This is a genomic window from Streptomyces sp. S3(2020), assembly GCF_013044505.1.
In the GTDB taxonomy this organism is placed as follows: domain Bacteria; phylum Actinomycetota; class Actinomycetes; order Streptomycetales; family Streptomycetaceae; genus Streptomyces.
In genome coordinates this window covers 1-50,339 of sequence record NZ_JABERD010000060.1, presented here as the reverse complement: position 1 = coordinate 50,339, position 50,339 = coordinate 1, and the positions used below count along the sequence as shown (strand labels likewise).

At 70.7% G+C, this 50,339-nt stretch carries 38 protein-coding genes and 2 tRNA genes; 32 read left to right on the top strand and 8 right to left on the bottom strand.

The features are described from left to right. Positions 1 to 43: 43 nt before the first annotated feature. Positions 44 to 1,138 carry a glycosyltransferase gene (locus HLK59_RS20685; RefSeq protein ID WP_171142963.1) on the bottom strand — a complete coding sequence of 365 codons (1,095 nt, stop codon included), beginning with the start codon at positions 1,136 to 1,138 and terminating at the stop codon, positions 44 to 46. A 152-nt stretch (positions 1,139 to 1,290) separates the two neighbouring features. Between HLK59_RS20685 and HLK59_RS20680 the strand changes: the two genes are divergently transcribed. After that, positions 1,291 to 2,793 (top strand): glycosyltransferase family 39 protein, encoded by a 1,503-nt coding sequence (locus HLK59_RS20680; RefSeq protein ID WP_171142962.1) that lies wholly within the window; start codon positions 1,291 to 1,293, stop codon positions 2,791 to 2,793. A gap of 73 nt (positions 2,794 to 2,866) precedes the next feature. On the opposite strand, the gene HLK59_RS20675 is transcribed toward HLK59_RS20680, so the two are convergent. Next, a complete protein-coding gene (locus tag HLK59_RS20675) occupies positions 2,867 to 3,793 on the bottom strand; it encodes a hypothetical protein (protein WP_171142961.1) in 927 nt (308 codons plus the stop codon). 213 nt (positions 3,794 to 4,006) lie between these two features. Between HLK59_RS20675 and HLK59_RS20670 the strand changes: the two genes are divergently transcribed. The 13 genes from HLK59_RS20670 to HLK59_RS20610 all read left to right on the top strand — a co-directional run bounded on the left by HLK59_RS20670 (position 4,007) and on the right by HLK59_RS20610 (position 23,977). Continuing rightward, positions 4,007 to 5,053, top strand: a complete 1,047-nt coding sequence (locus HLK59_RS20670; RefSeq protein WP_171142960.1) for a hypothetical protein — start codon at positions 4,007 to 4,009, stop codon at positions 5,051 to 5,053. Between the two features lie 48 nt (positions 5,054 to 5,101). After that, positions 5,102 to 5,860, top strand: coding sequence for a TIGR03936 family radical SAM-associated protein (locus HLK59_RS20665; RefSeq protein ID WP_171142959.1), 759 nt, complete (start codon positions 5,102 to 5,104; stop codon positions 5,858 to 5,860). Between the two features lie 259 nt (positions 5,861 to 6,119). Beyond that, positions 6,120 to 10,022, top strand: coding sequence for an Rne/Rng family ribonuclease (locus HLK59_RS20660; protein ID WP_171142958.1), 3,903 nt, complete (start codon positions 6,120 to 6,122; stop codon positions 10,020 to 10,022). A gap of 239 nt (positions 10,023 to 10,261) precedes the next feature. Beyond that, entirely contained in the window at positions 10,262 to 10,582 is a 321-nt protein-coding gene (rplU, locus tag HLK59_RS20655) for a 50S ribosomal protein L21 (RefSeq protein WP_046259920.1), read from the top strand. 14 nt (positions 10,583 to 10,596) lie between these two features. Then, complete coding sequence (gene rpmA / locus HLK59_RS20650) at positions 10,597 to 10,851, top strand: 50S ribosomal protein L27 (RefSeq protein ID WP_030961848.1); 255 nt, start codon at positions 10,597 to 10,599, stop codon at positions 10,849 to 10,851. 134 nt (positions 10,852 to 10,985) lie between these two features. Further along, positions 10,986 to 12,431: a GTPase ObgE gene (gene obgE, locus HLK59_RS20645; RefSeq protein WP_171142957.1), complete on the top strand. Its 1,446-nt coding sequence runs from the start codon at positions 10,986 to 10,988 to the stop codon at positions 12,429 to 12,431. 139 nt (positions 12,432 to 12,570) lie between these two features. Next, entirely contained in the window at positions 12,571 to 14,055 is a 1,485-nt protein-coding gene (locus HLK59_RS20640) for an FG-GAP and VCBS repeat-containing protein (protein WP_171142956.1), read from the top strand. Positions 14,056 to 14,165: 110 nt separating this feature from the next. Further along, on the top strand, positions 14,166 to 15,641 hold the full coding sequence (locus HLK59_RS52025; RefSeq protein ID WP_171142955.1) for an FG-GAP-like repeat-containing protein: 1,476 nt from the start codon (positions 14,166 to 14,168) through the stop codon (positions 15,639 to 15,641). A gap of 166 nt (positions 15,642 to 15,807) precedes the next feature. Further along, positions 15,808 to 17,358 carry an alkaline phosphatase D family protein gene (locus HLK59_RS20630; protein WP_171142954.1) on the top strand — a complete coding sequence of 517 codons (1,551 nt, stop codon included), beginning with the start codon at positions 15,808 to 15,810 and terminating at the stop codon, positions 17,356 to 17,358. A 93-nt stretch (positions 17,359 to 17,451) separates the two neighbouring features. Continuing rightward, positions 17,452 to 18,648, top strand: coding sequence for a hypothetical protein (locus HLK59_RS20625; protein WP_171142953.1), 1,197 nt, complete (start codon positions 17,452 to 17,454; stop codon positions 18,646 to 18,648). A gap of 183 nt (positions 18,649 to 18,831) precedes the next feature. Continuing rightward, positions 18,832 to 20,331, top strand: a complete 1,500-nt coding sequence (locus tag HLK59_RS20620) for a bifunctional cytidylyltransferase/SDR family oxidoreductase (RefSeq protein WP_171142952.1) — start codon at positions 18,832 to 18,834, stop codon at positions 20,329 to 20,331. 155 nt (positions 20,332 to 20,486) lie between these two features. Then, a complete protein-coding gene (locus HLK59_RS20615) occupies positions 20,487 to 22,538 on the top strand; it encodes a hypothetical protein (protein ID WP_171142951.1) in 2,052 nt (683 codons plus the stop codon). Positions 22,539 to 22,762: 224 nt separating this feature from the next. Then, on the top strand, positions 22,763 to 23,977 hold the full coding sequence (locus HLK59_RS20610; protein ID WP_171142950.1) for a glycosyltransferase family 2 protein: 1,215 nt from the start codon (positions 22,763 to 22,765) through the stop codon (positions 23,975 to 23,977). Here HLK59_RS20610 and HLK59_RS20605 read toward each other — a convergent pair. Continuing rightward, positions 23,955 to 25,976 (bottom strand): CDP-glycerol glycerophosphotransferase family protein, encoded by a 2,022-nt coding sequence (locus HLK59_RS20605; protein ID WP_240982542.1) that lies wholly within the window; start codon positions 25,974 to 25,976, stop codon positions 23,955 to 23,957. The genes HLK59_RS20610 and HLK59_RS20605 overlap by 23 nt on opposite strands. 289 nt (positions 25,977 to 26,265) lie before the next feature. Continuing rightward, positions 26,266 to 27,666, bottom strand: coding sequence for a polysaccharide pyruvyl transferase family protein (locus HLK59_RS20600; protein ID WP_171142949.1), 1,401 nt, complete (start codon positions 27,664 to 27,666; stop codon positions 26,266 to 26,268). Between the two features lie 224 nt (positions 27,667 to 27,890). Between HLK59_RS20600 and proB the strand changes: the two genes are divergently transcribed. The 5 genes from proB (at position 27,891) to HLK59_RS20575 (ending at position 32,859) form a co-directional block, all read left to right on the top strand. Beyond that, positions 27,891 to 28,997 carry a glutamate 5-kinase gene (proB, locus tag HLK59_RS20595; protein WP_171142965.1) on the top strand — a complete coding sequence of 369 codons (1,107 nt, stop codon included), beginning with the start codon at positions 27,891 to 27,893 and terminating at the stop codon, positions 28,995 to 28,997. A 196-nt stretch (positions 28,998 to 29,193) separates the two neighbouring features. Then, positions 29,194 to 29,661: a hypothetical protein gene (locus HLK59_RS20590; protein WP_171142948.1), complete on the top strand. Its 468-nt coding sequence runs from the start codon at positions 29,194 to 29,196 to the stop codon at positions 29,659 to 29,661. A gap of 73 nt (positions 29,662 to 29,734) precedes the next feature. Continuing rightward, entirely contained in the window at positions 29,735 to 31,021 is a 1,287-nt protein-coding gene (locus HLK59_RS20585) for a glutamate-5-semialdehyde dehydrogenase (RefSeq protein ID WP_171142947.1), read from the top strand. Positions 31,022 to 31,083: 62 nt separating this feature from the next. Continuing rightward, on the top strand, positions 31,084 to 31,662 hold the full coding sequence (locus HLK59_RS20580; protein WP_346779781.1) for a hypothetical protein: 579 nt from the start codon (positions 31,084 to 31,086) through the stop codon (positions 31,660 to 31,662). A 120-nt stretch (positions 31,663 to 31,782) separates the two neighbouring features. Then, positions 31,783 to 32,859, top strand: a complete 1,077-nt coding sequence (locus HLK59_RS20575; RefSeq protein WP_171142945.1) for a hypothetical protein — start codon at positions 31,783 to 31,785, stop codon at positions 32,857 to 32,859. A 45-nt stretch (positions 32,860 to 32,904) separates the two neighbouring features. Here the strand turns inward: HLK59_RS20575 and HLK59_RS20570 are convergent, their stop codons facing one another. Then, positions 32,905 to 34,014 carry a M48 family metallopeptidase gene (locus HLK59_RS20570; RefSeq protein WP_171142964.1) on the bottom strand — a complete coding sequence of 370 codons (1,110 nt, stop codon included), beginning with the start codon at positions 34,012 to 34,014 and terminating at the stop codon, positions 32,905 to 32,907. Positions 34,015 to 34,138: 124 nt separating this feature from the next. Here HLK59_RS20570 and HLK59_RS20565 point away from each other — a divergent pair, with 124 nt between their 5' ends. The 7 genes from HLK59_RS20565 (at position 34,139) to HLK59_RS20535 (ending at position 38,462) form a co-directional block, all read left to right on the top strand. Further along, on the top strand, positions 34,139 to 34,300 hold the full coding sequence (locus HLK59_RS20565; protein WP_171142944.1) for a hypothetical protein: 162 nt from the start codon (positions 34,139 to 34,141) through the stop codon (positions 34,298 to 34,300). A 142-nt stretch (positions 34,301 to 34,442) separates the two neighbouring features. Further along, the gene (locus HLK59_RS20560; protein ID WP_171142943.1) at positions 34,443 to 34,607 is read left to right on the top strand and encodes a hypothetical protein; all 165 of its coding nucleotides are present in this window, start codon (positions 34,443 to 34,445) and stop codon (positions 34,605 to 34,607) included. Positions 34,608 to 34,685: 78 nt separating this feature from the next. Continuing rightward, a complete protein-coding gene (nadD, locus tag HLK59_RS20555; RefSeq protein ID WP_171142942.1) occupies positions 34,686 to 35,324 on the top strand; it encodes a nicotinate-nucleotide adenylyltransferase in 639 nt (212 codons plus the stop codon). 16 nt (positions 35,325 to 35,340) lie between these two features. Further along, positions 35,341 to 37,122 (top strand): LCP family protein, encoded by a 1,782-nt coding sequence (locus tag HLK59_RS20550; protein ID WP_171142941.1) that lies wholly within the window; start codon positions 35,341 to 35,343, stop codon positions 37,120 to 37,122. 77 nt (positions 37,123 to 37,199) lie between these two features. Further along, a complete protein-coding gene (rsfS, locus tag HLK59_RS20545) occupies positions 37,200 to 37,646 on the top strand; it encodes a ribosome silencing factor (protein WP_171142940.1) in 447 nt (148 codons plus the stop codon). Continuing rightward, positions 37,643 to 38,314, top strand: coding sequence for a histidine phosphatase family protein (locus HLK59_RS20540; RefSeq protein WP_171142939.1), 672 nt, complete (start codon positions 37,643 to 37,645; stop codon positions 38,312 to 38,314). The genes rsfS and HLK59_RS20540 overlap by 4 nt, the downstream gene beginning before the upstream one ends. Positions 38,315 to 38,389: 75 nt before the next feature. Next, positions 38,390 to 38,462, top strand: a tRNA-Ala gene (locus tag HLK59_RS20535). Here HLK59_RS20535 and HLK59_RS20530 read toward each other — a convergent pair. Continuing rightward, entirely contained in the window at positions 38,444 to 39,331 is an 888-nt protein-coding gene (locus tag HLK59_RS20530) for a helix-turn-helix transcriptional regulator (protein WP_171142938.1), read from the bottom strand. The two genes, HLK59_RS20535 and HLK59_RS20530, sit on opposite strands and share 19 nt — an antisense overlap. A gap of 214 nt (positions 39,332 to 39,545) precedes the next feature. Here HLK59_RS20530 and HLK59_RS20525 point away from each other — a divergent pair, with 214 nt between their 5' ends. The 3 genes from HLK59_RS20525 (at position 39,546) to HLK59_RS20515 (ending at position 41,559) form a co-directional block, all read left to right on the top strand. Next, positions 39,546 to 40,904 (top strand): MFS transporter, encoded by a 1,359-nt coding sequence (locus HLK59_RS20525; RefSeq protein ID WP_346779782.1) that lies wholly within the window; start codon positions 39,546 to 39,548, stop codon positions 40,902 to 40,904. 246 nt (positions 40,905 to 41,150) lie between these two features. Beyond that, the gene (locus tag HLK59_RS20520) at positions 41,151 to 41,384 is read left to right on the top strand and encodes a hypothetical protein (protein ID WP_003976229.1); all 234 of its coding nucleotides are present in this window, start codon (positions 41,151 to 41,153) and stop codon (positions 41,382 to 41,384) included. A 102-nt stretch (positions 41,385 to 41,486) separates the two neighbouring features. Next, positions 41,487 to 41,559: transfer RNA gene (locus HLK59_RS20515), tRNA-Ala, on the top strand. A 113-nt stretch (positions 41,560 to 41,672) separates the two neighbouring features. Here HLK59_RS20515 and HLK59_RS20510 read toward each other — a convergent pair. Both HLK59_RS20510 and HLK59_RS20505 read right to left on the bottom strand, forming a co-directional pair. Further along, positions 41,673 to 43,286 (bottom strand): NADH-quinone oxidoreductase subunit NuoF family protein, encoded by a 1,614-nt coding sequence (locus HLK59_RS20510; protein WP_171142936.1) that lies wholly within the window; start codon positions 43,284 to 43,286, stop codon positions 41,673 to 41,675. Beyond that, positions 43,283 to 44,566 (bottom strand): cytochrome b/b6 domain-containing protein, encoded by a 1,284-nt coding sequence (locus HLK59_RS20505; RefSeq protein WP_171142935.1) that lies wholly within the window; start codon positions 44,564 to 44,566, stop codon positions 43,283 to 43,285. The genes HLK59_RS20510 and HLK59_RS20505 overlap by 4 nt, the downstream gene beginning before the upstream one ends. Before the next feature lie 449 nt (positions 44,567 to 45,015). Between HLK59_RS20505 and leuS the strand changes: the two genes are divergently transcribed. From leuS to HLK59_RS20490, 3 genes are all read left to right on the top strand, one after another. Next, positions 45,016 to 47,901: a leucine--tRNA ligase gene (leuS, locus tag HLK59_RS20500; RefSeq protein ID WP_171142934.1), complete on the top strand. Its 2,886-nt coding sequence runs from the start codon at positions 45,016 to 45,018 to the stop codon at positions 47,899 to 47,901. Positions 47,902 to 48,081: 180 nt separating this feature from the next. Then, positions 48,082 to 48,834, top strand: coding sequence for a hypothetical protein (locus HLK59_RS20495; protein ID WP_171142933.1), 753 nt, complete (start codon positions 48,082 to 48,084; stop codon positions 48,832 to 48,834). Between the two features lie 72 nt (positions 48,835 to 48,906). Further along, positions 48,907 to 49,752, top strand: coding sequence for a DegV family protein (locus HLK59_RS20490; protein ID WP_171142932.1), 846 nt, complete (start codon positions 48,907 to 48,909; stop codon positions 49,750 to 49,752). The last annotated feature ends 587 nt before the right edge of the window (positions 49,753 to 50,339 follow it).

Here is a 50,339-nt window from a genome sequence, read left to right as displayed (position 1 = left end):
ACCGGTATGAAACAGGGCCCTTCCCTGGGGGAGGGGCCCTGTTTCATACCGGTTCTGGGCGGGGGGCGCGCACGGTCAGGCGGGCGTGGGCGAAGTCGCGGTTGGCGGTGACCCGTTGGCGGTGGGGTTCGGGTAGTTTTCCGCCGTCCAGGAGTTGCTCGCAGCAGTCCAGTGACTCGCGGTACGCGCCCATCCAGTAGGCGGAGACCGCCAGTTCGTCCAGGGCCCGCCAGTCGTACCAGCCCTGTTCGACGAAGAGGATGTCGTCGGGCTGCGGGATCTCCGTCGCGCGTCGTGCGAACAGGTAGGCGAGCGGCCAGCGGTTCCCCTGGACACGGCACAGGTGGGCGAGTTCGCCGAGGGGTTCGGCACGGGTGGGCCGGTACTCGTGGGCCTCCAGGAAGCGGGTCATGACCTCGGGCGTCCTGCGCTTCAGCTTCTGGGCCAGGCGGGCGGCGTAGAGGCGGGCGCAGAACGCCTCCTCGGCGAAGCCGTCCATGGCCGCGCGCCGGTCGTAGGCGGCGAGCGCCTTCGCCGGTTCGTCGGCGTCGCGCCAGCTCTGGGCGAGATAGAAGGCGTACCGGGCGTTGTCCGGTTCCTTGGCGAGACCGTCCTTGAGGATCGCGGCGTCCCGCAGGTACTTCTTGCGGTCGCTGTCCTGTGACCGTCCGCCGCCGCCCATGATGACCATGCGCACGCCGTCGAGGGGCGCCCGGTCGAACGGGCCGTCGCACTCCAGGTATTCGTGCAGTACGCCCACGTACCGCCAGGGGAGCCGGGTCGACACCATCGTCGGACGCCAGTGGACGACCGGGCCGTGGTGCACCGCGAAGTCGTAGCAGTCGTGGGTCAGATCCGGCATCGTGAAGCCGGGGTCGGTCCCCAACACGTCGTCGGCGTCGATGAACAGGAGATAGCGCGCACTGTCCCGCGCCCGTTCGATCGCCTCCGTGCGGCTCAGGTCGAAGCCTTTCCACGGGCTCTCGTACAGGGTTCCGGGCAGGCCGGCGAGCGTCTCGCGGATGATGTCCTGGGTTCCGTCGGTCGAGCCCGTGTCGAGGATCACCCAGGTGTCGACGAGGGGAAGCACGGATTCGAGGCAGCGCCGGATCACATGCGCCTCGTTCTTGACGATCATATTAAGACAGACCGTTTTCATGGCTTTTTCTTTTCGCCGGCGGCAAGGGGCGGCTGGTGAATTTATCGAGCCTTGGCGGCCCATTCAAGGGGGCGCCGGTGGATCGGGATGTATAAGTGGGGAGTTCCAGTCGCCGGACCGGAGATATTCCTATGGTCATCACCGAACGGTTCCCCACGGCTCGCGAAGAATCCCGGCCGGCCGCCCCCGCCGATTCCGCGTCCGCGTGGCGCGGGGTGATGCTGTGGCTGTGGCCGTTCGCCGTCGCTCTCGCGGTGGGGGGCTTCGGGATGACCGACTCCCTGCTGGGGCGCGATGAACTGGTCACCTGGGACATGGTGGGCCGGGACACCGGCCGGATCCTGGCCACGCTGGGGAACGTGGACGCCGTACACGGCACGTATTACCTGCTGATGCACGGATGGGTGGAGCTGTTCGGGGATTCCGTTGTTTCACTGCGGCTGCCGTCGGTATTGGCCGTGGCGGTGGCGGCGTCCGTCATTGCTCTCATCGGGGAGCGGCTCTTCGGATATCGGGCCGGAATTCTGGCCGGGCTGCTCTTCGCCCTCTCGCCGGCGGTGAGCCGTTATGGACAGGAGGCCCGCAGCTATGCCCTCGTCATTCTCGCGGTCGCCCTCGCCACGCTCCTGCTGCTGCGCGTGCTGGACCGTCCGCGCAGCCCCTGGCGATGGGCCGGCTACGTACTCGCGCTGGTCCTGACCGGACTGCTCCACCTGATCGCGCTGTCCGTCGTACTCGCCCACGTCTGTCTGCTCGCGGCTCACGCGCGGCAGGACCGCTCGCTGTGGTGGAAGTCCGCTGTGGCACTGGCGGCGGTCGCCGGATGCGTCGCCCCGCTCGCCGTGCTCGGCAGGTCCCAGGCCCAGCGCCAGCTGTACTGGGTGCCGGTGCCCGACGGCTGGGCGCTTCTCTCCCTGGCCCAGGGCCTGTTCGCGTCCGCGCTGGGTGGTGGCGCCCTGATCGCCCTGGCCCTGCTCGCCCGCTCGGGGCGCAGGGCTCCGCTGGTGCTGTGCGGTGCCTGGGCCCTGCTGCCTCCCCTCCTCGTCTGGGCCGCCTCCCACGGTGAGGTCTCCTACTTCCGCAGTGTCTACGTCCTCTTCACCCTTCCGGCCTGGGCCCTCCTCGCCGGTGCCGGGGTCGCCTCGGCCTCGCGGTCCTGGAAGGTGGCCGCTGTCCTGGTCGCGACGCTGGCCGTGCTCACGCTGCCGGACCAGAGGCAGATGCGGCAGCCGTTCGAGCACGACGCCCCGGTGCCGCTCGACTACGCGGCGGCGGCCGATGTGATCGAGCGGCTGCACCGTCCCGGGGACGCCGTCGTCTACGACCGTGCCGACACCTGGAAGCTCGACGGCGGAGTGCGGTACTACCTGCCGCGCGACCTGAGGCTGCGCGATGTCTTCCTGGCGAGGACGCCGGCCGGGATCGACGACCTGTACGCGGTCCAGTGCTCCGTGCCGGACCTGTGCCTCCGGGACGAGCCGCGCATCTGGCTGGTGACGCAGGGGACGGGCTTTCCCTTCAGCGCCATCGACCCCGCGCAGGCGAGTGCCTTGCAGCGGCGGTACACGGTGTCCGAGAGCAGGTCGGTGACGGGGATGACGGTGAGTCTGCTGGAGCGCACGGGGCGGCGGTAGACGCGGCAAGGGGTGTCCGGCGGCCGTGACGACCTGCGGGACACCCCTTGTGCCGGGCTGCGGGCGAGCGGACTTACGGGACGACGGTCCCGCCGTTCACCGCGCCGATGGACGGCTGCCTGTTCACGAGGACCCAGGGGTTGCTGGCACAGTTCAGCGTGCGGTCACTGGTGACCACCGCGCATGTGGTCTCGTAGATCTGTCCGCCGGTGGTGATGACGTCGATCCGCATGTCGCCTTCGGCCTGGTTGCCCTGGGCGTGCCCCTCGACGGAGATCCCGCAGGCGTCCTGCGGGTAGCCGCGGTGCCCGGTGAGGTCGGTCCAGAGGAAGGGCCCGGGGGTGTTCCCCGTGAGGTCGCGGATACCGGCGTAGGTCCGGTTCGGACCGCCCATGACCGGCGGGGTCAGCGCGGCCCGCAGCTCGAAGTTGTTGCTGTCCTGGGTGGAGTCGATCTCGACGCACGCGTTGGCGCCGGTGGCACCTGTCGCTCCCGTAGCGCCCGTGGCACCCGTCGCTCCGGTGGCGCCCGTAGCGCCCGTCGCCCCGGTGGCTCCGTCCACGCCGTCCGCTCCGGTGGCACCCGTCGCCCCGGTGGCTCCGTCCACGCCGTCGGCCCCGGTCGCGCCCGTGGCTCCCGTCGCGCCGTCCGTCCCGTCCGCGCCGGTGGCACCCGTGGCACCCGTCGCGCCCTTCGGGCCCGTCGCACCCTTGGGACCCGTCGCCCCGGTCGCCCCGGTCGCGCCCTTGCACTTGTCCTTGGGCTTGGGCTTGCTCTCGGGGACGTACGATTCCGCGGACCTCGACTTGTGAGGGCGGCAGCTCTTGCCCCCTTGCTGCGCGGCGGTCGGCTTGTCGTCGGAGACGGAGGCGGCGGCCGCCGCCGTGGGCGAGACCACTCCGGTCGCGAGGACCAGGGTGAGGGAGGCGAGCATCCCGGCCTTGCGGAACCGGGAGCGGGCCAGCGGCCCCAGCGGCGACGGTGTCTGTCGCGAACTCATAGGCATACTCCTCTTGCGCACAGCAGGCCGGGGATGTCCCGGCCTCAGTGCGAGGGTGACCCGGACGCCCCACGACTTCGGCCCTGGCTCCGGGAAACGCGCCGTTAAATAGGTAAAACGGTCTAGCGGATTGCGTGATCCGGGTGAGCGGGCGTGACGGCATCGCAACCCGCGGGGCGAATCCAGAGCGTCGGCCGCCGCGTCTTGGCCGGTATGGAACCGCAGAAGTCGTCGCCCCGGCCCCGGCAACCCGAGGGCTGCCTCACCACCGCCATCCGCATCCCGGTACGGATCGTCGCGCTCGTGCTCGTCGTGCCGGTGCGGATGGTGTGGGACGCGCTCGTGGTGGCGGGACGGTTCCTGAAGGACACCGTGCTCCGGCCGTTCGGGCGGGCGCTGCTGTGGCTCGGACGGGCCGTGTTCGTGTGGCCGCTCGTGGGGTTGTGGCGCTATGTGGTCGTGCCGATCGGCAAGGGGCTGGGGTGGCTGGGGAAGTACCTCGTCCTCGTGCCCCTGGTGTGGCTGTACCGGTATGTGCTCACTCCCGTCGGGCACGGCTTCGCGTGGGTGTACGCGCGCGTGCTCACCCCGATGGGGCACGGGATCATGTGGGTGCTCAGGGGGTTCGGCGCCGGGCTCGCCGCGATCGGGCTCGGGGTGTACACCGCCGTGGCGTGGCTGGCGCGGTATCTCGTCGTCGTCCCCGCCCTGTGGGTGTACGAGTGGATCCTGACGCCCATCGGGCACGGTGTGCTCTGGATCCTCCGGGGCATCGGCCTCTGCCTGTACTGGATCACGCGCGTGCTCCTCGTGCTGCCGGCGCTCGCGCTGTGGCGGTGGGTGCTCACGCCCCTCGGGCGGTTCCTCGCCGTCGTGGGGCGGGAGGTGTGGGACGCGCTCGGGCACGCGTGGCGGATCGCCGGGCACATCTCGCTCGCCGTCGGCCGGTTCCTGGGGACCCTCTTCCGGTGGATCTTCGTGGAGCCGGTGCGGTGGGTGTACCGGACGCTGCTCACACCGGTCGGGCATGTGCTGCGGGACCTCGTGCTGCGGCCCGTCGCCGAGGCCGCGCGCGGTGTGGGGCGGGCCACGCGACAGGCGCTCGCCACCGCCCGGGAGTCCGTACGGCAGGCGCGGGCCGACCTGCGGCGGATGCTCCTCGGGGAGCCCCGGGAGACGGTCGGGGTGGACCGACGGGAACCGTCGGGGCGCGAGACACGTACTCTTGGTAGCAGTACGACCGCACTCACGAAGGACTGAACGACACTGGGCAAGCGACAGCCCGAAGGCCCGCCGCCCGCACCCGCGGTGCAGCGCATCCGACTGCGCTACACCAAGCGCGGCCGCCTCCGGTTCACCAGCCACCGTGACTTCCAGCGCGCTTTCGAGCGTGCGTTGCGCCGTGCCGAGGTGCCGATGGCGTACTCGGCGGGGTTCACGCCGCATCCGAAGGTGTCGTACGCCAATGCCGCACCCACCGGCACGGGCAGTGAGGCGGAGTATCTGGAGATCGCCCTCACCCAGGCGCGGGACCCCGAGAAGCTCAGGGTCCTGCTCGACGAGTCGATGCCCACCGGGCTCGACATCATCGACGCGGTCGAGGCCCGGACCTCCGGGCTCGCCGACCGGCTCACGGCCTCGGTGTGGGAGCTGCGGCTCGACGGAGTGGAGGGGGACGAGGCCGAGCGGGCCGTTGTCGCCTTCAATGCCGCCGACGCCGTCGAGGTCCAGCGCAAGACCAAGAACGGCATCCGAACGTTCGACGCCCGCTCCGCAGTCGTACAACTTGAGACGCACTGTCCACAGGCTGATAGGCCGACCGACCAGCCCTGTGCGATACTGCGGCTGGTTGTTCGGCACGTGACGCCTGCCGTTCGACCCGACGACGTCCTGTCCGGTCTTCGCGCCGTGGCCGACCTGGCGCCGCCGGTCCCCGCAGCGGTGACCAGGCTGGCGCAGGGGCTGTTCGATGAAGAGACCGGCACGGTGACCGACCCGCTCGCGCCCGACCGCGAGGCAGCTGAGGCCCTCACAACGGCCGCTGCCGCCGCGAAGGCGCCGGCGTAGGGAAGGTCCCGCGAAGGACGGACGTCGTAGCGCAGCCCTCGTACTCGGGAGCCACCTGGGTCGGGCAGCGCACCGACCAGAAGACTTTCGCCAGGCCGTACCCAACAGGGTGTACGGAACCGGCGAGACAGGACACAGAGAGCTCCCGTGCGGCGCCCGCGCCCCGGACGGCGGCACCGCGCATCGCGCGAGCCGCGGACGTCACCGGCATCGCCGGACCAGGTGCGGCGCCCGGGAGCCTGACGGGAGAAACGCCCGCATGCTCGAGCCGACCGAACCCACCGAGGGTTCCGAACTCAACACCCCCAGCGACACCCTGCCGCCGCGTCGTCGGCGCAGGGCCGCATCCCGACCGGCGGGCCCGCCGGTCGGCGCCGCAGCCGAGACACCGGACGAGGTGACGCCGGCCATACCGGCCGCCGAGGACGCGCTCGCCGAGGAGACCGAAGAGCCGGCGGTGGCCGAAGAGGCCGCTGCGGAGACCGAGGCACCCGCCGAGGAGGCAGCGCCCGCTGCCCGTACGCGTCGCCGTGCCACCCGTAGGGCGTCCGCGCCCGCTGGTGCTCCGGCCGCCGCCGAGGCTGCCGAGACCGTCGTACCCGCCGCGGTCGAGGTGAAGGCGGAGGAGGCCGAGAAGCCCGCCGCTGAGCCCGAGCCCGAGGCCGTCGAGGAGGCAGCGCCCGCTGCCCGTACGCGTCGCCGTGCCACCCGTAGGGCGTCCGCGCCCGCCGGTGCCCCGGCCGCCGCCGAGGTCGAGGACGCCGCGGAGGCGGAAGAGCCTGCCGAGGAGGCCGCGCCCGCTCCCCGTACCCGCCGTCGGGCCACCCGTCGCACCGCCGCGCCCGTCGAGGCGGCGCAGGACTCCGAGGCCACCGAGCCCGTCCAGGTCACCGAGGTTCAGGCGACGACCGAGCCGGAGCCCGCCGTCGCCGAAGCGGCCGCCGAGGAAGAGGCACCCCGCCGGTCCCGCCGTCGCGCCACGCGTCGCGTGTCCGCGCCCGAGAGCGTGGAGGCGCCCGTGAGTGCTGCCGAGGAGAACGCGCCGGTCGAGACGGCCGTGGAGCCGGAGGCCGTCGAAGAGGCCCCCGCCGACGAGGCCGGCCCGCGTCGTGCGCGCCGCCGTTCCGTGCGTCGTGCCGCCACCGGGTTCTCCGAGCCCGCCGCGCGGTCCGCCGCCGACGAGGCCGCCGAGGACGAGGGTTCGCGTCGGCCCGCGCGGCCCGCCGTGGCCGTGTTCCAGGCGCCGGTCTTCGCCGAGCCGCAGTTCCAGACGCCCCAGCGGGCCGCCGCCGAGGCCGCCGCCGCCGAGGTGGAGCCCGAGGCCGAGGAGCCCGAGGCGGAGTTCCAGGAGGAGCAGACGCCGCGTCGCCGTCGCCGCCGTCGGGGTGCCGAGGAGGCCGAGGCCCCCCAGGTGGTCGAGGTTGTCGCCGAGGACGAGACGGACGAGGCCGAGGAGAGCGCCGACGCCGAGGACGGTGCCGAGGCGGAGGACGCCGAGGAGAGCGGTTCGCGCCGTCGCCGCCGCCGTGGTGGCCGTCGCCGTCGTCGCGGTGAGTCCGCCGACGCGGACGGCGAGGAGGGCGACGAGCTCGCCGCCGATCAGGACGAGCGGGCCGATCAGGACGCTGCGGACACCGCCGAGCAGGTCGAGGACGACGCGGACGACGACTCCGACGACGGCGGTTCCTCGTCCTCCAGCAGCCGTCGCCGCCGTCGCCGTCGCCGTCGCGCCGGTGACAGCTCCACCGACACCGAGCCCGGTGACGGCGACCCCGAGCGCACGGTCGTCAAGGTCCGCGAGCCCCGCCCCAAGGCCGAGCCGTCCGACGAGGTGCAGTCCATCAAGGGCTCGACCCGTCTGGAGGCCAAGAAGCAGCGCCGCCGTGAGGGCCGCGAGCAGGGCCGTCGGCGGGTCCCGATCATCACCGAGGCCGAGTTCCTGGCCCGCCGCGAGGCCGTCGAGCGGGTGATGGTCGTCCGCCAGAGCGGCGAGCGCACCCAGATCGGCGTCCTCGAGGACAACGTGCTCGTCGAGCACTACGTCAACAAGGAGCAGTCGACCTCGTACGTCGGCAACGTCTACCTGGGCAAGGTCCAGAACGTGCTGCCGTCGATGGAGGCCGCCTTCATCGACATCGGCAAGGGCCGCAACGCGGTGCTCTACGCCGGTGAGGTCAACTTCGAGGCGCTCGGCATGGCCAACGGGCCGCGGCGTATCGAGAGCGCGCTGAAGTCCGGTCAGTCGGTGCTCGTCCAGGTGACGAAGGACCCGATCGGGCACAAGGGCGCACGGCTCACCAGCCAGGTCTCCCTGCCTGGGCGCTACCTCGTGTACGTCCCCGAGGGCTCGATGACCGGCATCAGCCGCAAGCTCCCCGACACCGAGCGCGCGCGTCTGAAGACCATCCTCAAGAAGATCGTCCCCGAGGACGCGGGCGTCATCGTGCGCACCGCCGCCGAGGGCGCGAGCGAGGACGAGCTGCGCCGCGATGTCGAGCGGCTCCAGGCGCAGTGGGAGGACATCCAGAAGAAGGCCAAGAACGGCAACGCGCCGACGCTGCTGTACGGCGAGCCGGACATGACCGTCCGGGTCGTCCGCGACATCTTCAACGAGGACTTCACCAAGGTCGTCGTCAGCGGTGACGAGGCGTGGGAGACCATCCACGGATACGTCTCGCACGTCGCGCCCGACCTGGCCGACCGGCTGTCGAAGTGGACCTCCGAGGTCGACGTCTTCGCCACGTACCGGATCGACGAGCAGCTGTCGAAGGCGCTGGACCGCAAGGTCTGGCTGCCCAGCGGTGGTTCGCTGGTGATCGACCGGACCGAGGCGATGGTCGTCGTCGACGTCAACACCGGCAAGTTCACCGGCCAGGGCGGCAACCTGGAGGAGACGGTCACCAGGAACAACCTGGAGGCGGCCGAGGAGATCGTGCGTCAGCTGCGGCTGCGCGACCTCGGCGGCATCATCGTCATCGACTTCATCGACATGGTCCTGGAGTCCAACCGGGACCTGGTGCTGCGGCGCCTGCTGGAGTGCCTGGGCCGGGACCGGACCAAGCACCAGGTCGCCGAGGTCACCTCGCTGGGCCTGGTCCAGATGACCCGCAAGCGGGTCGGCCAGGGTCTGCTGGAGTCCTTCTCCGAGACCTGCGTCCACTGCAACGGCCGCGGTGTCATCGTCCACATGGAGCAGCCGACCTCCGTCGGAGGCGGCGGCAAGCGCAAGAAGCGCGGGCGTGGCGGCATCGAGCACGTGCACGAGGCCGCGGTGACGGCGGAGTCCGTCGAGACCGCCGAGCTGGATGTGGAGGCCGAGACCGAGGCCGAGGTCGTCGCCGAGGTCGCCGAGCCGGTCGCGCTGCCCGCGCCCGTCTTCGAGGCGGACGAGGAGCTGTACAGCAGTGCCGCCGAGGCGGAGGCCGCGGCCACCCGGGGCCGTTCGCGGCGCCGGGCGAGCCGGCGGTCGTCGGCTCCGGCCGGTGCGCCGAGGCGGGAGCGGGGCGAGCGGGCCGAGAGGGCCGAGGCCCCGACGGCTCAGGACGTGACCGCCGAGGAAGAGGTCGAGCGTCCGGTGCAGGTCGAGCCGGCCGCGCAGGCGCAGGCCGAGCCGGTCGCCGTCGAGGACCCGGTCGTCGAGGACGCCGCGCCCAAGGGGCGTACGCGCCGTCGTGCGACCCGCAAGGTGTCCGCGCCGGCCGGATCGCCCGCGGGTGCCGAGGCGGCCGTCGTGACGGTCACCGAGGCCGCGCCGGTCGCCGAGGAGGCTCCGGCCGAGGCCGAGCAGCCCGAGGCGCCCGCCGAGAGCGCCGCCCCGGCCCGTCCGCGGCGCCGTGCCGTGCGCAAGGCCACCGCGCCGACCGCGTCCGAGGAGACGGCCGTCGTGGTCGTCCCCGCGGCGGAGACCGCCCCGGAGGCCCCGGCCGCCGAGGAGTCCGTCGAGGAAGCGGCTCCGGCCAAGAAGACGGCCGCCCGCAAGACGGCCAAGAAGGCGACGGCGAAGAAGGCCGCCACCAAGAAGACCGCGGCCAAGAAGACCGTCGCGAAGAAGGCGACGACCAAGAAGGCCGCCGCCAAGAAGACGACGGCGAAGAAGACCGCGGCGGCCGAGCAGACGCTGGCGGTGCTGTCTTCGGGTTCCGCTTCCGCCGACGAGAGCTGAGCTCCGGCTCGTCCCGGGTGTGCGGCTGGTCCCGAGTGATCAGCCGCACACCCGGGGGGCCCGGCCCGGTTTGACCCGTTCGGCCGTGGCCCCGTAACCTTGACCGTCGGCGTGTCGACTGACACGTCACATCCCCGTAAACCTCTTCCTCCCGGGTTTTTCCACCAGGAGAGGCTGCTCGCGCTGTCGGGCCGCTGGACTGCGGGGGTGCCGTTCCCGAGCGAGAGAGTGAGATCCGCGTGTACGCCATCGTGCGCAGCGGTGGTCGCCAGCACAAGGTTGCTGTCGGCGACATCGTTGAGGTTGACAAGATTTCCACTGCCAAGGTTGGCGACACGGTCGAGCTCTCGACCCTGCTCGTTGTCGACGGCGAGTCCGTGACCAGCGACCCGTGGGTGCTGGCCGGTATCAAGGTCCAGGCCGAGGTCGTGGACCACCACAAGGGCGTCAAGATCGACATCCTTCGCTACAAGAACAAGACCGGCTACCGCCGTCGTCAGGGCCACCGCCAGCAGTACACGGCGATCAAGGTCACTGAGATCCCCGCGGCTGCGAAGTAAGGGACTGAGGAGAGATGGCACACAAGAAGGGCGCATCGTCCACCCGTAACGGTCGTGACTCCAACGCTCAGCGCCTCGGCGTGAAGCGTTTCGGCGGTCAGGTCGTCAACGCGGGTGAGATCCTGGTCCGCCAGCGCGGCACCCACTTCCACCCCGGCGCGGGCGTCGGCCGTGGCGGCGACGACACGCTGTTCGCGCTGAACGCCGGTGCGGTGCAGTTCGGCACCCACCGTGGCCGCAAGGTCGTGAACATCGTCCCGGTCGCCTGAGCTCAGGCTTAGGGCTTCAGACCGAACGTTTCGCGAGGCGGACCTCACTTCCCCTGTGGGAAGGCGGGTCCGCCTTTCGCGTGTTACAGCAGTAGAGAACCGTACGAACATTTCAAGTGCTGGAGGCACCCCCCATGACCACCTTCGTGGACCGCGTCGAACTGCATGTCGCCGCGGGTAACGGAGGTCACGGCTGTGCCTCCGTCCACCGGGAGAAGTTCAAGCCGCTCGGCGGCCCCGACGGCGGAAACGGCGGGCGGGGCGGCGATGTCATCCTGACCGTCGACCAGTCGGTGACCACACTCCTGGACTATCACCACTCCCCGCACCGCAAGGCCACCAACGGCAAGCCCGGTGAGGGCGGCAACCGCTCCGGCAAGGACGGCCAGGACCTGGTCCTGTTCGTGCCGGACGGCACCGTCGTCCAGGACAAGGCGGGCAATGTCCTCGCCGACCTGGTCGGGCACGGCACCTCCTACGTCGCCGCCCAGGGCGGCCGCGGCGGCCTCGGCAACGCGGCGCTGGCCTCGGCCCGCCGCAAGGCGCCCGGCTTCGCGCTGCTCGGTGTCCCCGGTGACCTCCAGGACATCGTCCTGGAGCTGAAGACCGTCGCCGACGTGGCGCTGGTCGGCTACCCGAGCGCGGGCAAGTCCTCGCTGATCTCGGTGCTGAGCGCGGCCAAGCCGAAGATCGCCGACTACCCCTTCACCACCCTGGTGCCGAACCTCGGTGTGGTGACCGCCGGCTCGACCGTCTACACCATCGCCGATGTGCCGGGTCTGATCCCGGGCGCCAGCCAGGGCAAGGGTCTGGGCCTGGAGTTCCTGCGGCACGTGGAGCGGTGCAGCGTGCTGGTGCACGTGCTGGACACGGCGACCCTGGAATCCGACCGTGACCCCGTCTCCGACCTCGACATCATCGAGGAGGAGCTGCGGCAGTACGGCGCCGGGCTCGACAAGCGGCCCCGCATGGTCGTGCTGAACAAGATCGACGTCCCGGACGGCAAGGACCTCGCCGAGATGGTCCGCCCGGAGCTGGAGGCGCGCGGTTACCGCGTCTTCGAGGTGTCCGCGGTGGCGCACATGGGGCTGAAGGAACTGTCGTTCGCGCTGGCCGACGTGGTCGCCAAGGCGCGTGCCGCGAAGCCGAAGGAGGAGGCGACGCGGATCGTCATCCGGCCCAAGGCCGTGGACGACGCGGGCTTCACCGTGGTGCGCGAGGAGGACGGGCTGTTCCGGGTGCGCGGCGAGAAGCCGGAGCGCTGGGTGCGGCAGACCGACTTCAGCAACGACGAGGCGGTCGGCTACCTCGCCGACCGGCTCAACCGCCTCGGTGTCGAGGAGAAGCTGATGAAGGCGGGCGCCCGCTCGGGCGACGGTGTGGCCATCGGCCCCGAGGACAACGCCGTGGTCTTCGACTGGGAGCCGACCGTGATGGCCGGTGCCGAGATGCTCGGCCGCCGTGGTGAGGACCACCGCTTCGAGGCTCCGCGCCCCGCGGCCCAGCGGCGCCGCGACAAGGAGGCCGAACGGGACGAGGCGGCGCGGGAGTTCGACGACTTCGAGCCGTTCGAGCAGTGACCTCGCTGATTGACTCTGTGTGAACCTCGGGCGTACGACAGGGCAACCAAGCGTCGTTCCGGTGAGTCGTACTGGGCAGCGTGGATGAGGATCTTGAGCCTCTCCGCGGTCAACTGCCCTTACGACAGCCGGAGTTCAGGTGACTGTGTTCGTCCGGTCCGCCCCGTCCGCCTCGCACGGAACCCGGCGTGCCCTCGTGGTGGCGATCGCCCTGATCGCCGCCACGTGCGGTGCGCTGCCCGTCGCGCAGGCGCAGCCGAAGGCTGAGGCACGGCAGGACTTCAACGGGGACGGGTACGAGGATCTCGCCGTCGGGGTGCCGTACGCCACGGTCGGCGGCAAGAAGGCGGCGGGCTACTTCGCCGTCGTTCTCGGCTCGGCGAAGGGTCTGGACCTCGCGACCCGGAAGGTCTACTCGCAGGCCTCGCCCGGTGTCCCCGGATCGCCTGAGGCGGACGACCGTTTCGGTGACCATGTCATCCCCGTCGACCTGGACGGCGACGGCTACACCGACCTGGTGGCCCCCGCGACCGGGGAGCACTGGACGTCGGGCGGCGTGGCACAGGTCCACAGCCAGACCGTGCTGTGGGGTTCGGCCACGGGCCTGTCTGGAGGCACGCTGCTCCAGCCGGGCCGGCTCCTCGCGGGCTCCAGCCTCCCCGGTGACTTCGACGGCGACGGCCACACCGACCTGGCCATGCCCGGCGGCGTGCGGTTCGGCCCCTTCACCCGGGACGGCGTGCCCGCCCGGACCCAGGAGGTCCCCGTCTACGACCACGACGACTCGGTGCTCGACATGGCGGCCGGGGACGTCGACGGCGACGGCATCACCGACCTCCTCTCGCTGACCATGCCCGCCGACTGGGAACCCGGCGACCAGAGCTCCAGCCACCACCTCAACTACCTGCACGGCACCCGCGACGGCCTCACCCCGCTCACCGCGCTGCGGAACGCGCGGGGCGCGAAGATCGAGGGCGGCAGCGACATCGAGCTCGGTGACGTGAACGGCGACGGCCGCGACGACATCGTCTTCGGCAGGCCCTACCCGGCCAACGGCAACGAGGAGCCGAACGACCCCAGCCAGTACGGCTCACGGGTCGGTGTCGTCCTGGGCACCGCGCAGGGCCCGAAGTCCGGGGACCCGCGCATGCTCCACCAGGACACCCCCGGAGTGCCGGGCGCCGGCGAGCCGGGAGACCTCTTCGGCGCGTCCGTCGAGGTCGGGGACGTCGACGGCGACGGATACGCCGACATCGTGGCGGGCAACCCGCTGGAGGACTTCTCCGGAGCGCAGGACGCGGGCACGGTCGCCGTGATCCCGGGTGGGGCGGCGGGCCCCACCGGCGCCGGTTCGAAGGTGTTCAGCCAGAACACGGCCGGTGTCCCCGGCACCGCCGAGCGCCGGGACCGCTTCGGCGAGGCCGTCACCCTGCTGGACACCGACGCCGACCACCGTGCCGACCTGGTCGTCGGTGCCCCCGGCGAGAACGCCGACGCCGGCTCGGTGTGGGCCTTCCGTTCCACCGCCGCCGGGGTCACCACCACGGGGTCCCGCTCCTTCGGCGCCAAGGCCTTCGGCATGAATCCGGACTCCGCCCGGCTGGGTGCGGACTTCCCGCACTGAGCCTCGTACGGATCGACAGTGCGGGGCCCGTCGCACGGGCTCCGCGGAGGGACCGACGGCGACGGGTTCGCCGTACGGAATGGACAGGGGAGGGTGCAATGAGCGGTGCGATGAGTGGCAGACGCAGACAGGCCTGGGGGGCGGCGGTCGCCGTGGTGCTGGCCGTCACGGGGGCGGCCCCGGCGGCCGCGGACAGCGCGGCGACCGCCGCGCGGCTCCAGGACGACTTCAACGGGGACGGCTATGCCGACCTCGCGGTCGCGGCGCCTTCGGGGAGCGTCGGCGGCAAGGCGCAGGCCGGGTATGTCGCCGTGCTGTACGGCACGGCGCACGGGCTGACCACCACCGGGCGGAAGGTGTTCAGCCAGAGCACCGCCGGGGTGCCGGGCAGTGTCGAGAAGGGCGACCGGTTCGGCAGCGCGCTCACCACGGCCGACCTGAACCGGGACGGGTACGCGGACCTGGTCGTCGGGGTCGGCGGCGAGGACACGGCCTCCGGGGGCACCGACTCCGGCTATGTGCAGGTCGTCTGGGGCGGGAAGAACGGGCTGTCCGGCGCCGCGTCCCTGGCCACCGGCAAGAGCGCGAACGACCGGCTGGGCACCCAGGGCCGGCTCACCGCCGCCGACGTCGACGCCGACGGGGCGACCGACGTGGTGACCGTCCAGAACGAGAAGAACCTGCGGGTCCTCAAGGGCCCGTTCGCGAAGGACGGTTCGCACGAGGGCGAGCAGGTGGTGACGGACCGCTACAACAGCCGGATCCTCGACCTGGCCGCAGGGGACGTCAACGGCGACGGCATCACGGACGTCGTCGCCGCCGCGAACGACCAGGAGGAGTGGGACTCGCGCCGGATCGCGTACTGGTACGGCACACGCGACGGTGTCTCCCCGTACTTCACCCTCGTCTACGACATCGACGGCGCCGGCCTCCAGGGCGGCGAGAACCTCGACGTCGGGGACGTGAACCAGGACGGCTACGACGACATCGTCGTGGGCCGTGCCGTCGACGGGTACGACAGCGACCACGACGCCTACCCCGCCAAGGGCGGCCGGGTCGGCTGGATCCCGGGCACGGCGAACGGGCCCGACGGGGTCGCCGGCGTCTTCCTCAACCAGGACAGCGCGGGGGTGCCCGGCACCGCCGAGAAGGGCGACCGCTTCGGGACCGACGTGCAGATCGGTGACGTCGACGGCGACGGGTATCCGGACGTGGTGACCGGGCTGCCCGGCGAGGACCTGGGCAGCGCGGGCAACGCCGGTTCGGTGGTCGTCCTGCGCGGCGGTGCCGCCGGGCTCACCGGGGCCGGCGCCCAGGCGGTCAGCCAGAGCACGGGCAACGTGCCCGGGACCGCGGAGTCCGGCGACACCTTCGGCGCGGCCGTCCACCTCGGTGACGCGAACGCCGACGGACGGGCCGACCTCGCCGTCGGGGCACCGGGGGAGAACTCCGCCTCCGGGTTCGTGTGGACGTTCCGCTCCGGGGCGGCGACCGTCGTGGCACCGAACGGGACGACGGCGTTCGGCACGACCCTGCTCGGCACCAACGGCAAGAACGCGAAATTCGCCTCCGGTTTCGCATACTGATCATCTGTCAGGCCCGTTGCGGCAACGGGGGGTTCCTGCGCCGCAACGGGTCTTCTGTTGTCTGCTCATTTGTCATGCACCCGAAGCCCGGGGTTCAGCGGGCCGACCGACCGCGGGCATGTGCTTCCCCGTGTCCAAGAGCCCAGTGAGGCAAGGGAGTTCGTTGATGACCGGAGCAACATCGCCCGACCGACGCCGCTTTCTGACCGCCGGGGCCGCCGTGCTCGGCGCCGCCGCCTCCGCCCAGCTGTGGCTGCCGACCACCGCCCGAGCGGCCGGAACGACGCTGCCCGACGGCGTGTTCAGCCTCGGTGTCACCTCCGGCGACCCGCTGCCCGACGGCATCGTCCTGTGGACCCGGCTGGCCCCCGACCCGCTCAACGGCGGCGGTATGCCCGACGAGGTCGTGCCGGTGGAGTGGGAGCTCGCGGAGGACGAACGCTTCAGAAAGCCCGTACGCCGGGGCGTGGCCCAGGCGCGGCCCGAGTACGGGCACAGCGTTCACGTGGATGTACGGCATCTGCGCCCGGGCCGCACCTACTGGTACCGCTTCCGCACGAGCGGCCAGATCTCGCCCACCGGCCGCACCCGCACCGCCCCCCACCCGCACAGCAAGGGCGGCAGCCTGCGCTTCGCGCTCGCGTCCTGCCAGAACTACCAGCACGGCTATTTCACGCCGTACGCCGACATGCTCGCCCAGGACCCCGACTTCGTGCTCTTCGTCGGCGACTACATCTACGAGTCCTCGCCCGCCTCGACGGGTGTGCGCCGGCACGAGGGCACGGGGGAGCCGTACACCCTGGTCCAGTACCGCAACCGGTACGCCCAGTACCGCAGCGACCCGGACCTCGCCGCGATGCACGCCGGCGCCCCCTGGATCGTCACCTTCGACGACCACGAGGTCGACAACGACTTCGCCGGCGAGATCCCGCAGGACCCCGCCAAGCAGCCGCACGACGCCTTCGTGGCCCGGCTCACCGCGGCCTACCAGGCGTACTACGAGCACATGCCGGTCCGCGCGACCTCGGTCCCCGACGGCCCGCACATCCAGATGTACCGCCGACTGGAGTTCGGCCGCCTCGCCCGGCTCAACGTGCTCGACACCCGGCAGTTCCGCAGCGACCAGGCGACCAGCCAGGAGGGCGCCCAGGACCCCTCGCTCACCATGCTCGGCGCCGGGCAGAAGGAGTGGCTCCTGGACGGGCTGCGCGACTCCCCGGCCCGCTGGAACCTCATCGCCTCGCAGATCATGATGGCCGAGACCGATCTGAAGGTCGGCGAGGGCAAGCTCTGGTACTACGACGCCTGGGACGGCTACCAGGCCGAACGCAACCAGCTCATGCGGGAGTTCGAGGACGTCCGCAACCCCGTGGTGTTCACCGGCGACCGCCATCTGACGATGATCAGCGACCTCAAGGAGGACTTCGCCGACCCGGACTCCGACGTCGTCGGCGCCGAGTTCGTGGGGACGTCCATCTCCAGCAACGGCGACCAGGACCAGGACGCCTTCCACCGGCAGTGGGACCCGCTGATGGCGGACAACCCGCACTGGAAGCTGCTCGACGCCCACCGCGGCTACCACCTGTTCGACGTCGACCGGCACGGCATCGACGCCCGGGTCAGGACCGTCGACACGGTCCGGCAGCCGACGGCCACGGCGAGCACGCTGGCCACGCTGCGGGTGGAGTCGGACCGGCCCGGGGTCGAACTCGTCTGAGCGTGAACTGCGTGTGACGGGAGCCTGGGACTCATCTGTGTCCCAGGTCTCTCTCAGCGCAGTCTCAGGAACCCCTCTTACCGTCCCTTAACCATGGAGACGGACTGTACGAGACATGAACCCCCGGCGAACGGCGGCGTGATCACCCCGCTGCCCGCGGGCACCCGCCTGCTGCACATCGGCCCCCACAAAACCGGGACGACCTCGATCCAGGGCGCGATGTTCGCCGTCAAGGACCGGCTCGGCGCGTACGGGGTCGACTGGCCGGCCACCACCCGGCACCCCATGGAGGCCGCCCTCGCCGCGTGCGCCAGGCCCGCGATGATGGGCGACACCGTGCCCACCGACCAGCACTGGACACGCCTCCTGGCCCAGGTGCAGGCCTCCGGGAAGCGGACCTCGGTGGTCAGCAGCGAGTTCTTCGCCGACGCCGAGGACGACGCGACCATCGCGCGGATCGTCGAGCAGCTCGGCGGCGACCGGGTCCATGTCCTGATCACCCTGCGCCCACTGGCGAAGATCATGCCCTCGCAGTGGCAGCAGTACGTGCAGAACGGTCTGCGCATGGGCTACGAGGACTGGCTCACGCACATGCTGCGGAAGGCGCCGTACGAGAAGCCCAACCCCAGCTTCTGGCGCCGCCACCGGCACGACCGGCTGGTCGAGCGCTGGGTCCGGGCGGTCGGCCCGCAGCGGATCACCGTCGTCGTGGTCGACGACCGGGACCGGGGCGGACTGATGCGCACCTTCGAGCGGCTCCTCGGACTGCCCGAGAATCTCCTCCAGCCGGTCCCGGACACCGCGAACCGTTCGCTCACCCTCGCCGAGACCGAAATGCTGCGGAATCTTAATAAGGAATTCCGCGGCAATGGGCTGCCCGACGAGTTGTATTCCAAGCTCGTCCGCAACGGCGCGGTCATGCATATGAAGAACGCGTGCAGCCCCTCGCCCGAGGACGTGAAGATCAGCACCCCGGGCTGGGCCGTCGAGGCGGCCGCGGAGCTCGGCGCCGAGATGGTCGGACGGATCGCCACGATGGGCGTGCGGGTGCTGGGCGACCCGGCGCTGCTGTCCGCCGTACCGCCGCCGCCCGTGTGGGAGGCGCCCGCCGAACCGCGCGTCGCGCCCGAGGTGGCGGCCCAGGCGCTGTACGGCGCGCTCGCCGCCGCGGCCGCGGCACCGGTCCGGCACACCGCCCCGGCCAAGTCGCGCACGGTGCACCAGACGTCGTCCAGGGAACTCATGAGGGTGCTGGGGCATCGCTGTCTGAAGAAGCTGCGCGGGCACTGACCGCTTGTGCGCTTACTCACAGCAATTCCACGGGTGTCCGATTCAGGACTCCCGCGGTCACCAGGAGTACAAGGTGAATGACAGATGGCGCGCACATATGCGGCGGAGGGCGCTCACCTTGCACTGCGGTAACCCCAAGTGGGACCATTTCCGAGTTCCCTGTCGCCCCGAGGTAGGTCATCTGTGTCCCAGCACATCGCCAAGCCCCGTACCACCGCAGTGATCCTGGCCGGCGGTACCGGTCAGCGCGTGGGTCTTTCGATCCCCAAGCAGCTGCTGAAGATCGCCGGCAAGGCAGTCATCGAGCACACCCTGACCACCTTCGAGAACGCCGACTCGATCGACGACATCATCGTCCTGATGGCGCCGGGCTATGTGCCGGACATAGAGAAGATCGTGGCCAAGGCCGGCTTCACCAAGGTCAAGAAGGTCATCGAGGGCGGCTCGACGCGGAACGAGACCACCGAGCGCGCCATCGAGGCGCTCGGCGAGGGCCTGGCCGAGGGGGAGGACCGCAACGTCCTGTTCCACGACGCCGTCCGCCCCCTGCTCTCGCAGCGCGTCATCGACGACTGCGTGGTCGCCCTGGAGCGCTACCAGGCCGTCGACGTCGCCATCCCGTCCGCGGACACCATCATCGTGACGCGTACGCACGGTGAGGACGGCGAGTTCATCACCGAGATCCCGGACCGCTCCCGGCTGCGCCGCGGCCAGACCCCGCAGGCCTTCAAGCTGTCCACGATCCGGCGGGCCTACGAGGTCGCCGCCGGTGACCCCAACTTCCAGGCCACGGACGACTGCTCGGTCGTGCTCAAGTACCTGCCGGACGTGCCGATCCACGTCGTCGCGGGCGACGAGTACAACATGAAGGTCACCCAGCCCGTCGACGTCTTCATCGCCGACAAGCTCTTCCAGCTGGCCTCCACCGCCGCGCCCGAGCAGGTCGACGAGGCTGCCTACCGCGAGCTGCTGACCGGCAAGACCGTGGTCGTCTTCGGCGGTTCGTACGGCATCGGCAAGGACATCGCCGAACTCGCCGAGTCCTACGGCTCGAAGGTGTACGCGCTGGGCCGCTCCACCACCGGCACGCACGTCGAGAACCCCGAGGAGGTCGACGACGCGCTGTCCAAGGCGTACGCCGAGACCGGGCGCATCGACTACGTCGTCAACACCGCCGGAGTACTGCGCATCGGCAAGCTGGCCGAGACCGACAACGCGACCATCGAGGAAGCGCTGAAGGTCAACTACCTCGCCCCGGTGCAGATCGCACGTTCCAGCTACAAGTACCTGGCGGAGACCAAGGGCCAGCTGCTGCTCTACACCTCCAGCAGCTACACCCGCGGCCGCGCCGAGTACAGCCTCTACTCCTCGACCAAGGCCGCGATGGTGAACCTCACCCAGGCCCTGTCCGACGAGTGGGCCGGCGACGGTGTCCGCGTCAACTGCATCAACCCGGAGCGCACCGCGACCCCGATGCGCACCAAGGCCTTCGGTCAGGAGCCCTCGGGCACCCTGCTCTCCTCCGAGGCCGTCGCCCGCACCTCGCTCGACGTGCTGCTGTCCGAGCTCACCGGCCATGTCATCGACGTGCGCCAGCAGGACCCCACCGCCGCCGCGGGCAAGGCCTCCGGGTTCGAGCAGGCACTTGCCAGTGTCCTGGACCGTCAGGACGGCGTGGCATAATCAAACGCAATTAGACATCTGCTATTCAGGCCTCTGTGGCTGCCCGTTATCGGAGCATTCGCAGGGGCCTGAATCAGTACCTCCCGCGAATTTCTCACCTTTTCGCTGTACCTCAGAACCACACCGGCACTCCCCCTCCAAGAGCAGGTTCCTCTGTGATAACCAGAGCCATTCGCGTCGCCCGGGTGGGCAGCGCGGCCGAGCTGGCCGCGGCGGCCCTCATGATCCTGGGCTTCCCGGCGCTCATGCTGGCCGCGCTCGTCCCGAGCGTTCCCGCCTTCACGGCCGCCGCCGCGGTGACGTACCTGGCGGACCACTATCTGCACCGCCAGGGCAGCTATCTGATCAACCGCCTGAGCAAGGTGCGCGCGGGTCTGTCGATCCGCTTCCTGATCCGGCAGCTGCTCCTGATCCTGCTGCTGGCCCGGCTCGACCTCGCGGACGGCCTGGTCTTCTACGGCGCCGTCGCGTGCTTCATCGCCTTCTACGGCCTCCAGGCCCCGCACGGCGCGCTGGTCACCCTGATCCGCAACCGCCGCCGGATGCCGGTCGCCACCCGCAACGTCGACCTGAAGTCCCGCATCCGCATCCCGGACGCCCCGCCGCGCCCCCTGCTCAACCGCTCCGCCGAGAAGATGCTGCACCTGGACCTCGCCGCCGTGATCGGCGTGCTGGTCTCCGCGGCCATGGACGAGACCCTCGCGGCGTTCGTCGGTATCGGCGTGACGATAGCGCTGGGCACCCTGTACGTCGTCGCGCTCATGCCCTACGTCCGCGGCAGCAAGATCCCGCCGAACGCGGAGACCGTGCTGGCCGCCGTCGACGAATGGCTGGCCGGCTACCGGCCGGAGACGGTGCTGTACTTCTCCGGCTCCAAGGACTCGGCGTACCAGGTCAACATGTGGCTGGAGACCATGGAGCAGCTGGACTCCAAGCCGCTGATCATCCTGCGTGAGCGGGCCATACTGAACAACCTGGCCCCCACCACGGTCCCCGTCGTCTGCGTGCCCGGAGGGGTGCACCTGATGAACATGGACCTGACCAACGTGCGCGTCGCGCTGTACGCGGCGAACGTCGGCAAGAACATCCACCTGCTGCGCGTCCCGACCATGAAGCACGTCTTCATCGGCCACGGCGACAGCGACAAGCTCGCCAGCGTCAACCCGTTCAGCAAGGTGTACGACGAGGTGTGGACCGCCGGCCGGGCCGGCCGCGACCGCTACGCCATCGCCGACGTCGGCGTCCGCGACGACGACATCGCCGAGGTCGGCCGCCCGCAGCTGGCGCCCATCCAGACCTGGAACGGTGTGCCCGAGGGCCGTATCCCCACCGTGCTCTACGCGCCCACCTGGGAGGGCTGGGACGGCGACCCGGGCAACACCTCGATCGTGCTGGCCGGCGAGAACATCGTGAAGAAGCTGGTGAAGGCCGACCCGCCGGTCCGGGTCCTGTACAAGCCGCACCCCTTCACCGGCACCGTCAGCAAGGAGGCGGGGGCCGCGCACGCGCGGATCACCGCCCTGGTGGAGAAGGCCGGCGCCGAGCGGGCCGGCGACGCCCGCTTCACGGCCGACGCGGCCGACCGGACGCGGGCCAAGGCCGATCTCGTCCGGATCGAGGCACGGATCGCCGAGCTGTCCGGCCGCGGCGGCGACAAGGGCGACGAGGCCGAGGCCACGCGTGACGGTGTGGTCGACGTGGCCAGGCACGAGGAGATCGCCCGGCTGCGCGCCGAGTGGAACGACGCCTACTGGCGCTCCGTCGGCACCTTCGAGCACCGGGTCATCACCGGCGCCGAGCCGCGGCTGTACGACTGCTTCAACGTCTCCGACGCGATGGTCTCCGACATCTCCAGCGTGGTCTCCGACTTCATCGCGAGCGGCAAGCCGTACGCGGTGACGGACTCCGCCGAGCTGGGTGTGGAGGAGTTCAAGCGGCAGAACACCGCGGTGCGCGCCGCCACGATCCTGTCCAACAGCGCGGCCGAACTCGGCGGTCTGCTCGACGCGGTCCGCGACCCCGCGGGCGACCCGCTGGCGGAGGACCGCAAGGAGCTCAAGCAGTATCTGCTGGGCCCGGACGAGCCGACGTCCATCGAGCAGTTCAACACCGCGGTCGGCAACCTCGCCGCCAAGGCCGAGACCCGCAATGTCGGCCAGGAGTCACGGGCGGCGGCCGGAGCCGCGGAGGCCACGACCAAGGCCTGACCAACTCGCCGTCAAAAAGGGCCCTGTTTTCGAGGACTGATCCTCGAAAACAGGGCCCTTTTACGTACGTCATGAGGAACACGTTCCCAGCGATCGTGACCTGCGCCACAAAAAAGCTATGAACGGGCAACCGCTTCCCGTCCTCGTCCGTCTACTAAGTTGCGAATAAGCCAATACAGGGGGAATGCCCAATGACCAAGGGTTCCTCATGATCTGGGGGAAATGTGACCGTGCCGCAGCCTGATGTGACCGTGATCATCGGGGCGTACGACGCGATGCCGTACCTGGTCGAGTGCCTCGCGTCCGTCGAGGCCCAGACCATCGACCACGCGCGCATCGAGGTCATCGCGGTCGACGACGGCTCCACCGACGGCACCGGCGCGTGCTTGGAGGAGTTCGCGGACCGCGCCGACATGCCGGTCACCGTGATCCGCCAGGACAACTCCGGCGGCCCCAGCGGCCCGCGCAACGTCGGACTGGGCAAGGCCGCCGGACGGTACGTGTTCTTCCTGGACGCCGACGACCGGCTCGGCCCCGAGGCCCTTGAGCGGATGGTCGCGATGGCCGACCGCAACGGCACCGACGTCGTCCTCGGCCACGTCGAGGGCATCAACCGCAAGCCGCCGCAGTCGATGTGGGGGCGGACGCTGGAGCGCACCGACATCTGGTCGTCCAACATCAAGTTCACGCTGAGCGCGCAGAAGCTGTTCCGCCGCGACCTGCTGGACCGTCACGGCATGCGGTTCGACGAGTCGTTGTGGACCGGCGAGGACGCCCTGTTCACCATGGAGGCCTATCTGCGGGCCGACGGCGTCTCGCTGATCGACGACTACACCTGCTACTACCTGGTGGGCCGCGAGGACGGCAAGCACGTGACGAAGAGCGGGAGCTACACCCTGCGCTTCGACTCCGCGCGCGCCCTGATGAACCTGATCGCGGAGATGGTCCCGGCGGGCCCGCGGCGCGACATGCTCATGCTCCGCCCCTTCCTCGTCACGCTGCTCCCGCAGTTCGGCCCGAAATACCTGCGGGACAGCGAGGAGGTCCGACGGCACAAGCGGGAGCTGGCCAAGCCCCTGATGGACGCCTACTGGACCGACGAGGTCGCCCACCGACTCAGGGTCGACGAGCGACTGCGTCTCCATCTGGTGGCCGAGGAGCGGCCCGAACTCCTCGTGGAGGTCCTGGAGTTCCTGCGGGCCAAGAAGCAGGCCGCCGCGCTGCTGGAGAAGCGCGGCCGCCGCGTGTACCTCGCCTACCCCCACTTCCGCGACACCGCCGTCGGCATCCCCGACTCCGTCTACCTCGCCGAACCGCGCGAGGCCCGAATGTTCCCGGGGTACCGCGAGGGCGGGCTCGACTCCCTCGTCCGACGGGCACTGCGCAAGGCCCGCCGGATCCTGCCGGCCCGGGACGTCAGGCCTGCTGCGGTGGCGTGACGGACGGTTCCGCCGCCGCCGCGGCGGCGGGCTGCTCCTCCGTCTGCCGCTGGCCGGGGATCTCCGCCGCCAGCCGCTCCCGCATCCGCGCGCGGTGCTCCCGCGCCTCCGTGCACAGCGCCTGTACGGCGGCGTTGAAGCGCACCTGCGAGACCGGTTCCGCCGGACCCAGCAGATGGCGCTTCAACTCGGCCCGCTCCTCGACCAGTTCGTCCTTCTCGGGCTTGCGCACGGCGTCCAGCAGCTCCGCCACCCCGTCCGCGTCCGGCGTCAGCACGGTGGCGGCCCGGACCGTCGGGAAGCTCTCGCGGAACACCTCCTCGGACAGCCCGCTGGTGTTGGCCACCGCATAGGGCTTCCCGCTCGCCAGGAAGTCGCTGACCACGCTCGACACATCGCTGATGAGCAGGTCGGCCCGGTTGAAGCAGGCGTACAGCGTGGGCCGGGAGTCCGTGACGACCTGGTGCTCCCACTGCGGCAGCGAGGCCCAGTAGGCCTCCTCCCAGGCGGTCGTGGCCCGCTCCACCGCCTTCGCCCGTCCCTTCTGCGGCACCGACTGGAGCAGCATCCGCTCGACCTGGTCGGCGCCGGTGCGGAAGTCGGCCGTGGTGAGCCGGTCCAACTCCGCCGTTCGCGACGCGAGTTCCTCACCGGCGGCGGGCCGCGGACCGGTCCGCCGCCGGTTGGCGCTCCGGATCAGCTCCCGGATGCGCTGATCGGCCGCCCCGGCCCGCGGATCGACCGAGCCGGTCAGCGGATGCGGCTTGTAGAGCAGCCGGACGCCGTCGTCCGCGAGCAGCGCCCGTACGAGGTTCTCGCCGGCCGCGATCACCGAGGTGTTGCCCGGGTTGCCGTCCCAGCCCTCCCAGGTCGGCGCGTACAGGACGGTCATGAACGAGCCGGCGGGAGGCCCCGCGTACGGCCGTACGGCGTCCAGCTGGGGCCGTCCGGTCTCCACCACGTCCCGGTCGTCCACGCCGACCTCGGCCAGCGCGTACCGTTCGCGCGCCGCGGGACCGGCCACCCACACCTCGTCGTACGCCTTCGCGTACGGGTTGCACGAGGACAGCTTGTCGCTCTCGCCGTGGTTGACGAACGTGTGCCTGAGCGTCGGGATGCGCAGGACCTGGGAGGTCTTGCCGGAGTTGGAGGGGTGGATGAGGACCTGGAGCGTGGACTGCTCAAGGCGCATCAGGGTGGTGACCTTGGGCAGGCAGACGACGGGGATGTCGGTCGCCGCGATCTTCTGCACCATGAAGCGCTCACGCAGCACGACCACCGGCCGGGCGTCGAGCTTGGCCAGCGACTCCAGCCACATGTTCGCCTGGTACGCCGAGGACGCGCCGCCGGAGAAGTACAGGCCCACCGTCGGCCGGTAGTCGGCCAGCCACGCGTCGAACCAGTCGAGCACCTCCTGCTCGCCCGCGGGACGGCGGCCCGGCAGCAGCCGCAGCAGCAGCTCGCCCAGGCCCAGCAGGGCGAGCAGGAGCGACAGCGCGACCCCGGCCGCGGCGGCCGCGGGGACGTCCGTCGCCGCCGTGGCCGCGAGACCGGCGGTGGCCGGCAGCCCGAACAGCAGCAGACGGTGCCCGGGGCGGCGCAGCAGCAGGGCGGGCGGCGCGGTCGACAGGCGCAGCGCGGAGGCGTCGATGTTGCGGGTCACCACCGGCAGGGTGCGGGTGCGGCGGACCAGGACGGAGACCGCCTGGATCGCGAAGTGCAGAGCGTAGAAGACCAGCACACCGGCGATGAGCGGGGCGTACACCGACTCCCGCTCCTGCTCGCCCACCCGCAGCAGCCCCGCCACCAGCAGCAGGTCCCGCAGCATGTGCCGCACGGTGATGTCCGCGTGCGACTTGGCGAACACCGACATCATGGGCCGCTGCCACCGGTACAGCACGCCCTCCCCGGCCACCGAGGCGGCCGTCGCGACGAGCAGCAGCGGGATGTCGGGCAGGAGCGCCGCGACGGCCTGTGCGGTGAAGGCGGCGGCGAGCAGGGCCGTGACGAGGACCTGGGCCGCCCTGCGGCGCAGGGGGAGGGGCCTGCGGGGGCGCCTGAAGAGACGTTTCAGGGAGCGTCCGAGACGGAGTCTCTTCTGCCTTTTCGGTCTCTTCGGCCTCTTGGTGGAGCGCCGGCGGGGGAGGGAAGGGGGCACTGCGTCACTCCAAGGTCGTCGCAGGAGGTGCGCCCGGGTTAACGCCCGCCGACCTCTGGACGACACGCGCGTGTCCGGACGCCTTGCGACGACCGTGGAGTGGTAGTTGGTGCCCGGCCTGCCTGCCGCGCTACTGGCGGCCCGACTGGAGGGCCCGGCGGATGGGTGCGCCCACCACGCGGCGCGCACGGCGGTAGACCGACGGCGCCGGAACGCCCGCGACCGTCTTCGCGCCCCTGGAACCGGACTTGGCCCGGGCCAGGTCCCGCTTCAACCGCTCGTTGTCCAGCGTCAGTTCGGTGATGTGGCGCTGCATGAACGCCATCCGCGCGGCCAGCGAGGAGAGGTCCGCCTCCAGCCAGGGGCGCACCCCCGCGGGGAAGGACAGCTTGCTCATGCGCTTCTCGAAGGCCGCGCCGCCGTCGCCGTGCGTGAAGGTGTTCCGCAGGCCGTTGCGGTCGAGGAACGCCGTGAACCGCTCGAAGCGCTCGTGGTGACCGCTCACCAGCCCGCCGAAGTCCGCCTCCTCGTACAGCCGCGCCGGGTCCAGGTCCGCGGGCAGCCGGTCGATCCTGACGTGCGGGATCTCGAAGTAGCGGCACAGCTCCAGGGTCCGGGAGTCACCGACGAGCACGGTGGCGGGCGTGCCCGCGAGCAGCGCCGCGATGTTGCCGTGGATGCGGGAGCCGAAGGAGTAGTCGAAGTCGCGCAGGTCGTCGATCCAGGTGACCGGGTCGACGTAGACGCGGACCTTGTCCTCCCCGTACATCGGGTGGTCGGGGTGCGTCGGTATCGCCGTCACCTTGGCGTTCGGGTCCGACAGGTCCCGCCAGTGCAGCTGCCGCGCGTCGGAGAGGTTCTGGCCGATGAAGCGCAGGTGCGGATAGCGGGCGTGGTTCCGCTCGATGACCTTGCCCAGGCCCTGCTTCTGGACCGCGTTGTGCGACCCGTTGACCGCGATCCGGGACTCGGCGGTCAGCTCCGGCGACCGCTTCTGTACGTCGAGTTCCTTGCCGTACATGAACAGCGAGGGGCAGCCGACGGTCTCGACGTCCCGGAACCCCATGTCCTTGAGGTACTGCTCGGTGAACTCGCCGCGCACCCCGATGGAGGCGCTGCGGTCGAGCACCGCCGAGACGAACTCGCGCACGGACGGCTCGATGGGCTTCAGCCGCGCCGGGTCGTAGTCCAGCCCGGTCTGCGCGCCGACGCCGGCCACCACGACCGGGATCTTCAGCCGCTGGATGAGCCGCGTCAGCCGCTTGAGCTGCGGCTCGAAGGACGGGCGGAAGGCGTTCGCCAGCGGTACGACGAACGCGTCGTACTCCCGGTTGATCCGGGCCGCCTCGGACACCAGGGACTTGATGCCGTTCGAGACCACCTCGGTGTCCGGTGTCTCCAGCAGCTTGTGGGTGGCGTCGCTGAAGATCAAGTTGCCCGAGTTGGTGGCGATGAGGTCCCGCTGAAGGGACTCCTCCACGGATACGACGTCGAACGGGCTCTTGCCGGACCGGATCAGGATGCGCTTCACGCGGTGAACTTTAGGTGGCACAAACTTCAGAATAAATTTGGATCGTCTTTGATTTCTATAAGCAACCCCTACAACCTTTTTGCCGTATGCGAAGGGTGAGCAAGCGGTTACCTCCTGATGTGTCCGGGGGCTGGACCGATACGTCTCGCGCGGGCCCCTTCGCGTAGATTGCTGCCACGCGCGAGGAAGTGGGGACAGTGCAGGTGGCAAGCGTGAGGCCGGCCGTGAGCGGGGCCCGCAGGATCGTCGTCAAGGTGGGTTCCTCGTCGCTGACCACCGCGTCGGGCGGCCTGGACGCCGACCGGGTCGACGCGCTCGTCGATGTCCTCGCCAAGAGCCGCAGCGGGGGAGAGCGGGAGGTCGTCCTCGTCTCCTCCGGCGCCATCGCGGCCGGACTCGCCCCGCTGGGACTGCGCCGCCGCCCCAAGGACCTCGCCCGCCAGCAGGCCGCCGCCAGCGTCGGCCAGGGACTGCTCGTCGCCCGCTACACCGCCTCCTTCGCCCGTTACGGCGTCCGCGTCGGCCAGGTCCTGCTCACCAGCGACGACATGAGCCGCCGCTCCCACCACCGCAACGCCTCCACCACCCTCGACAAGCTCCTGGCGATGGGCGCGTTCCCCGTCGTCAACGAGAACGACACCGTCGCCACCGACGAGATCCGCTTCGGCGACAACGACCGTCTCGCCGCGCTGGTCGCCCATCTGGTCCGGGCCGACCTGCTGGTGCTCCTGTCCGACGTGGACGGGGTGTACGACGGCGACCCCAGCAAGCCCGGCACCTCGCGGATAGCTCAGGTGCGGGGACCCGCGGACCTGGCCGGCGTCGACATCGGCAGCACCGGCAAGGCCGGCGTCGGCACCGGCGGCATGGTCACCAAGGTCGAGGCCGCCCGGATCGCCGCCGCGGCCGGCATCCCCGTGGTGCTGACCAGCGCGGTCCACGCGGCCGACGCGCTGTCCGGCGGCGACACCGGCACCTACTTCCACCCCACCGGCAAGCGCTCCGCCGACCGGCTGCTGTGGCTCCAGCACGCCTCCACCCCGCAGGGCTCGCTGACCCTGGACGACGGGGCGGTCCGGGCGGTCGTCCAGCGCCGCAAGTCGCTGCTGCCGGCCGGGATCGCCGCCGTCGAGGGCGAGTTCAACGCCGGCGACCCCGTGGAACTGCGCGACGGCGAGGGGCGCGCGGTGGCCCGCGGGCTCGTCAGCTTCGACGCCAAGGAGATCCCCCAGCTGATCGGGCGTTCGACGCGGGAGCTGGCGCGCGAGCTGGGTCCGGCGTACGAGCGCGAGGTCGTGCACCGGGACGACCTGGTGATCCTCCAGCCCTGACCGCGACAGGAGTACGGCGAAGGTGCCGTGGAGGCCCCGTCGTAGCCGAAAACGGGGTGAACGTCCTGTCCGAGGAGTCGCCCTCAGGTGGACGTTCCGCAAAAGCGCCACGCGAACCCTTGCGGCCTGCTCAACTTTGTCTCAGGGACACATTCCGCACGACCACCGGGTCGGTCACTGAGTGAAGGAGGCCGTCGTGAGACGAGTGCGCCCTGGGGACCGGTCCCGCAGCGGTGCCGCCGAGGCCTCGTCGCGTGCGGCCGGTGAGGAGCGCGCCCTGACGAGCGTCGCGGCCGGCGACCGGTACGAGGAGCCGCGGGACCTGCCCCGCCTGTGGCACGTGACCCTCAGCGTCTCCGGGAAGGAGGCGCCGCTGAAGGAGGTGCGGCGCGGCCTCGAACAGCTCGCCCACGACCATCCCTTTCTGCTGACCAGCCGCTACGCCAACGACCACGCGGAGATCCGCTACTGGGAGGAGGCCCGCGATCTGCACGACGCGGCCGCCGTCGCCCTGCGGCTGTGGGGCGAGCACCGGCTGACCGCGGGGCTGCCGCCCTGGGAGATCGTCGGCCTGGAGGTCATCGACCGCGAGACCTACCACCAGCGCATCGCCGAGGGATATGGCCCGCTGCCGGCCACACCGGTGGGGGTTCACCCGTTCTGACGGCCGGTGGACGGATGTCTCGCGGTGTGGGATGAGCGGTGGCCGCCTCCGTAGGGCGCACTACCCTTCCCTCATGACCACGCTTTCGCCGTACGACTCCATGTCCCCGGTCACGCAGGCCGCCTACCGCGCCAAGGCCGCCGCCGCCGACCTCGCCCCGCTGCCGCGGGCCGAGAAGGACGACGCGCTGCTCGCCATCGCGGACGCGCTGGAAGTCCGTACGAGCGAAATCGTCGAGGCCAACGCCAAGGACATCGCCAAGGCCCGTGAGGCCGGCACCAGCGAGACCGTCATCGACCGGCTGACGCTGACCCCGGAACGGGTCCGCGCCATCGCCTCGGACGTCCGCGACGTCGTCGCCCTGCCCGACCCGGTCGGCGAGGTGGTGCGGGGGTCGACGCTGCCGAACGGCATCGACCTGCGCCAGGTCCGGGTCCCGCTCGGCGTGGTCGGGATCATCTACGAGGCCCGCCCGAACGTGACCGTGGACGCGGCGGCCCTGTGCCTGAAGTCCGGCAATGCTGTCCTGCTGCGCGGCTCGGCCTCGGCGTACGAGTCCAACACCGCCCTCGTGCGGGTGCTGCGCGACGCCGTGGGCGGGGCCGGGCTGCCCGCCGACGCCGTCCAGCTGGTGCCCGGCGAGAGCCGCGAGAGCGTGCGCGAGCTGATGCGGGCCCGCGGCCTGGTCGACGTGCTCATCCCGCGCGGCGGCGCCTCGCTGATCCGGACCGTCGTCACCGAGTCGATCGTCCCCGTCATCGAGACCGGCACCGGCAACTGCCATGTCTACGTCGACGCGCAGGCCGACCTCGACATGGCGATCGACATCCTGATCAACTCCAAGGCGCAGCGGCCCAGCGTCTGCAACGCCGCCGAGACGCTCCTCGTCCACCAGGACATCGCCCCCGAGTTCCTGCCCCGCGCCCTGGACGCCCTCGCGGAGGCCGGCGTGACCGTGCACGCCGACGACCGGGTGCTGGCGTACGCCAAGGACTCCGAGGCGACCGTCGTCGAGGCCACGGCGGAGGACTGGGAGACCGAGTACCTCTCCTACGACATCGCCGCGGCCGTCGTCGACTCGCTGGACAAGGCCGTCGAGCACATCCGGCTGTGGACCTCCGGCCACACCGAGGCCATCGTGACCACCTCCCAGCAGGCCGCCCGCCGCTTCACCCAGCTGGTCGACTCCACGACCGTCGCCGTGAACGCCTCCACCCGCTTCACCGACGGCGGCCAGTTCGGATTCGGCGCCGAGATCGGCATCTCCACGCAGAAGCTGCACGCGCGCGGCCCGATGGGGCTGCCGGAGCTGACGAGCACGAAGTACATCGTCACGGGCGACGGACACGTGCGCCGCTGAGCGAGCCCTATGAATTTCCGTACCGTCTGCCCAAATTGACCCCCTCGGTCTACTCTGGAACCGTGCCGGAGGACGTGGGGGGTACGCCGTTCCCTGACGGCTGGGAGCCCGACGACGACCATGACCGCGGGGTGTCGGACGAAGAGTTCGCCTCCGTGGTCTTCGACGAGGACTTCGTACGAGCGGCCGTGGTGCACGAGCCGACCGCCGTGGAACGCCTCCTGGCCGCCGCGCAGGCGAGAGCCGAGGCCTCCGAGGCCGAGGCCCGCCGCGCCCACGGCAGAGGCGAGCGCTACGAGGACGGGTACGGCTCCGACGGGCGTGGCGGTTTCGGCCATGATCCCGAGCTCGACGAGCTGGACGACACCGATGTCCTCGAAGGCCGCTACGGCGCTCCGGGGACGTACGGCAAGCAGGTCCGCTGGCACCGTCCCGTCGCCTGGATGCTGGCCCTCGTGATGGGCATCGGCATGGTCGCGCTGGCCTTCGCCGCGGTCTACCGGGGGGCGTCCTCCGACAGCCAGGACCAAGGTCCCTCCGCACCCGCCTCGACCGGTCTGGAGCACGGCACCGCGGCGGCCCCCTCGGCCTCCGCCGACCACTCCCAGCCGGCCATCTCGGCCACCCCGCGGATGCCTTGAACGCTTGGCGGATGCCTTGAACACTTACCGGCCACCGGCTGACGGTCCTGGTGAGAACCTGTCAGAAGTTGTCGCGCAGCGGAGCGTTTACCTGAGCTCCCGGAGACCTACTCTGAAGATATGGGAGGGCCTGGAGACCCACCTGAGGGGGCACCCGAGGGCGGCCCCGGAGGTGGCGAGGACGAGTACCGATCCGTCGTCTTCGACGAGTCGTTCGTCCGCGCTGCCCGACTCCAGGAGTTCTCGGCGCAGGAGCGCCTGGCCGACCACGCGCCCGCCGTCCGCCGCCGTCCACCGGTCCACCGAGGGCTGTCCCGGCAGGCGCTCGTCCTGGTCCTGCTGATTGCCCTGGCCTTCGGTACGGCGATCTACATGGGCGTACGGCACCCCTATGAGAGCCCCGCCGCGATCCGGGACGCCGAAGCGAGCCTCTTCCGGGCGACCGTCGTCCCGCTCGCCCCCGAGGGCAAGGTGCCCGGAGCGGCCGACCCCGAGCAGCTGTACGCGCACAGCCCCGCCGCGCAGTTCCGCATCGGGGCCGCGGGGATCACGATGCCCGCCGCCCGCGACACCTCGCACTACTCCGAGACCCAGGTGCTGAGCGCGCTGGACACCGTCAAGGAGTACATCGTCCGCTCCGCGCTCTACCCGGAGGTGCTCACGGGCGGACAGACCCGTCCCGTGCGGGTGCTGCTCCCCGCGGACCAGCACTTCCAGTTCGACGAGAGCCTGAACCATCCGGCCGCCGACGGTCGCCACGCGGTCACCGGATGGCTGGTTCGCTTCGACGCCAAGAGTGTCGAGCTGGCCGACCCCAGGATCCGGGTGCAGGGGACCCTGCGGGCCACCGAGACCGACTCGACGTTCCTGGAGATCACCGCGGACCACACCTTCGTGTACGCGCTGCGGCCCGTCGGCGCCGGTGCCGGGGCCGAGGCGTCGCTGTTCACCGTGCGGCGCGAGATGCGGTTCCGCTTCGACCAGAACGACGTGCGCCTGCACCAGGCCCAGCTCACCGTGTCGTACGTCCAGGCCGGGCCGCTGTCCTGCGGGGGCAACGCGGCGGATCTGCTGAGTCCGCTGCTGGCCGGCCAGACCGCGAAGACGGGCGGTCCGGCCGGCACGGATCCGTTCGCCACGGACCGGGCCACGGCGGTGTGCGGGACGTTGGCGGCGGGGGCGTTGCCGAAGGTGTGAGCGGGTACACCCAGTTCCTCGTGCCCCCAGGTGGGTCCGGTTCCGTCAGTCCTCGGCGCGAGGCGTGTCGGTCGGAGGCTCCTCGTCCCTCGGGGTCGTGGTCGTGAAGCCGCCGAAGCCCCGGCGGACGCGGCCGCCCAGGTCGCCCGCTCCGCCGGCGATGTCGGTGACCAGCTTCATCAGCGGGTCCTTGGAGCTCTTCACATTGCTCGCGTAGCTGGCCGCCGACTCACGGAAGGAGTCCGTGACCGAGGTGTCCTTGTCCTCGGTGCGCCGCGGGTAGTGGCCGTCCATGATCCGCTGGTAGTCGCGGGACTCGGACCACTTCTTCAGCTCGGCCGCCCGCACGGTGGTGAAGGGGTGGGAGCGCGGCAGGACGTTGAGGATCTTCAGCACGGAGTCGCGCAGGTCGCCCCCGGCCTCGTACTCCTCGGCCTGCTTCAGGAACGCGTCCACGTTCATCTCGTGCAGATGGTGGCCGCCCGCCAGCTTCATCAGACCCCGCATCGAGGCCCGCAGGTCCTGGCCCACCAGCAGCCCCGCCCGGTCCGCCGACAGCTCCGACTTGCGGAACCACTCGCGCAGCGCGGTCACGATCGCCATGATCGCGAGGCTGCCCAGCGGGATCCACGCCACCCGGATGGCGAGGTTGGTCAGGAACAGCAGGATGGTCCGGTAGACCGCGTGACCGGACAGGGCGTGCCCCACCTCGTGCCCGACGACCGCCCGCATCTCCTCCTCGTCCAGCAGATCGACGAGGCCCGTGGTGACGACGATGATCGGCTCGTCCAGGCCGATGCACATCGCGTTCGGCTTCGGGTCCTGGCTGACGTACATCGGCGGGACCTTCTCCAGGTCCAGGATGTAACAGGCGTCCCGCAGCATGTCGTTGAGGTACGAGAACTGCTGGTCCGACACCCGCACGGAGTCGGACAGGAACAGCAGCCGCAGGCTCCGCTCGGGCAGCAGCCCGCTGAGCGCCTTGAAGACGGTGTCGAACCCGCTCAGCTTCCGCAGCGCCACCAGGGCGGAGCGGTCGGCGGGGTGCTCGTACGCACGCGAGGAGATTCCGGGGAAGCGCCTGCGCTGCCTGCTCGGCACGTTCTCGTGCCCGTTCTCCTCGTGCCCGTTCTGCTCGTGGCCGTCGTCGGACATGTCTTCCCCCATGTGCGTGAGAGTGGCCCTTTGCGGACCCTTGTGCGGTCCTTTGCGCCCCCGAAGCAGAGCCCAGCCTAGGCGGAGATACGGTGGACGGGCAGTACAGCGAAGGAGTCCCGTCATGGAGCACGACCCCGCGTCCGCCTGGCTCGCCGGAGCCACGGGCGCAGCCGAGCAGCAAGGGCCGGGAAACCTGCTCCGGGTGGTACTGGTCGTGATGCTGGTGGGCTGTGCGCTGACCGCGTGGTTCCTGCTGCGTGGCTACAGGCAGAAGGACGACTGAGAGAGCGCGGAAGTTCCCTCGCGGCGATCCGGGACGGCAACCCGGCGCCCCAACGGCGGAGTCGGCGTGATCGCCGCCGAGCCGCCCGCTTACGATGGGCCGACGTCTTTATCCCGCCCACACCGGATAGGTCCTGCCGAAGATGAGCTTCCACAGCGCCGCAGCCCAGTTGGTCACCTTTGCCGCCGAGGGCGAGGAGCACGGCGGCAACCACGAGAGCCTCAGCCCCCTTCTCACCGGTGGCGGCGCGTTCGTCATCCTGATGCTGCTGCTGTGGATCACCACCCGCTTCAACCGCGACCGCTGAGGCACCCGTGCCCATAGCGGGGCACTCCGGGCCTCCTGTGACCGGTGCTCTCAGGACGGGCCGGTAGGGTCTGCACGCATGGGAGAGCAGGACATGCCTACCGGCCCGGGCAACGGCCCGTCGAACCCCGGCAAGCGCCGTCTCGGCGTCATGGGCGGGACGTTCGACCCGATCCACCACGGGCACCTCGTGGCGGCCAGCGAGGTCGCCGCGCAGTTCCACCTGGACGAGGTGGTGTTCGTACCGACCGGGCAGCCGTGGCAGAAGAGCCACCGCAGCGTCTCGCCGGCCGAGGACCGCTACCTGATGACGGTGATCGCGACCGCCGAGAACCCGCAGTTCTCGGTGAGCCGGATCGACCTCGACCGCGGCGGCCCCACCTACACCGTGGACACCCTGCGCGACCTGCGCGCGCTCAACCCCGACACGGACCTCTTCTTCATCACCGGCGCCGACGCCCTCGCCCAGCTGCTGACCTGGCGCGACACCGAGGAGCTGTTCTCCCTGGCGCACTTCATCGGGGTCACCCGCCCCGGCCACCACCTCACGGACGCGGGGCTCCCGGAGGGCGGTGTCTCTCTCGTGGAGGTTCCCGCGCTGGCCATCTCCTCGACGGACTGCCGTGCGAGAGTCGCCAAGGGAGACCCCATCTGGTACATGGTGCCGGACGGAGTCGTGCGCTACATCGACAAGCGCGAGCTGTACCGCGGCGAGTGAGCCGAGAGGGGCACCGGTGAACGACCGATACGACGCGGGACACGGCGGCGACCACGACGACCGGTACGAGCTCGTCGGCTACGACGAGTACGGCCGGCCCGTCTACCAGCCGTCCGCCCAGCAGCCGCGGCAGCAGCCGTACGACCCGTACGCGCAGCAACAGGGCTACGGCTACGACCCGTACGCGGCGGGCGGACAGCAGACGGGGCAGTACCCCGGGCAGCCGTACGACACCGGCAGTCAGCACCCCGTCGCGCCGTACGACACGGGCGGCCAGCACCCCGTGCCCCCGTACGACCCGTACGACACCGGCCGGCAGGCTCCCGCGCCGTCCTACGACCCGTACGGGTACGCGGGGACACAAGGCGCGCCCGGGGCGCCCGGGACGTCGTACGACCCCTACGGCCGCGCCGCCGCGAGCGGGCAGCAGCCCCGTGTCGCCGAGCAGACCGCCTACATCCCGCAGCAGGCCGGCCCGGCCGAGGAGACGGACGGTCCGGTCGGCGGCGGCCGGTCCGAACGGGACTACGCGACCGGGCAGTTCGCCTTCGTCGAGGAGCCGGACACCGACTCCGAGGACGTCATCGACTGGCTGAACTTCACCGAGAACCGCACCGAGCGGCGCGAGGAGGCCAAGCGCCGCGCCCGCAGCCGCCTCGTCGCCCTCGTCGTGGTCCTGGCGCTGACCGCGGTCGGCGGCGTCGGCTACCTCTGGTACGCCGGGAAACTGCCCGGCCTGTCCTCCTCCGACTCCAAGACGGGCACCGCCACGTCCGCGGCCGCCCAGAACCGCGACGTGATCGTCGTCCACCTGCACAACACCAAGAAGGGCGGCACCTCCACGGCGCTGCTCGTCGACAACACCACCACCGAGCAGGGCACCACGGTCCTGCTCCCCAACTCCCTCGCCGTGGCCGACGACGACGGCTCCACGACCACCCTCGCCAAGTCGGTCGAGGACGACGGCTCCTCCGGCACCCGCGAGGCCATCGACACGGTCCTCGGCACCGAGATCCAGGGCACCTGGCGCCTGGACACCCCCTACCTCCAGAATCTCGTCGACATCATCGGCAACATCGAGGTCGACGCCGACGCCGACGTGCCCGACCCGGGCGGCAAGAAGGGCACCGCGCCCCTGGTGAGCAAGGGCAAGGACCGCACCCTCGGCGGCAAGGCGGCCGTCGCCTACGCCACCTACCGCGCCTCCGGCGAGGCCCAGAACGCCCAGCTGGAGCGGTTCGGGCAGGTCATGCAGGGCGTGCTGCGCAAGGTGTCCTCCGACGCCCAGGGCGCCACGGTCACCGTCCAGACGCTGGCGCAGATCCTCGACCCGTCGCTCACCGACAAGGACCTCGGCACCTTCCTCGCCAAGCTCGCCGACCTCGCCAAGGGCGGCGACTACAAGACCGCCCTGCTGCCCGTCCAGACCGACGGCACCCTGAGTGCCCAGGCCAGCGGCAGCGTGGTCAAGGACGTCCTCGGCGGCACCGCGAAGAGCCCCGACAAGGACGCCGCCGTCCGCGTCTCCGTCCAGAACGCCAGTGGGGTCAAGGGCAACACCGAGAAGGCCCGCATCGTGCTCCTCAACGGCGGCTTCACCTTCCTGGAGGGCGGCACCGCGTCCGCCGCCCAGACCGCGTCCAAGGTCGTCTACACCGACGCCGCCGACAAGGAGAACGCCACCGAGGTCGCCAAGACCCTGGGTCTGCCCACCAGCGCCGTCACCAAGGGCAAGACCACCTCGAACGCGAACGTCTCCGTGGTCCTCGGCCAGGACTACGAGCCCTCGTCGTCGTGATCCATTTAAGGAATGGGGTGCCTGCGGCGGTCCGTGAGACCCTTGATGTCAAGTGACCACCGACCGAAAGCCGTGTAGTGACCGCCACTGACCGCTCCATCGAGCTCATCCACACCGCCGCACAGGCGGCCGCCGACAAGCTCGCGCACGACATCATCGCCTACGACGTCAGCGACGTACTGTCGATCACGGACGCCTTCCTGCTGGCCTCCGCGCCCAACGACCGCCAGGTCAAGTCGATCGTCGACGAGATCGAGGAGCGGCTCCAGAAGGAGCTCGGCGTCAAGCCGGTGCGCCGCGAGGGCGACCGCGAGGCCCGCTGGGTCCTGCTCGACTACGTCGACATCGTCGTCCACGTCCAGCACAGCGAGGAGCGTGTCTTCTACGCCCTGGAGCGGCTGTGGAAGGACTGCCCCGAGCTCGACCTGCCCGAGGAGGCCAAGGCCACCCGCGGCAAGGCCGAGGAGCACGCCAAGCTGAAGGCCGCCGAGGACACCGAGGACCTCGGTGGTGACTGGCGGTGAGTGCCACCGGTGAGGTGACGGTCGGCCGGCCCGGCCGGGGCCGCCGCGTCATTCTGTGGCGGCACGGCCAGACCGCCTGGAATGTGGAGCGCCGTTTCCAGGGCACCACGGACGTCGAGCTCACCGAGACCGGCGTGTCCCAGGCCCGCCGGGCCGCCCGGCTGCTCGCCTCCCTGAAGCCCGACGCGATCGTCGCCTCGGACCTCAAGCGGGCCGCGAACACGGCCGGCGAGCTCGCCGTGCTCACCGGCCTGGACGTCAGCCATGACGAGGGCCTGCGCGAGACCTACGCGGGCATCTGGCAGGGGCTGACGCACGAGGAGATCATCGCCTCGTACGGGGACGAGTACGCCGCGTGGAAGCGCGGTGAGCCGATCCGCCGCGGCGGCGGCGAACTGGAGACCGAGGTGGCCGACCGGGCCGCCCCCGTGGTGACCCGGCACGCCGACAAGCTCCCCGACGACGGCACGCTCGTCGTCGTCAGCCACGGCGGCACGATCCGCACCACCATCGGCCGTCTCCTCGGCCTGGAGGCCCGGCACTGGGAGAGCCTCGGCGGCCTCTCCAACTGCTGCTGGTCGGTCCTCGGCGAAGGCGCCCGCGGCTGGCGTCTCCTGGAGCACAACGCCGGCACGCTGCCGGAACCGGTGCTCGGCGACGACGACTGAGCGGATTTCACTTTCCGGCAGGTCGCAGGCTAAAGTTCTTCTTGTTCGCCCCGCCGAGCGGGACGAACTCAGCGAGGGGCTATAGCTCAGTTGGTAGAGCGCCTGCATGGCATGCAGGAGGTCAGGAGTTCAATTCTCCTTAGCTCCACAGATGGAAGATCCCGTCCTGCACAGGGCGGGATTTTTCCTTTCCATCAGCGTGGCCGTGCGCTGGACCGTCTCCTCGTCGTCCGGTGTGTAGACGACGATCCGGCACTCCGGCATCCCGTTGACCGACAGTGAGACCGACGTCATCCGCAGCTCGCCCACCGCGGCGTGGCGGAAGACCTTCACCCGCTGCCCGGGCTCCGCCACGTCACCGCTCTCCCAGAGGCGGGTGAACAGCGGGCTCGCCGCGGACAGTCGGCGTATGAAGTCCTCCCAGACGGGCTCCCCGGCATGCAGTCCGTAGGCGGCGCGCAAGGTGGCCACCATCACCGGCAGCTCCGACTCCCGGAACATCAGCGGGCAGTCCTCCTCCGGCACCGCGAACAGCCCCCACAGCGCGTTGAGCCGGCCGGTGCCGTCCCTCGCCCGGTCCACGAACAGGGCACGGTAGACGGGGTTGGCGGCCAGGATGTCGTACCGCGCGTTGTAGACCACCGCCGGACGCGGGTCGAGGGCGTCGATGATGCCCTGGATCTCCGGTCCCACGGTCTGCGCCGGGGACTGCGGCGTGGGTGTGGCGTACGGCACTTCGGCCAGGTGGTACAGATGCTCGCGCTCCGGCGGATCGAGACGCAGGGTGCGCGCCACGGCGTCCAGGACCTGCGCGGAGGCGTTGATCGGGCGGCCCTGCTCCAGCCACGTGTACCAGGTGATCCCCACCCCCGAGAGCTGGGCGACCTCCTCGCGGCGCAGTCCCGGAGTGCGGCGCCGTAAGCCCGGTGGCATCCCCACGTCCGCCGGTGTCACCCGGGCGCGCCTGGTGCGCAGAAACGCGGCCAGCTCGGGTCGGCGGCGCTGTGTCGTCCCCATCGTCACATCCCCCATCCTCGCCGCCCGGCCCGGCGCTTGCCAGGTGCTGTCAGTACCAGCATCAGCGGGCTCTCGGCACCCGTACCGCAGTGCCGTCACGCTCGACGCCATGACCACAACACCCCGTTCCGCAGCGGGTACCGAGCCCGTTCCAAGCCCTGCGATCAGTGAAACACCCGGCACTGACAACGCCCCCCGGCCGCTGCTCGCGGTCGTGCTCGCCGCCACGTTCATGGCCCTGCTCGACGTCTTCATCGTCAACGTCGCGGCGCCCACCATCGGTTCCGAACTCCAGGCATCGGGCGCCGAGTTGCAGCTGGTGGTCGCCGGATACACCATCACCTACTCCGTGTTGCTGATCACCGGTGCCCGCCTCGGCGACCGGTACGGCCACGGCCGGGTCCATCTCGTCGGGATGGCCCTGTTCACCGCCGCCTCGCTCGCCTGCGGCCTGGCGCAGGGCGCCACGGAACTGATCGCCTTCCGGCTGGTCCAGGGCATCGGCTCGGCGGTGATGATCCCGCAGGTGCTCAGCCTCATCCAGCGGAACTTCGTCGGCGAGGCCCGGGTGAAGGCGCTGGGCGCGTACTCCGCGGTCCTCGCCGTCGGTGCCGTCGCCGGACAGATACTCGGCGGAGTCCTGGTCAGCGCCGACCTGTTCGGCACCGGCTGGCGGCCGGTGTTCCTGGTGAACGTGCCCGTGGGCGTCGTACTCCTGATCGTCGGGCGCCGTGTTCTGCCGCGCGGCCACGGCAGCGCGCGCGGGCGCGGCCTGGACCTGCCGGGCCTGGTCCTGCTCGGCGCGGCCGTGTCGCTGTTCACGGTGCCGCTGGTGCTGGGGCAGGAGGAGGACTGGCCGCTGTGGTCGTGGCTGTCGCTGGCCGGTGCCGCCTTTCTGTTCGCGGGATTCTGCCGGTACGAGTCCGGGCTCGCCCGGCGCGGCGGCGATCCGCTGATCGCCCCGCGGGTGCTGCGGCACCCGGGCATGGGCCTGGCCGTCCTGCGCATCCTGGCCGTCATGGCGGTCAACGGCGGCTTCCTGTTCGTGCTCACGCTGCACGTCCAGGGCGGTCTCGGCTACAGCGCGCTGCGCGCCGGCCTGACCTTCGCGCCGACCGCGGTCGTCTTCGGTCTGGTCGGGCTGACCTGGCGGAGGTGGCCGGCGGCCTGGCAGCGCGCGCTGGCGCCGGCCGGGTTCCTGCTGACCGCGCTGTCCGTGGCCGGGGTCGGTCTGGTGCTCGACGGCGGCGGTGACGGGGGAGCGCGGGTGTACGTCGCGTACGCCGGCGTGGGTGTCGGGCTCGCGCTGGCCTTCAGTCCCACGCTGACCCGGGCGCTGGCCACGGTGCTGCCCGAGGACGCGGCGGACGCCAGCGGGCTGCTCGCCACGGTCACCCAGCTCGGTCAGCTGACCGGAGTCGCCGCATTCGGCACACTGTTCTTGAACCGGCTTGAGTCACTCGGGGCTTTCGAGGCGTATACCTCTGCGGAGGCGCTCTCGGCGTGCATGTTCGCGCTGGCCGGGACGGCGGCGGTGGGTGCCGTGTCCGGACTGGTACTGAGGCGTCGCTGACCGTATTGGTCCGGCCGTGGCAGAATCAAACGGCCGGAAGGGGGCGCGGCCCGACGGGAGGGAGCAGTGATGCCTGCGAGCATCCTCAAGGAGGTCGGCCACCTCCTTGAAGCAGCGTCGACACGGGATACGGTCACCCGGCTCACCTGCCCTTCCTGCGGTTCCCTCCATGTCGCCCAGGTCCTGGGTGACAACGGGGGGATTTCCTACGTGTGCACGGCCTGCGGCCACAGCTGGAGCTGATCGATGGGTGCACACAGGCGAAAGTGCGACTGGTGCGGCAGCGGGACGCCGATCGTGCGGGACATGGAGCCGGTCAATCCCGACTACCAGTACTGGTGCGAGGAGTGCGCGCGGGCGCTGATCATAAAAGGCGACCCGATCGAGACGTACCGCGAACTCGAGGGCGAGCCGATCTACGGCCGGCTCCTTGAGGAGCACTGCACGCTCAAACGGTTCTATTCGTTCGTCACTGCGTGAGGCCCGTCGGTGGCGGGCCTCAGGGAAACGATTTGGTGTTCCACCCGGGGGAGCGTGTAATGTTGGCGTCGCCGCCGGGGGAGACCCCGGGGGACACCGCAAGGGGCTATAGCTCAGTTGGTAGAGCGCCTGCATGGCATGCAGGAGGTCAGGAGTTCAATTCTCCTTAGCTCCACAGAAAGATCCCGCCAGATCATTTCGATCCGGCGGGATTCTTGCGTTTCCAGAGGCAGTTGATACGGCGATGGGGGCCGCCCGCAGCCGGGCGGCCCCCATCGTGCTGTCGGCTCAGCGCCCCAGTGCGCGGCGGCCGCGGCCCTGGGAGAGGACCGGGAGGTTGCGGGAGGCGCTGTTGTCGCGCGGGGCCGCCTCCTCCAGACGCAGGGCGAGGGCGGGGCAACGGCGGACCGCGCGGAGCGCCTTCGCCTCGGCGTAACGCGGCACCTGGGCCTGGGCGACGGTGGGGAAGCCGTCGGCGCCGAGCTCGAAGACCTCCGGGAGGATGTCGGCGCACAGGCCGTGGCCCCGGCACAGCGTCCAGTCGACGTAGATCTTCTGGCGGCTGGGACCGTTCTCCTCGGACTCCGCGCCGCTGGTGAGGCCCGCGGGTGTCATGCCGCCCTCGAAGAGCGGCAGAACGCCCTCCACGGGCCGTCCGCAGCCGTTGCCGAGGACGTGCGCGGCGAGGTCGTCGGTGAACGCCTTGATGGTCGACTCCAGGAACATCGCGGAGCCGTCCGGGTGCGAGCACGCACCGCGCCGCTTCACGTTCTTGGCGACCTGCTTGAGCGCCTCCAGGGCGGCCGGGCCGCCGCCGTTGAGGATGTCCTCCATGCCGCGCGCGGCGGCCGGCAGACCGAGGTAGCAGGGGCCGCACTGCCCGGCGCTCTCCTCGGCCAGCCACTTCGCCACCATCAGCGACTCGCCCAGCGGGCAGGTCTCCTGACTGATCGGCAGGATCGCGCCCGCGCCGAGCGCACCGCCCACCGCGTCCAGAGAGTTGCGCGAGACGACCGCCTCGTTGACCGTCGCGGCGTCGATCCACTTGCCGTGGTAGCCGCCGGTCAACACCCCCTGCGGGACCGGCGGGGCGCCGGCGAGCTGAAGGATGTAGCGCAGCGGTACGCCGGTGGGGGCCTCGATGACCATGGGGCGGGCGACCGCGCCGGAGACCGTGAGCATGACGGTGCCCGGCTCGTCGTACAGGCCGGTGTTGCCGTAGCGCTCCGGGCCGATGCGGGCGGCGATGGCCAGCTGCGCGAACGTCTCGGCGTTCGACAGCAGGGTGGGCGCGCCGCCGACGCCGTTCTGCGAGGCGCTGACCTTGCGGCCGGGCGGGATCGCCGGGCCGCCGTCGATGGAACGGATCAGCGACGCCGCTGCTCCGGTGACCATGCGCACGGGATTGCGCTGCACGCGCGCGCGTAGCGCCGATCTGCGGCCGTTGCTGAGGCCGCGTTCGGCGAGGGCGGCCTCCATGGACCGCTGGGTGGACTCCCGGGTGACCCCCACCACGAGCGTGCGGGCACCCAGGGCTTCGGCGACCAGGAGGGCGCCGTCCAGGATGAGGTGCGGGGCACGGTTGATGAGCACCGTGTCCTTGCGGCAGGCCGGTTCGTCCTCGCTTCCGTTGACGACGACGACCGGGCGCACACCGCGCTTGATGGCCGCCTCGGCGACCGAGCGCAGTTTCTTGTGGAAGGGGAAGCCCGCGCCGCCGCGGCCCTTCAGGTTGATGTTCTCGGCGAGCTTCGCGAGTTGCTCGCCGCCCAGGGGTTCGAGCGGCCCGTGCACCTTCAGGTGCATGGGCAGATCAAGTCTTTCGACAAGGTCGAAGCCCGACGTGAGCTGAGGAAGACCGACCACGCGGACTTCTGGGACGTCGGGCAGGGCCTCGTTCACCTATAGCCTCCGGAAGGCATGTTCCAAGGTTCGCCCGGGCCCGGTGTGTCGAAGTCGTACGACTCACCAGGCGATGGATCAGTGGCGGGACCGCTGTTGTACGTGTCGTTCGGGTAGTACGGGCCGGACGAGTTGTTCGACTCACCGGTGTTGTACACATCACCCGTGCCGTATCCGGACGTGTCCGTATTGCGATAGGTCGGGATGTTGTATCCGGTGTCCTGGAGCGGGTCGTAGGCCGACGGGGGAGCCTCGCCGACCGGCGGGGGCAACGGGATCGGCCAGCTGCCCGAGGTGCTGCCACCGGTGTCGTAGCGCGGGACCGCCTCCGTGGGCTGCATGTCCATCGGCAGGTCCATGCGGGCGGTCTGCTCGGCGCCGTACGTCGGCTGGGACGGGATGCGCGGGGTCGGGTTGACGGCGCGGTAGGCGGCCGCGAAGCCGTTCGAGGGGTCCGGGGCGGGCGGCGCGGGGGTCTCGTAGGAAGGCGTACGGGACTGGGTCGCGCGTGCGTTCTCGTAGCCCGGCAGTGCGGACGCCGTCTCCGCGTTCCTGGCGCGGCTCGCGTCCAGCTCCTCGCGGCCCGAGCGGTCCTCGGTGCCCATGATGGCCTGGATCCGGTCGGCGACCTTGCGCTTGACCGGGCGGGGTGCCGCGCGCAGGGCGAGCGCGCCGATGACGCCGGCCAGCGAGAGGCTGTAGAGGATCACGAAGATCGGCTTGGCCTCGCGGCCCGAGTACAGGCCGTGGACCAGGGCGAAGCACCAGGCCGGGTAGGCCAGCATGTGCATGGCGCGCCAGCGGGCGGCGACCGGGGCCGGGGAGGCGAACTGGTTGCGCAGGGCGCCGGTGATACCCACGAAGATCATCAGCAGGCCGGCCAGCGAGCCGAGGCCGATCAGGCCGGCGCTTCCGGTGACGCCGAGCGAGAACGGGATGATCGCGGAGATCAGTGTGGTGTGGTCGAGGGCGACCTTCGTGGTGATGTGCAGCAGCAGGAACGCGATCGAGCCGACCGCTGTCGTCCGGTGCACGGCCTGGCCGATGATCCGCTGTTTCGGGTTGAGGAAGATCCGGTCCTGGGCGACCAGGCCCCAGATCACCGAGCAGCTGAGGCAGACGAGGGACAGCACGCCCGCGCCGAAGTTCAGGAAGTCACGGACTCGCTCACCTCCGACCAGCACGAACACGGGTATGAAGAGCAGGACGACAGCCGACGCGATCCCGTATGCCGAGCGACCGGTCTTGGGGAGCGAGCTGTTACTACGACGAGGGTTCATGGGGGCAACTCCGAGCAGTTCGGGAAAGCGGTCCCGCTGCCGCACTCTAAGTGGAGCCATACCGATCGGTACGAGGTTTGAGTTATTGCGTTGTTATCAAAGGACTATGCGGTTGTTGTGATGTCCCTTAGTAGTCGTTACGCGAAGTAACTTTTGACTCTTGTTCAGTTCTTGTCGGGTGATGTTGGAGTGCTCTGCGGGGTTGGAGCGAACGGCACCCGGTGCCGAAGAGGCATACGTAAGCGCGTCGCGGCTTGCTCAACGGCTGCGGTACTCTGACGCCATGCGTGCCGTACGCCTTCTGCTTAGCGGGCCGCGCTGATCAGTCCCGACCGCCGGGCGAACCGGGTGAGTCGGCATCGGCGCGGCGTCCCCTCCTGTGCGAGGGGATTTTTCGTTTCCTGAACGAGACAGCCGCCGGCAGAGACGATCGATGGAGCTTAAGGATCATGAGCGAGACGAACCCCGCTGCCGCCGAGGTGGCCGCGCCGCACCGCTACACGGCCGCCGTGGCGGCCGAGATCGAGGCACGCTGGCAGGACTTCTGGGACGTCGAGGGCACGTACGCCGCGCCGAACCCCAAGGGTGACCTGGCCGGCGACCCGGAGCTGGTCGCCAAGCCCAAGAAGTTCATCATGGACATGTTCCCGTACCCCTCCGGTGCGGGTCTGCACGTCGGCCACCCCCTGGGCTACATCGCGACCGACGTCTTCGCCCGGTTCCAGCGCATGACCGGCCACAACGTCCTGCACACCCTGGGCTTCGACGCCTTCGGCCTGCCCGCCGAGCAGTACGCCGTGCAGACCGGCACGCACCCGCGTGTCTCCACCGAGGCCAACATCGAGAACATGAAGGTCCAGCTGCGCCGGCTGGGCCTGGGCCACGACAAGCGCCGGTCGTTCGCCACGATCGACCCGGAGTACTACAAGTGGACCCAGTGGATCTTCCTGCAGATCTTCAACTCCTGGTACGACGACGAGGCGGACAAGGCCCGCCCGATCTCCTCGCTGATCGCCCAGTTCGAGACCGGTGAGCGCGCCGTACCGACCGCTGATGGCGCCACGCGCGCGTGGAACGAGCTGAGCGCCATCGAGCGCGCCGACGTCCTGAGCGGGTTCCGCCTGGCCTACGCCTCCGACGCGCCGGTCAACTGGTGTCCCGGGCTGGGCACCGTGCTGGCCAACGAGGAGGTCACCGCCGACGGCCGCTCCGAGCGCGGCAACTTCCCCGTCTTCAAGGCCAAGCTGCGCCAGTGGAACATGCGCATCACCGCCTACGCCGACCGGCTGCTGGACGACCTGGACGCGCTGGACTGGCCCGAGGCCATCAAGCTGCAGCAGCGCAACTGGATCGGCCGCTCCGAGGGTGCCCGCGTCGACTTCCCCATCGACGGCGAGAAGATCACCGTCTTCACCACCCGCCCGGACACCCTGTTCGGCGCCACCTACATGGTGCTGGCGCCCGAGCACCCGCTGGTCGAGAAGTTCACCCCGGCCGCCTGGCCCGAGGGCACCCACGACGTGTGGACCGGCGGTCACGCCACCCCGGCCGAGGCCGTCGCCGCGTACCGCGCGCAGGCCGCCTCCAAGTCCGACGTGGAGCGACAGGCCGAGGCCAAGGACAAGACCGGCGTCTTCATCGGCTCGTACGCCACCAACCCGGTCAACGGCGACCGGATCCCCGTCTTCATCGCCGACTACGTTCTGATGGGCTACGGCACCGGCGCGATCATGGCCGTCCCGGCGGGCGACCAGCGCGACTTCGAGTTCGCGCGCGCCTTCGAGCTGCCGATCCACGCCATCGTCGAGCCGACGGACGGCCGGGGCACCGACACCTCCACATGGGAGGACGCCTTCGGGTCGTACGACGCGAAGATCATCAACTCCACCGGTGAGGGTGTCTCCCTGGACGGCCTGGGCGTCGTCGAGGCCAAGGCCCGTATGACGGAGTGGCTGGAGCGGTCCGGTGTCGGCGAGGGCACCGTCAACTTCCGGCTGCGCGACTGGCTGTTCAGCCGCCAGCGCTACTGGGGCGAGCCCTTCCCGATCGTCTACGACGAGGACGGCATCGCCCACTCGCTGCCCGAGTCGATGCTGCCGCTGGAGCTGCCCGAGGTCGAGGACTACTCGCCGCGCACCTTCGACCCGGACGACGCGGACACCTCCCCCGAGACGCCGCTGTCGCGCAACGAGGACTGGGTGAACGTCACCCTGGACCTGGGTGACGGACGTGGCCCGCGCCCGTACCGCCGCGAGACCAACACCATGCCCAACTGGGCCGGCTCCTGCTGGTACGAGCTGCGCTACCTGGACCCGCACAACAGCGAGCAGCTGGTCGACCCGGAGATCGAGCAGTACTGGATGGGCCCGCGCGAGGGCCAGCCGCACGGCGGTGTCGACCTGTACGTCGGCGGCGCCGAGCACGCGGTGCTGCACCTGCTGTACGCGCGCTTCTGGTCCAAGGTGCTGTTCGACCTGGGGCACGTCTCCTCCGTGGAGCCGTTCCACAAGCTGTTCAACCAGGGCATGATCCAGGCCTTCGTCTACCGCGACAGCCGTGGCATCGCGGTGCCGGCCGCCGAGGTGGAGGAGCGCGACGGCGCGTACTACCACCAGGGCGAGAAGGTCTCCCGGCTGCTGGGCAAGATGGGCAAGTCCCTGAAGAACGCGGTCACTCCGGACGAGATCTGCGAGGAGTACGGCGCCGACACCCTGCGCCTGTACGAGATGGCGATGGGCCCGCTGGACGTCTCCCGGCCGTGGGACACGCGCGCGGTGGTCGGACAGTTCCGGCTGCTGCAGCGGCTGTGGCGCAACGTCGTCGACGAGAACACCGGCGCGGTGACGGTGGTCGACACCGAGGCCGACGAGGACAGCCTGCGCGCCCTGCACAAGGCCATCGACGGGGTACGGCAGGACCTGGACGGCATGCGGTTCAACACCGCGATCGCCAAGGTCACCGAGCTGAACAACCACCTGACCAAGGCGGGCGGCTCGGTGCCGCGCTCGGTCGCCGAGTCGCTGGTGCTGCTGGTCGCGCCGCTGGCCCCGCACATCGCCGAGGAGCTGTGGCGCAAGCTGGGCCACACGGACTCGGTCGTCCACCAGGACTTCCCGGTCGCCGACCCGGCGTACGTCGTGGACGAGAGCGTGACCTGCGTCGTGCAGATCAAGGGCAAGGTCAAGGCCCGTCTGGAGGTCTCCCCGGCCATCTCCGACGAGGAGCTGGAGAAGGTCGCGCTGGCCGACGACAAGGTCGTGGCGGCGCTGGACGGGGCGGGGATCCGCAAGGTGATCGTGCGGGCGCCGAAGCTGGTGAACATCGTTCCGGCGTGAGGCACGGCGTGAGGCATGGCGGCGTGAGGCACGGTGGCGTGAGGCACGGTACGGGTGCCGGTGTCCCTTAGGGGTTCCGTACGGGCAGGTTCGGGGTTCTTCCGGAACTCCGGGCCTGCTCGCTGCGTTTACCGTTGAAGAGCGGCGCGGCACATCGCGCCCGGTCGGAGGAGGAGCATCGTGGAGGCACTGTTGGCGATAGTCGCTCTGCTCTTCGTGCTCTTCCTGGTGCTCGGTGTCTACGCCACGGTGAAGGTCGTCGGCGCCGCCAAGCGGGGCGTGGACCGCACCATCACCCAGGCCCGCCGCACGGTCGAGGACCACACCCTGCGGGCCAAGTCGTTCGCCCAGCCCGGCGCGGCGGGCGAGCTGGCCCAACTGCGGCTGAAGCTGCGCACCTCCATGCGCGCCACCCAGGACGCCCTGCACGCGGGCGTGGCCGAGGACGAGTCCCTCAAGGAGTCCCTCGCCCTCTTCCAGCGGCTCAGCGCACACGGACACGAGTTGGACGGCGAACTCAGGCGCCTGGAGTCCGAACCGGACCGGGCGACGCTCGCCGAGCGACTGCCGGGGCTGCGCGAGCGCACCGAGCAGATCGCGCACTCCGCGGACTCACTGCGCTGGGCGGCCCGGGACCGCGCCCGCCGCTTCGCGGACGACGACCTGGACTCGCTGAGCTCCCAGATCGACATGGAGGCCGGCGCGCTGCGGCACTGGACGACATCGGAGACACCGGAGCCGACGGAGCCCGCGCAGCCCCCGCCCCCGTGGCCCGAGGCACCTGTCGCCGACGCCACGACGGCACAGCAGACCTGGCCGGAGACACCGCGGTCACGCACCGCCGAGGAACCGACCCGGCCCGCCATCACGCCGCCGACACAGCGCCCCGCGTACCCCTGGCAGAAGAAGCCCCGTCCCGAGAGCACGACTTGATCCGGTCAAGGCTGCCCCAGGTGACAGGGGTCGGGCTGCCGCCCTGGCGCTACGGCAGGTAACCTCCAGCTCATGTCCCGCCATGTCGCGATCGTCACCGATTCAACGGCCTACCTGCCGCAGCGGACGATGGAGCGCCACGGCATCACCGCGGTGCCCCTGACCGTCGTCCTCGGCGACCAGGCCCTCGAAGAGGGCACCGAGATCTCGACCCGCTCGCTGGCACAGGCACTCCAGAAGCGGCGCCCTGTCACCACCTCGCGCCCCAGCCCCCAGCTCTTCGCGGAGACCTACCGCCGGGTCGCGGAGTCCGGCGCGACCGGCATCGTCTCCCTGCACCTGTCCGCCGAGCTCTCCGGCACCTACGACGCGGCGGTCCTCGCGGCGCGCGAGGCGCCGGTGCCGGTGCGGGTCGTGGACACCGGGATGATCGCGATGGCGCTCGGCTTCTGCGCGCTGGCGGCGGCGGAGGCTGCCGAGGCAGGCGGCACGGTGGACGAGGCCGTCACCGCCGCGGAGAAACGGGCCGCCGGGACCTCCGCCTACTTCTACGTCGACACCCTCGACTATCTGCGCCGCGGCGGCCGGATCGGTGCCGCACAGGCACTCTTCGGCTCCGCGCTCGCGGTCAAGCCGCTGCTCCAGCTGGAGGGCGGCCGGATCGAACCGCTGGAGAAGGTGCGCACCGCGTCGAAGGCGATCGCCCGCCTGGAGGAGATCGTGGCCGACCGGGCGGGCGGCGCGCAGGTCGACATCGCCGTCCACCATCTCGCCGCCCCCGACCGGGCGTCGGCACTGGCGGACCGGCTGCGGGCGCGGGTGCCGGGGCTGGCGGACCTGCATGTGAGCGAGGTCGGTGCGGTGATCGGGGCGCATACGGGGCCGGGGTTGTTGGGGGCTGTGGTCTCGCCGCGGTGAGGCGGTGAGGTGGTGACGTGATGGGGCCGCCCCTGGGAACTTCGGTGGGGGGCGGCAGTGGATGGCCCGCCTTCACTCGTGTGGGTGGCGGGGTTATCCACAACTGGGGTGTCGTCCCCGGGAATTGAGCAAGATCATCGCGAGGGTGGCGGGTGCCCGATCCTCGTCGCATGGCACTTCGATCACGTTCACGCACAGCGACTCCGACCAGTGGGCCGGGCCGTGGGTCCGCCTCCGATGTCCGTTCCCGTGACCACCGACGTCACCACCGGCGGTCACGGGTTCGGGACCGGTCCGCGTCGGCCGAGGATCTTCGCCGACGTGCGGAGCTCATGTTCGCCGATCGTGCCGAGGAGCGGCGCGAGGCGGGGACGGGCGGAGCGCCGGCGAGCGGAAGAGGAGTCAGGACGTGGGCGGCGCCAGATGAGAGGCCGGGCGCGGTGGTGGGGGGGGGGGGGGGGCGTGTGGGGGGGGGGGGGGGGCGGCGGGGGGGCGGGGGGGCGGGGGGGGGGGGGGGAGGGGGTGGGTGGGGGGGTGTGCGGGGCGGTGGACCAGGGGATGCGGGCGGGGGGCGGCCCGGTCCGGAT

Coding starts and splice junctions, on each gene's coding strand:
- HLK59_RS20685 (WP_171142963.1), bottom strand. CDS start 1,138: ATGATCGTCAAGAACGAGGCGCATGTGATCCGGCGCTGCCTCGAATCC.
- HLK59_RS20680 (WP_171142962.1), top strand. CDS start 1,291: ATGGTCATCACCGAACGGTTCCCCACGGCTCGCGAAGAATCCCGGCCG.
- HLK59_RS20675 (WP_171142961.1), bottom strand. CDS start 3,793: ATGAGTTCGCGACAGACACCGTCGCCGCTGGGGCCGCTGGCCCGCTCC.
- HLK59_RS20670 (WP_171142960.1), top strand. CDS start 4,007: ATGGAACCGCAGAAGTCGTCGCCCCGGCCCCGGCAACCCGAGGGCTGC.
- HLK59_RS20660 (WP_171142958.1), top strand. CDS start 6,120: ATGCTCGAGCCGACCGAACCCACCGAGGGTTCCGAACTCAACACCCCC.
- rpmA (WP_030961848.1), top strand. CDS start 10,597: ATGGCACACAAGAAGGGCGCATCGTCCACCCGTAACGGTCGTGACTCC.
- obgE (WP_171142957.1), top strand. CDS start 10,986: ATGACCACCTTCGTGGACCGCGTCGAACTGCATGTCGCCGCGGGTAAC.
- HLK59_RS52025 (WP_171142955.1), top strand. CDS start 14,166: ATGAGTGGCAGACGCAGACAGGCCTGGGGGGCGGCGGTCGCCGTGGTG.
- HLK59_RS20630 (WP_171142954.1), top strand. CDS start 15,808: ATGACCGGAGCAACATCGCCCGACCGACGCCGCTTTCTGACCGCCGGG.
- HLK59_RS20625 (WP_171142953.1), top strand. CDS start 17,452: ATGGAGACGGACTGTACGAGACATGAACCCCCGGCGAACGGCGGCGTG.
- HLK59_RS20585 (WP_171142947.1), top strand. CDS start 29,735: ATGACCACGCTTTCGCCGTACGACTCCATGTCCCCGGTCACGCAGGCC.
- HLK59_RS20575 (WP_171142945.1), top strand. CDS start 31,783: ATGGGAGGGCCTGGAGACCCACCTGAGGGGGCACCCGAGGGCGGCCCC.
- HLK59_RS20570 (WP_171142964.1), bottom strand. CDS start 34,014: ATGTCCGACGACGGCCACGAGCAGAACGGGCACGAGGAGAACGGGCAC.
- HLK59_RS20565 (WP_171142944.1), top strand. CDS start 34,139: ATGGAGCACGACCCCGCGTCCGCCTGGCTCGCCGGAGCCACGGGCGCA.
- HLK59_RS20560 (WP_171142943.1), top strand. CDS start 34,443: ATGAGCTTCCACAGCGCCGCAGCCCAGTTGGTCACCTTTGCCGCCGAG.
- nadD (WP_171142942.1), top strand. CDS start 34,686: ATGGGAGAGCAGGACATGCCTACCGGCCCGGGCAACGGCCCGTCGAAC.
- HLK59_RS20530 (WP_171142938.1), bottom strand. CDS start 39,331: ATGGGGACGACACAGCGCCGCCGACCCGAGCTGGCCGCGTTTCTGCGC.
- HLK59_RS20520 (WP_003976229.1), top strand. CDS start 41,151: ATGGGTGCACACAGGCGAAAGTGCGACTGGTGCGGCAGCGGGACGCCG.
- HLK59_RS20505 (WP_171142935.1), bottom strand. CDS start 44,566: ATGAACCCTCGTCGTAGTAACAGCTCGCTCCCCAAGACCGGTCGCTCG.
- leuS (WP_171142934.1), top strand. CDS start 45,016: ATGAGCGAGACGAACCCCGCTGCCGCCGAGGTGGCCGCGCCGCACCGC.
- HLK59_RS20490 (WP_171142932.1), top strand. CDS start 48,907: ATGTCCCGCCATGTCGCGATCGTCACCGATTCAACGGCCTACCTGCCG.